This is a genomic window from Serratia sp. CY31944 (assembly GCF_052169175.1).
Classification (GTDB): Bacteria; Pseudomonadota; Gammaproteobacteria; order Enterobacterales; family Enterobacteriaceae; genus Serratia; species Serratia sarumanii.
The window spans coordinates 111519-160081 of the sequence record NZ_JBJNLG010000012.1 but is presented as its reverse complement, the minus strand read 5'-3'; the positions used below and the strand labels follow the sequence as shown (position 1 = coordinate 160081).

Annotated in this window: 49 protein-coding genes and 1 pseudogene; 14 read left to right on the top strand and 36 right to left on the bottom strand. The window is 62.3% G+C overall.

Going from position 1 to position 48563, the window contains the following annotated elements:
- Positions 1-196: 196 nt before the first annotated feature.
- From yfcG to ACJ8IN_RS14355, 3 genes are all read left to right on the top strand, one after another.
- Positions 197-826: a GSH-dependent disulfide bond oxidoreductase gene (gene yfcG, locus ACJ8IN_RS14365; RefSeq protein ID WP_033653754.1), complete on the top strand. Its 630-nt coding sequence runs from the start codon at positions 197-199 to the stop codon at positions 824-826.
- 109 nt (positions 827-935) lie between these two features.
- Positions 936-1307, top strand: coding sequence for a dihydroneopterin triphosphate 2'-epimerase (folX, locus tag ACJ8IN_RS14360; protein ID WP_033635340.1), 372 nt, complete (start codon positions 936-938; stop codon positions 1305-1307).
- A gap of 16 nt (positions 1308-1323) precedes the next feature.
- Positions 1324-2238: a TIGR01777 family oxidoreductase gene (locus ACJ8IN_RS14355; protein ID WP_033648057.1), complete on the top strand. Its 915-nt coding sequence runs from the start codon at positions 1324-1326 to the stop codon at positions 2236-2238.
- 7 nt (positions 2239-2245) lie between these two features.
- On the opposite strand, the gene hisP is transcribed toward ACJ8IN_RS14355, so the two are convergent.
- The 15 genes from hisP to ACJ8IN_RS14280 all read right to left on the bottom strand — a co-directional run bounded on the left by hisP (position 2246) and on the right by ACJ8IN_RS14280 (position 16529).
- A complete protein-coding gene (gene hisP / locus ACJ8IN_RS14350; protein ID WP_004936098.1) occupies positions 2246-3019 on the bottom strand; it encodes a histidine ABC transporter ATP-binding protein HisP in 774 nt (257 codons plus the stop codon).
- A gap of 21 nt (positions 3020-3040) precedes the next feature.
- A complete protein-coding gene (locus ACJ8IN_RS14345; RefSeq protein WP_033635343.1) occupies positions 3041-3745 on the bottom strand; it encodes an ABC transporter permease in 705 nt (234 codons plus the stop codon).
- Complete coding sequence (locus tag ACJ8IN_RS14340; RefSeq protein WP_033635345.1) at positions 3742-4428, bottom strand: histidine ABC transporter permease HisQ; 687 nt, start codon at positions 4426-4428, stop codon at positions 3742-3744. The genes ACJ8IN_RS14345 and ACJ8IN_RS14340 overlap by 4 nt, the downstream gene beginning before the upstream one ends.
- An 82-nt stretch (positions 4429-4510) precedes the next feature.
- Positions 4511-5293, bottom strand: a complete 783-nt coding sequence (hisJ, locus tag ACJ8IN_RS14335) for a histidine ABC transporter substrate-binding protein HisJ (RefSeq protein WP_033635346.1) — start codon at positions 5291-5293, stop codon at positions 4511-4513.
- Between the two features lie 304 nt (positions 5294-5597).
- The gene (locus ACJ8IN_RS14330) at positions 5598-6170 is read right to left on the bottom strand and encodes a UbiX family flavin prenyltransferase (protein WP_033635347.1); all 573 of its coding nucleotides are present in this window, start codon (positions 6168-6170) and stop codon (positions 5598-5600) included.
- 131 nt (positions 6171-6301) lie between these two features.
- On the bottom strand, positions 6302-7819 hold the full coding sequence (gene purF / locus ACJ8IN_RS14325; protein WP_019453742.1) for an amidophosphoribosyltransferase: 1518 nt from the start codon (positions 7817-7819) through the stop codon (positions 6302-6304).
- Between the two features lie 21 nt (positions 7820-7840).
- Complete coding sequence (gene cvpA / locus ACJ8IN_RS14320; protein WP_004936119.1) at positions 7841-8341, bottom strand: colicin V production protein; 501 nt, start codon at positions 8339-8341, stop codon at positions 7841-7843.
- Between the two features lie 235 nt (positions 8342-8576).
- The gene (dedD, locus tag ACJ8IN_RS14315; RefSeq protein WP_193146472.1) at positions 8577-9299 is read right to left on the bottom strand and encodes a cell division protein DedD; all 723 of its coding nucleotides are present in this window, start codon (positions 9297-9299) and stop codon (positions 8577-8579) included.
- On the bottom strand, positions 9300-10565 hold the full coding sequence (folC, locus tag ACJ8IN_RS14310) for a bifunctional tetrahydrofolate synthase/dihydrofolate synthase (protein ID WP_103829976.1): 1266 nt from the start codon (positions 10563-10565) through the stop codon (positions 9300-9302).
- 191 nt (positions 10566-10756) lie between these two features.
- A complete protein-coding gene (gene accD, locus ACJ8IN_RS14305; protein WP_025303691.1) occupies positions 10757-11665 on the bottom strand; it encodes an acetyl-CoA carboxylase, carboxyltransferase subunit beta in 909 nt (302 codons plus the stop codon).
- A 232-nt stretch (positions 11666-11897) separates the two neighbouring features.
- A complete protein-coding gene (locus ACJ8IN_RS14300; protein ID WP_019453745.1) occupies positions 11898-12560 on the bottom strand; it encodes a DedA family protein in 663 nt (220 codons plus the stop codon).
- A 78-nt stretch (positions 12561-12638) separates the two neighbouring features.
- On the bottom strand, positions 12639-13460 hold the full coding sequence (gene truA / locus ACJ8IN_RS14295; protein WP_033635351.1) for a tRNA pseudouridine(38-40) synthase TruA: 822 nt from the start codon (positions 13458-13460) through the stop codon (positions 12639-12641).
- On the bottom strand, positions 13460-14470 hold the full coding sequence (locus ACJ8IN_RS14290; RefSeq protein ID WP_060706712.1) for an aspartate-semialdehyde dehydrogenase: 1011 nt from the start codon (positions 14468-14470) through the stop codon (positions 13460-13462). Before ACJ8IN_RS14290 ends, truA begins: the two co-directional genes overlap by 1 nt.
- Before the next feature lie 110 nt (positions 14471-14580).
- Entirely contained in the window at positions 14581-15702 is a 1122-nt protein-coding gene (pdxB, locus tag ACJ8IN_RS14285) for a 4-phosphoerythronate dehydrogenase PdxB (RefSeq protein WP_308325926.1), read from the bottom strand.
- A 53-nt stretch (positions 15703-15755) separates the two neighbouring features.
- Positions 15756-16529 (bottom strand): AraC family transcriptional regulator, encoded by a 774-nt coding sequence (locus ACJ8IN_RS14280; RefSeq protein ID WP_033635354.1) that lies wholly within the window; start codon positions 16527-16529, stop codon positions 15756-15758.
- A 117-nt stretch (positions 16530-16646) separates the two neighbouring features.
- On the opposite strand from ACJ8IN_RS14280, the gene ACJ8IN_RS14275 reads away from it, so the two are divergent.
- Positions 16647-17567 (top strand): DMT family transporter, encoded by a 921-nt coding sequence (locus ACJ8IN_RS14275; RefSeq protein ID WP_033648062.1) that lies wholly within the window; start codon positions 16647-16649, stop codon positions 17565-17567.
- On the opposite strand, the gene ACJ8IN_RS14270 is transcribed toward ACJ8IN_RS14275, so the two are convergent.
- The 3 genes from ACJ8IN_RS14270 to ACJ8IN_RS14260 all read right to left on the bottom strand — a co-directional run bounded on the left by ACJ8IN_RS14270 (position 17564) and on the right by ACJ8IN_RS14260 (position 20056).
- On the bottom strand, positions 17564-18982 hold the full coding sequence (locus ACJ8IN_RS14270; RefSeq protein ID WP_033635356.1) for a sensor histidine kinase: 1419 nt from the start codon (positions 18980-18982) through the stop codon (positions 17564-17566). The genes ACJ8IN_RS14275 and ACJ8IN_RS14270 overlap by 4 nt on opposite strands.
- Positions 18969-19643 (bottom strand): transcriptional regulator TctD, encoded by a 675-nt coding sequence (gene tctD / locus ACJ8IN_RS14265; RefSeq protein ID WP_033648064.1) that lies wholly within the window; start codon positions 19641-19643, stop codon positions 18969-18971. Before tctD ends, ACJ8IN_RS14270 begins: the two co-directional genes overlap by 14 nt.
- Before the next feature lie 167 nt (positions 19644-19810).
- A complete protein-coding gene (locus ACJ8IN_RS14260; RefSeq protein ID WP_223307145.1) occupies positions 19811-20056 on the bottom strand; it encodes a hypothetical protein in 246 nt (81 codons plus the stop codon).
- A gap of 360 nt (positions 20057-20416) precedes the next feature.
- Between ACJ8IN_RS14260 and ACJ8IN_RS14255 the strand changes: the two genes are divergently transcribed.
- The 3 genes from ACJ8IN_RS14255 to ACJ8IN_RS14245 are packed head-to-tail and all read left to right on the top strand — an operon-like array spanning position 20417 to position 23373.
- Complete coding sequence (locus ACJ8IN_RS14255; protein WP_033635359.1) at positions 20417-21397, top strand: Bug family tripartite tricarboxylate transporter substrate binding protein; 981 nt, start codon at positions 20417-20419, stop codon at positions 21395-21397.
- 15 nt (positions 21398-21412) lie between these two features.
- Complete coding sequence (locus ACJ8IN_RS14250) at positions 21413-21844, top strand: tripartite tricarboxylate transporter TctB family protein (RefSeq protein WP_033635360.1); 432 nt, start codon at positions 21413-21415, stop codon at positions 21842-21844.
- A gap of 11 nt (positions 21845-21855) precedes the next feature.
- Positions 21856-23373: a tripartite tricarboxylate transporter permease gene (locus tag ACJ8IN_RS14245; protein ID WP_033648067.1), complete on the top strand. Its 1518-nt coding sequence runs from the start codon at positions 21856-21858 to the stop codon at positions 23371-23373.
- 34 nt (positions 23374-23407) lie between these two features.
- Here the strand turns inward: ACJ8IN_RS14245 and ACJ8IN_RS14240 are convergent, their stop codons facing one another.
- Positions 23408-24037 (bottom strand): CatB-related O-acetyltransferase, encoded by a 630-nt coding sequence (locus tag ACJ8IN_RS14240; RefSeq protein WP_308325927.1) that lies wholly within the window; start codon positions 24035-24037, stop codon positions 23408-23410.
- A gap of 156 nt (positions 24038-24193) precedes the next feature.
- On the bottom strand, positions 24194-25189 hold the full coding sequence (locus ACJ8IN_RS14235) for a DMT family transporter (protein WP_048321839.1): 996 nt from the start codon (positions 25187-25189) through the stop codon (positions 24194-24196).
- Between the two features lie 172 nt (positions 25190-25361).
- Here ACJ8IN_RS14235 and pdxR (ACJ8IN_RS14230) point away from each other — a divergent pair, with 172 nt between their 5' ends.
- A complete protein-coding gene (gene pdxR, locus ACJ8IN_RS14230) occupies positions 25362-26828 on the top strand; it encodes a MocR-like pyridoxine biosynthesis transcription factor PdxR (protein WP_060425852.1) in 1467 nt (488 codons plus the stop codon).
- On the opposite strand, the gene ACJ8IN_RS14225 is transcribed toward pdxR (ACJ8IN_RS14230), so the two are convergent.
- The 4 genes from ACJ8IN_RS14225 to ACJ8IN_RS14210 are packed head-to-tail and all read right to left on the bottom strand — an operon-like array spanning position 26825 to position 30479.
- Positions 26825-27325: a protein disulfide oxidoreductase gene (locus tag ACJ8IN_RS14225; protein WP_060427701.1), complete on the bottom strand. Its 501-nt coding sequence runs from the start codon at positions 27323-27325 to the stop codon at positions 26825-26827. The genes pdxR (ACJ8IN_RS14230) and ACJ8IN_RS14225 overlap by 4 nt on opposite strands.
- Positions 27318-28034, bottom strand: coding sequence for a DsbA family protein (locus ACJ8IN_RS14220; protein WP_033648072.1), 717 nt, complete (start codon positions 28032-28034; stop codon positions 27318-27320). Before ACJ8IN_RS14220 ends, ACJ8IN_RS14225 begins: the two co-directional genes overlap by 8 nt.
- Positions 28031-30067, bottom strand: coding sequence for a protein-disulfide reductase DsbD family protein (locus ACJ8IN_RS14215; RefSeq protein WP_161764482.1), 2037 nt, complete (start codon positions 30065-30067; stop codon positions 28031-28033). The genes ACJ8IN_RS14220 and ACJ8IN_RS14215 overlap by 4 nt, the downstream gene beginning before the upstream one ends.
- 49 nt (positions 30068-30116) lie before the next feature.
- Positions 30117-30479 (bottom strand): hypothetical protein, encoded by a 363-nt coding sequence (locus ACJ8IN_RS14210; protein WP_033635372.1) that lies wholly within the window; start codon positions 30477-30479, stop codon positions 30117-30119.
- A 205-nt stretch (positions 30480-30684) separates the two neighbouring features.
- Here ACJ8IN_RS14210 and flk point away from each other — a divergent pair, with 205 nt between their 5' ends.
- On the top strand, positions 30685-31713 hold the full coding sequence (flk, locus tag ACJ8IN_RS14205) for a flagella biosynthesis regulator Flk (protein ID WP_308325928.1): 1029 nt from the start codon (positions 30685-30687) through the stop codon (positions 31711-31713).
- Between the two features lie 4 nt (positions 31714-31717).
- Here flk and ACJ8IN_RS14200 read toward each other — a convergent pair whose 3' ends face one another.
- Positions 31718-32170 (bottom strand): rhodanese-like domain-containing protein, encoded by a 453-nt coding sequence (locus ACJ8IN_RS14200; protein ID WP_308325929.1) that lies wholly within the window; start codon positions 32168-32170, stop codon positions 31718-31720.
- Positions 32171-32263: 93 nt separating this feature from the next.
- Here ACJ8IN_RS14200 and pdxR (ACJ8IN_RS14195) point away from each other — a divergent pair, with 93 nt between their 5' ends.
- Positions 32264-33697: a MocR-like pyridoxine biosynthesis transcription factor PdxR gene (gene pdxR / locus ACJ8IN_RS14195; RefSeq protein ID WP_197847010.1), complete on the top strand. Its 1434-nt coding sequence runs from the start codon at positions 32264-32266 to the stop codon at positions 33695-33697.
- Between the two features lie 27 nt (positions 33698-33724).
- Here pdxR (ACJ8IN_RS14195) and ACJ8IN_RS14190 read toward each other — a convergent pair whose 3' ends face one another.
- Positions 33725-34621: an endonuclease/exonuclease/phosphatase family protein gene (locus ACJ8IN_RS14190; RefSeq protein ID WP_308325930.1), complete on the bottom strand. Its 897-nt coding sequence runs from the start codon at positions 34619-34621 to the stop codon at positions 33725-33727.
- A gap of 217 nt (positions 34622-34838) precedes the next feature.
- Between ACJ8IN_RS14190 and pepT the strand changes: the two are divergent.
- Positions 34839-36091: pseudogene (pepT, locus tag ACJ8IN_RS14185) on the top strand (peptidase T).
- On the opposite strand, the gene ACJ8IN_RS14180 reads toward pepT, so the two are convergent.
- Positions 36088-37200, bottom strand: coding sequence for an SLC13 family permease (locus ACJ8IN_RS14180; protein WP_060427576.1), 1113 nt, complete (start codon positions 37198-37200; stop codon positions 36088-36090). The pseudogene pepT and the gene ACJ8IN_RS14180 sit on opposite strands and share 4 nt — an antisense overlap.
- Positions 37201-37354: 154 nt before the next feature.
- On the opposite strand from ACJ8IN_RS14180, the gene apbE reads away from it, so the two are divergent.
- The gene (gene apbE, locus ACJ8IN_RS14175; RefSeq protein WP_060427578.1) at positions 37355-38386 is read left to right on the top strand and encodes an FAD:protein FMN transferase ApbE; all 1032 of its coding nucleotides are present in this window, start codon (positions 37355-37357) and stop codon (positions 38384-38386) included.
- A gap of 62 nt (positions 38387-38448) precedes the next feature.
- On the opposite strand, the gene ACJ8IN_RS14170 is transcribed toward apbE, so the two are convergent.
- A complete protein-coding gene (locus ACJ8IN_RS14170; protein ID WP_004936201.1) occupies positions 38449-38670 on the bottom strand; it encodes a hypothetical protein in 222 nt (73 codons plus the stop codon).
- 212 nt (positions 38671-38882) lie between these two features.
- A complete protein-coding gene (gene fabB, locus ACJ8IN_RS14165) occupies positions 38883-40103 on the bottom strand; it encodes a beta-ketoacyl-ACP synthase I (protein ID WP_039564934.1) in 1221 nt (406 codons plus the stop codon).
- Positions 40104-40273: 170 nt separating this feature from the next.
- On the opposite strand from fabB, the gene mnmC reads away from it, so the two are divergent.
- Positions 40274-42295: a bifunctional tRNA (5-methylaminomethyl-2-thiouridine)(34)-methyltransferase MnmD/FAD-dependent 5-carboxymethylaminomethyl-2-thiouridine(34) oxidoreductase MnmC gene (mnmC, locus tag ACJ8IN_RS14160; protein WP_308325932.1), complete on the top strand. Its 2022-nt coding sequence runs from the start codon at positions 40274-40276 to the stop codon at positions 42293-42295.
- A gap of 41 nt (positions 42296-42336) precedes the next feature.
- On the opposite strand, the gene ACJ8IN_RS14155 is transcribed toward mnmC, so the two are convergent.
- The 6 genes from ACJ8IN_RS14155 to prmB all read right to left on the bottom strand — a co-directional run bounded on the left by ACJ8IN_RS14155 (position 42337) and on the right by prmB (position 47015).
- The gene (locus tag ACJ8IN_RS14155) at positions 42337-42618 is read right to left on the bottom strand and encodes a YfcL family protein (protein ID WP_016926855.1); all 282 of its coding nucleotides are present in this window, start codon (positions 42616-42618) and stop codon (positions 42337-42339) included.
- A gap of 32 nt (positions 42619-42650) precedes the next feature.
- On the bottom strand, positions 42651-43199 hold the full coding sequence (locus ACJ8IN_RS14150) for an elongation factor P hydroxylase (protein ID WP_162215436.1): 549 nt from the start codon (positions 43197-43199) through the stop codon (positions 42651-42653).
- A gap of 89 nt (positions 43200-43288) precedes the next feature.
- Positions 43289-44095: a sulfite exporter TauE/SafE family protein gene (locus ACJ8IN_RS14145; protein ID WP_016926853.1), complete on the bottom strand. Its 807-nt coding sequence runs from the start codon at positions 44093-44095 to the stop codon at positions 43289-43291.
- A 3-nt stretch (positions 44096-44098) separates the two neighbouring features.
- The gene (mepA, locus tag ACJ8IN_RS14140) at positions 44099-44926 is read right to left on the bottom strand and encodes a penicillin-insensitive murein endopeptidase (protein ID WP_039564926.1); all 828 of its coding nucleotides are present in this window, start codon (positions 44924-44926) and stop codon (positions 44099-44101) included.
- A gap of 5 nt (positions 44927-44931) precedes the next feature.
- Positions 44932-46017, bottom strand: coding sequence for a chorismate synthase (aroC, locus tag ACJ8IN_RS14135; RefSeq protein WP_060430723.1), 1086 nt, complete (start codon positions 46015-46017; stop codon positions 44932-44934).
- 65 nt (positions 46018-46082) lie between these two features.
- Complete coding sequence (gene prmB / locus ACJ8IN_RS14130; protein WP_028127753.1) at positions 46083-47015, bottom strand: 50S ribosomal protein L3 N(5)-glutamine methyltransferase; 933 nt, start codon at positions 47013-47015, stop codon at positions 46083-46085.
- A 170-nt stretch (positions 47016-47185) separates the two neighbouring features.
- On the opposite strand from prmB, the gene smrB reads away from it, so the two are divergent.
- Positions 47186-47716 carry an endonuclease SmrB gene (gene smrB, locus ACJ8IN_RS14125; protein ID WP_033635388.1) on the top strand — a complete coding sequence of 177 codons (531 nt, stop codon included), beginning with the start codon at positions 47186-47188 and terminating at the stop codon, positions 47714-47716.
- Positions 47717-47783: 67 nt separating this feature from the next.
- Here smrB and sixA read toward each other — a convergent pair whose 3' ends face one another.
- A complete protein-coding gene (gene sixA / locus ACJ8IN_RS14120) occupies positions 47784-48266 on the bottom strand; it encodes a phosphohistidine phosphatase SixA (RefSeq protein ID WP_308325933.1) in 483 nt (160 codons plus the stop codon).
- Between the last annotated feature and the right edge of the window lie 297 nt (positions 48267-48563).

Here is a 48563-nt window from a genome sequence, read left to right as displayed (position 1 = left end):
TGGGGGGATGGTAATTGTTACAGATGATGGTAAGCGTTGGAAAAGAGTGTTTTCAAACGATGAGCCTATTTTAGGCAGTTATTTTGGTTTGATGTGTAGAACTAACACGGCAATATAAGAAAGCTCTCATGTTTCCCTCGACGCTAAATGATTCATGATTCATTCTATCATGGTGTTTTACAAGGAGTATTATAATATGATTGACCTGTATTACGCGCCTACTCCCAATGGTCACAAGATCACCTTGTTTTTGGAAGAGGTCGGCTTACCCTACCGTATCCATCGCGTAAACATCAGCGCCGGCGAGCAGTTCAAACCGGACTTTCTGAGCATTTCTCCCAACAACAAAATCCCGGCGATCGTCGATCAGCAACCGGTGGACGGCGGCGAGCCGATCAGCCTGTTCGAGTCCGGTGAAATCCTGCTGTATCTGGCGGAGAAGACCGGCAAACTGCTGAGCAAGGGCCTGCGCGAACGCGCCGCCACCCTGCAGTGGCTGTTCTGGCAGGTGGCCGGGTTCGGGCCGATGCTCGGGCAGAATCATCACTTCAACCACTACGCGCCGCAGCCGGTGCCTTACGCCATTGAGCGCTACCAGCTGGAAACCAAACGGCTGTATGGCGTGCTGGAAGCCGAACTGCAAAAACACCCGTACCTGGGCGGCGACAACTACAGCATCGCCGATATCGCCACCTACCCGTGGGTGGTGTCGCATCCGCGCCAGCGCATCGATCTGGCGGATTACCCGGCGGTGCGCAACTGGTTCGAACGCATCAGCAACCGCCCGGCGACCGAGCGCGCCTATAAGCTGGCCGAACAGGGCTAAGTGCCTCCCCGACTCCCCGCCACCGGGGAGTCACATCGTCCCTGCGTTATCATTTCCCTACTTTCCGTGTATTCTGAACGCCAATAATCAGACCTATGGAGAATCTCTGATGTCTTTCAGTCAACCCGACGCCGTTATTCGCATTAAAAATCTGCGGCTGCGCACGTTCATCGGTATCAAGGAAGAGGAAATCAACAACCGACAGGACATCCTGATCAACGTGGTGATCCACTACCCGGCGGACAAGGCGCGCAACAGCGAAGACATCGCCGATGCGCTCAACTACCGCACCATCACCAAAGCGATCATCCGCCATGTGGAAGATAACCGTTTCGCGTTGCTGGAAAAATTAACGCAGGATGTGCTCGATATCGTAAAAGAACACGCCTGGGTGACCTATGCTGAAGTGGAGATAGATAAACTTCTGGCTCTGCGCTACGCCGATTCTGTCTCCATGACCATGAGCTATCGCAGGGACTAACTCAGGGAGGTCGACCATGCGGATCCTGATCACCGGCGCAACGGGATTGATCGGCAGCAGCCTGACGGCCAGGCTGCTGGCGCTTTCTCACCATATTACGGTACTGACGCGAGACGAACGGCGGGCTCGGGCCCGGCTCGGCGACCAGCCGAGCTATTGGCGCACGCTGGACGACCGGCAGTCGCTGGATGACTTCGATGCGGTGATCAATCTGGCGGGCGAACCTATCGCCGACAAGCGCTGGAGCGCACAGCAGAAGCAGCGGCTGTGTCATAGCCGCTGGGATCTGACCGAACGCTTGGCGCAGCTGATCAAGGCCGGCAGCACGCCGCCCGGCGTGCTGATTTCCGGTTCCGCCGTTGGCTACTACGGCGATCAGGGGCAGGCGGTGGTCACCGAAGAGGAGCCGCCGCACGACGAATTCACCCACCAGCTGTGCCAACGCTGGGAAGCGCTGGCGCTGCAGGCGCAGAGCGACGCTACCCGCGTCTGCCTGCTGCGCACCGGCGTGGTGCTAGCGCCGCAGGGCGGCGCGCTGGCCAAAATGCTGCCGCCGTTCCGCTTCGGGCTGGGCGGCCCGATCGGCGACGGCCGCCAATACCTGCCGTGGATCCATCTCGACGACATGGTCAACGGCATTATTTATCTGCTGGATCACGCCACGCTCACCGGCCCGTTCAACATGGTCGCCCCCTACCCGGTGCATAACGAGCAGTTCGCCGCCCAATTGGCCAACGTGCTCGATCGCCCGGCGTTTCTGCGGGTGCCGGCGTTCGTCATGCGTTTGTTGATGGGGGAAGCGGCGGTGCTGGTGCTCGGCGGCCAGCGGGCGGTGCCGAAGCGGCTGGAGGAGGCCGGCTTCCACTTCCGCTATCTGGAGCTGGAGCAGGCGCTGGATGACGTGATTAATCAGCGGGCCGAAGCCCGCTGATCTGAAGTTACTTCAACGCGCCGGACAGGAACTGTTGCAGGCGCGGACTTTTGGGGTTACCGAACAGCTCGGCCGGCGGCCCCTGTTCTTCAATCAACCCTTTATGCAGGAAGATCACGTGGTTGGAAACGTGGCGCGCAAACTCCATTTCGTGCGTCACCACCACCATGGTTTTCCCCTCCTCCGCCAGCTTCTGCATGATGCGCAGCACCTCGCCCACCAGCTCGGGATCCAGCGCCGACGTCGGTTCGTCGAACAGCAGCACTTCCGGCTCCATCGCCAACGCGCGGGCGATAGAGACGCGCTGCTGCTGGCCGCCCGACAGGTGCACCGGGTATTTGCCGCGCGCCCGCTCATCGATGCCCACCTTATCCAGATAACGCACCGCGCGCTCGTGCGCGTCGGCCTTGCTCAGCCCCAGCACCTGCACCGGCGCCTCCATCACGTTCTCCAGCACCGTCATGTGGCTCCACAGGTTGAAATGCTGGAACACCATGGTCAGGCGGGTGCGCAGCAGCTGCAGCTGCTTCTTGTCGAACACCTTCAGCTGGCCGTCTTTGTCGCGCACCATGCGGATGTCTTCGTTGTTCAGGCTGATCGAGCCCTCGCTCGGCTTCTCGAGGAAGTTGATACAGCGCAGAAAGGTGCTTTTGCCGGAGCCGGAGGAGCCGATGATGCTGATCACATCCCCGGCGTTGGCCGCCAGCGAGACGCCCTTCAGCACTTCGTGGTCGCCATAGCGTTTGTGCAGTTCGGTGACGGCTAATTTATTCTCAGACATGGTTTTTCTTCCCGTCATTTATCAGTGACTAACGTGTGCCATCCAGCGTTTTTCAGCCTTGCGGAACAGGCTGATTAACACGTAGGAGATGATCAGGTACAACACCGCCGCGATGCCGAAAGCGTAAAACGGCTGATAGGTCGCGGCATTGATGTCGCGCGCAATCTTCAGCAGATCCGGCACGGTGGCGGTAAACGCCAGCGCGGTGGAGTGCAGCATCAGGATCACTTCGTTGCTGTAGGCCGGCAGCGCGGTGCGCAGCGCCGAAGGCAAAATGATGCAGCGATACATCTTGAAGCGCGAGAAACCGTAGGCGTTGGCGGCCTCGATCTCACCGTGCGGCACCGAGCGGATCGCCCCGGCGAAGATCTCGGTGGTATAGGCGCAGGTGTTGAGCGTCAGCGCCAGGATGGTGCAGTTGAGCCCGCTGCGGAAAAACGCATTGAGAAACTCGCTGCCGCGCACGATCTCGAGGCTGTACATGCCGGAGTAGAACACCAGCAGCTGCACGTACAGCGGCGTGCCGCGAAACACGTAGGTATAGAGCCACACCGGGAAACGCACCCAGCGGATGGAAGAGACGCGCGCCACCGCCATCGGGATCGCCAGCAGCCCGCCCATCACCACCGAAGCGATCAGCAGCCACAGCGTTACCGCCACGCCGGTGAAGCGGTAGCCGTCGCTCCACAGCAGCGACTGCCAATACTGTTGCAAAATCTCGATCATAGCTCGGCCCTCTTGACGCCCAGTGAGTAACGCCGTTCAAGCCACAGCAGCACGCCGTTGGAAACGGTCGTGAAGATCAGGTACACCACGCCGGCCACGATGGCGAAGAAGAACGGCTGATAGGTGCCTTTCCCCGCCAGCTGCGTGGCTTTCACCACGTCGTTCAGGCCGAGGATCGACACCAGCGCCGTCGCCTTCAGGATCACCTGCCAGTTGTTGCCGATGCCCGGCAAGGCGAAACGCATCATCGCCGGGAACAGAATGCGCCGGAAGATCTGTGCGCCGCTGAAGCCGTAGGCCGTCGCCGCTTCGATCTGCCCTTTCGGCACCGCCAGATAGGCGCCGCGGAAGGTCTCGGTAAAATAAGCGCCGTAGATAAAACCGAGGGTAATGATACCGGCGCCGAGCGGATCGATATCGATCTGCGAGAAGCCCAGCAGCGTAGTGATATTGTTCAGCGCGATTTGCAGACCGTAAAAGATCAGCAGCATCAGCACCAGATCGGGCACGCCGCGGATCAACGTGGTGTAAGCGCCGAACAGGCCGGAAATAAGGGGGTTGTGGGAGAGTTTGCCGCCGGCGCCGATCAATCCGATCACCACCGCCAACAATACGGAACTGAGGGCCAACTCCAGCGTCACCAGAGCCCCCTCGAAAATCAGTTGGGAATAGCCTTGCAGCATCTACTTCACCCTGTGGTCTAGGATCCGAACCATCGGGGCCGGCACACCGGCCCCGCAGTCACAGCATGGAACGGTTAGCGGATTACCCGCCGTAGACGTCAAAGTCGAAGTACTTTTTCGCGTATTTATCGTAGGTGCCGTCTTTGCGCATTTCGGCGAAGGCTTTATCCAGCGCGGCTTTCAGCTCGGTATCGGCTTTGCGCAGCCCCATGCCGGTGCCGACGCCGAAGAATTTGTCATCCTTCACCGATTCGCCGGCGAACGCGTAGTCTTTGCCCGGCGGCTGTTTCAGGAAGCCGTCGCTGCCCGCCACTTCATCCTGGAAAGCGGCGTCGATGCGCCCGGACGCCAGATCGGCGTAGACCAGATCCTGGTTCTGGTAAGGCACCACCGTGACGCCCTTCGGCTGCCACATGGCGTTGGCGTAGGCTTCCTGGGTGGTGCCCTGCAGCACGCCCACGCTCTTGCCTTTCAGGGCGTCCACGGTAGGCAACAGCTTGGAGCCCTTCGGCGCGATCAGACGCGCGTTGGCGGCATACAGCTTGTCGGTAAAGGCGATTTCCTGCTGGCGTTTTTCAGTGATGGACAGCGAAGAGATGATGGCGTCGATTTTCTTCGCCTTGAGGGATGGGATCAGCGCGTCAAAGTCGCTCTCCACGAAGGTGCATTGGGTATTTATGCGTTTGCACAGCTCTTTGGCCAAATCGATATCGAAGCCGACCAGCTCGCCTTTGGCGTTTTTGGATTCAAACGGCGCATAAGTCGGATCGGTGCCGATCTTCAATGTCGATGGGATAGCGGCGAATGCGCTGTTTGCGGCCGCCAAAGCCAAGACTAAAGGAAGAACCTTAACCAGCTTTTTCATAAATTACCCTCAAATTGATTTTTTTGATGCCACTACGGGCATTACTTTTCCCCACCAAATCAATTTGCAGTAATCGTGCCACATTAGGTGCTACGGGCGGAGGGAACGGCTCCGGCCTTCACAATACTGTTTCCTGGGACGATAACCGCAAAATTAAATCGGCCGCTCGGGGCCGCGCCACTGGCAGCCGCGACAAGGCGGCGCCATGAAACAGTGAACGTGATGAAGTAGGATCATTATGGTGCATGCGCCGCCCTAATTCAGTGCGGTGTTGCACAAATGTACCAATTTGGGGATGAAAATGTTAACTAACGCCCTGCCAACGGGTGAACAGATCGGCAGGCAGTTCAATATCAAACTGATCGATCACCCGATTGACGGTCTGATCGATGATGTCTTCCACGCTTTTCGGCTGGTGATAAAACGCCGGCACCGGCGGCATGATCACCGCCCCCATCTCCGCCGCCTGGGTCATCAACCGCAGGTGACCCAAATGCAGCGGCGTTTCCCGCACGCACAGCACCAAACGGCGGCGCTCTTTGAGCACCACGTCGGCGGCGCGAGTCAGCAGCCCGTCGCTGTAACTGTTGACGATGCCGGACAGCGTTTTGACTGAGCATGGCAGGATCGCCATGCCCAGGGTTTTGAAGGAGCCGGAGGAAATGCCGGCGGCGATGTCGCGCGCATCGTGCACCACGTCGGCCAGCGCCTGCACTTCCCGCAGGCTGTACGGCGTTTCCAGCGCCAGCGTCTGTCTTGCCGCGTTGCTCATCACCAGATGGGTTTCCACCTCTGCGACGTCGCGCAGAACCTGTAACAGGCGCACGCCGTAGATGGCGCCGCTGGCGCCGGAAATGCCGATGATGAGTCGTTTCATGGAAAATGGCCTCTGCCGTAAAAAGTAAGATCAGGCAGACTTTGCCGCAATGGCGAGGGATAAGCAAGTCAGAGGAGCAAGGCGCACCGCCGCAGACGCGGCGATGCACCCTGATGGATCAACGCAGGCGGTTAGCCTTCGTTATGCAGTTCCAGATTTTCCGCTTCGGTTTGCACCCGCAGCGCCTTGGCGTCGTCGCTGCGCAGCGACTCCAGGTATTCCAGATAGCTTTGGTCGACGTCTTTGGTCACGTAGATGCCGTTGAACACCGAGCATTCGAACTGGGTGATGTCCGGGTTCTCTTCGCGCACCGCTTCGATCAGATCGTCCAGATCCTGGAAAATCAGCCCATCGGCGCCGATAATCTGGCGGATTTCATCCACTTCGCGCCCGTGGGCGATCAGTTCGTTGGCGCTCGGCATGTCGATGCCGTAAACGTTCGGGAAACGCACTTCCGGCGCGGCGGAAGCCAGGTACACCCGCTTGGCGCCCGCTTCGCGCGCCATCTCGACGATCTGTTCCGACGTGGTGCCGCGCACGATGGAGTCATCCACCAGCAGCACGTTCTTGTCGCGGAACTCGGCGCGATTGGCGTTCAGCTTGCGGCGCACCGACTGACGACGCGCCTGCTGGCCCGGCATGATGAAGGTGCGGCCGACGTAGCGGTTCTTCACAAAGCCCTGGCGATATGGCTTCTCGAGAATGCGCGCGATCTCCAGCGCGATGTCGCAGGAGGTTTCCGGAATCGGGATCACCACGTCGATGTCCAGATCTTCCCACTCGCGGGCAATCTTCTCGCCCAGCTTCTGGCCCATGCGCACGCGGGCGCTGTAGACCGAGATCTTGTCCATAAAGGAGTCCGGGCGCGCGAAATAAACGTATTCGAACAGGCACGGGTTGGTTTTCGGGTTCTCTGCGCACTGGCGGGTGAACAGCTGGCCCTTGGTGGTGATATACACCGCTTCGCCCGGCGCCACGTCGCGCAGGAACTCAAAGCCCAGGGTATCCAGCGCCACGCTTTCGGAAGCCACCATGTACTCGCTGCGGCCATCCTCCAGCGTGCGCTTGCCGATCACCAGCGGGCGAATGCCGTTCGGATCGCGGAACGCCAGCAGACCGTGGCCGATGATCATCGCCACGCAGGCGTAAGCGCCGCGCAGTTGCTGATGCATGGCGGCGACCGCGGTAAAGATGTTGTCGGCCTCCAGCGGGTAGTGCGGGAAACGGTCCAACTCGCTGGCCAGCACGTTCAGCAGGATTTCCGAGTCGGAGGTGGTGTTGACATGGCGGCGGCCGCTTTCGAACAGCTTTTGGCGCAGCTCATGGGCGTTGGTCAGGTTGCCATTGTGGGCCAGCGTAATGCCAAACGGCGAGTTGACGTAGAAAGGCTGGGCCTCAGAGGCGCTCGAGCTGCCGGCCGTCGGGTAACGCACATGGCCAATACCCATGTTGCCCTGCAAGCGTTGCATATGGCGCGCCTCAAACACATCCTTCACCAGGCCGTTGGCTTTACGCAAACGGAACCCGTTGTGGGCGTCAATGGTGACGATGCCTGCGGCATCCTGGCCACGGTGCTGAAGCACCGTCAGCGCATCATAAATCGACTGGTTTACCGGCATGAAACCGGCGATACCGACAATACCGCACATGTTGTCTTTTCCTCATCAGCGCTACCGCCCCGGCAATTGGGTCGGCAAGAAACTCGACGTGCTCTGCAGGTAGTCAAAGAACCACCTGATGACGTAACTGAACTGGGGAATGAGCTGCGACTGTTTCCAGTCGGCACTCTGTGAAAAGCCGGTAAAGGTATCCAGGAAGAACAGGATCGCCGCGACGATCAATACTCCGCGCAGCGCGCCGAAGCAGATGCCCAGCACCCGGTCGGTGCCCGACAACCCGGTTTTCTCTACCAGTGAGCTAATCACATAGTTAACAATAGCCCCTACGATCAACGTCGCGATGAACAAAATCGCGATCGCGATGCCGTTTCGCACCAGTTCATCTTCAAAACGAGTGAAATAGACCGCAAGGTAAGAGTAGAAATGGCTGGCAACAAAAAACGCACATCCCCATGTCACAAGTGACAATGCTTCGCGAACAAACCCTCGGATCAGGCTCACCAGAGCCGAAAATCCAATTACCGCTATAATGACGTAATCAATCCAGACCATGAACTATTCCAATGATGAATCGCCCCTGCATCCAATTCGCGGCGAATTCTAACAGAAAAAGAAAACGTTTGCGTAGGGGATTTCCTACCACGTTACAAATAAAAAGCGGCGATCAAAAAATTCCCAATCGCCGCGCCTACATAGGTGATTTCGCCTGTAAAAGGCGCGGTTTTTCTCGCTTTCTCTCCACCACTCCTTCATTCAGGGGCGCATCCTGCTGCGCCCCTGCGGGGTTTTAACGGCCGTACGGCTTCACCTGCCCGCTCAGCCCGCTGATCGAGTTCAGCGACGGCAGCGCCGCCTGCAGCTTCTGCCTGGAGGCGTCCGGGCCGACGTAGATGCGGGTGATCTGCCCCTGCACCGGCGTTGACGGTACGGTAAAGGCGCGATAGCCCGAGAGCCGCAGCGAGGCGACAATCTCGTTCGCCTTGGCGGCGTTTTTCAACGCCCCGAGCTGCACGACATAGGCTTGCCCGGCCGGCGCTTTTTCTTCCGCCGGTTTCGGCTGCGGCGCCGGCTCAGGTTTCGGCGTCGGCTCCGGCTTCGGCACCGGCTTCACTTCCACCGGCTTCGGTTGCGGTGCCGGTTTCGGTTTCACTTCCACCGGTTTCGGCTTGGGCTGCGGCACCGGCTGAGGACGCGTCTCGACCGGCGGCGGCACCACCTGCGTCGGCTGCTGAGCGCTCTGCCGTACCGCCTGTTGCGCCGCCGCTTCATTGGCCGCCTGCTGCTCGACCAGCGCGCCCGCCCCTTCCGGCGGCTGCGCCGGCAGCGGTTGCGTCACCGGCGGCAGCACGTCGTTCTCTTCGACATCGCCCGGTTTCGGCACCAACGGAATGGCCGCAAATTCATCCTCGTAATGCTTCTTTTTGCCGTCCAGCAGCCCTGGCAGGATGATCACCCCCAGCGCCACCAGAATCACGGTTCCGACCAGTCGGTTCTGAAATTTACTCGCCACTCACACTCCCCGCATCTCGTCTAACGCCGCCATCACCTGCGCCACGGTGTGGAACGATCCACAGACGATCACAATATCCTGTTTATCAGCATCCTGCATAGCCTGCCGCCAGGCAGTTTCGACATCATTAAAGCGGCGCGGTTCCGTCAGATGTTGCGCCAGCTGTTCGACGCTGGCGCCGCGCGGCCCGTCGAGCGGCGCGCAGTACCATTCATCCACCTGCTCGCTCAGGCAGGCCAGCGTGCCGGCGATATCCTTGTCCGACAGCATGCCCACCACCGCGCGCACCTTGCCGCCTTCGCGCGGCAGTTTGGCCAGACGCCCGGCCAGATAGCCGGCGGCGTGCGGGTTGTGCGCCACGTCGAGGATCAGCGTCGGCTCCCGCCGCACGATCTGGAAACGCCCCGGCAGCGTCGCCTGCTGCAGCCCGGTGAAGATCGCGCGTTCGTCGATTTCCAGCGGGGAGCAGTTCAGCGCCGCCAGCGCGGTAGCGGCGTTGGCCAGCGGCACGTTCGGCGTCGGCAGATCCGTCAGCAGTGTGTCGCCGCCCTGCCACTGCCAGCGATCGCCCTGCTCGCTGAAGCTCCAGGCTTCGCCGCGGCGATACAGCGGCGCGCCCAGCGTTTCGGCAACCTGACGAATGCTGTCCGGCATGTCGGGTTCGCCCACCACCGCCGGCTTGCCGCTGCGGAAAATGCCGGCCTTCTCGCGGCCGATGCTTTCGCGATCGTTGCCCAGCCAGTCGGTGTGATCGAGCGCGATGCTGGTGATCACCGCCACGCTCGGATCGACGATGTTGGTGGCGTCGAGACGCCCGCCCAGGCCCACTTCCAGGATCACCACGTCGAGCCGCGCCTGTTTGAACAGCTGCAGCGCCGACAGGGTGCCGAATTCGAAATAGGTCAGCGACGTTTCGCCGCGGCCGGCCTCAATGGCGGCGAACGAGCGGCTGTGCTCCGCTTCGCTCAGCTCTTCCCCCTGAATGCGCACGCGTTCGGTATAGCGCACCAGATGCGGCGAACTGTAGACGCCGACGCGCAGGCCGGCGGCCAGCAGAATGGCTTCGAGGGTGCGACAGGTGGTGCCTTTGCCGTTGGTGCCGGCAACGGTGAACACCGTGGGGGCGGGGGTCAGTAAATCCAGATGCGCCGCGACGCGCTGTACGCGCTCAAGGCCGAGTTCGATCGCCTGGCTGTGCAGACGTTCCAGATAATAAAGCCACGAGCTCAATGGCGACGTGGCTTGAGGAATTTGGTGGTTTTGCATGAGTCCCATCACTGAACTTGGGTTCATTAATCCATCAGGGCACCACCCTCACCGCGGTAAAGGCGATGCGCTTCGTGACTGCCGCCAGCCTGCAAACCGCAGCGAGATAGGCCACGGCCGGCAGGGAACGGGCATCAGCCGTCACTTAGCCACAAAGTGGCGGCTGAACCCGGGCGGGATCTGTCTTTGCCTCAGGCGTCGGCCTGCGGCTCCGGCTCAATGACCGGCGCGGCCTCATCGAAATGCGGCTGCGGCTGGTTGGTCAGCTTGGACAGAATGCTCGCCAACGTTTGGCGCATTTCCGGACGGCGAACGATCATGTCGATCGCGCCTTTTTCGATCAGGAACTCGCTGCGCTGGAAGCCCGGTGGCAGTTTCTCGCGCACGGTCTGCTCGATGACGCGCGGGCCGGCAAAGCCGATCAGCGCCTTCGGCTCGGCGATGTTGATGTCGCCCAGCATCGCCAGGCTGGCGGAAACGCCGCCCATGGTCGGGTCGGTCAGCACGGAGATGTACGGCAAGCCGCGCTCCTGCATCTTGGCCAACGCCGCGCTGGTTTTCGCCATCTGCATCAGCGACATCAGCGCTTCCTGCATGCGCGCGCCGCCGCTGGCGGAGAAGCACACCAGCGGACAGTTGTCCTCCAGCGCCTGCTCAACCGCACGCACGAAACGCGCGCCGACCACGGAAGACATCGAGCCGCCGATGAAGGCGAATTCGAAGGAGGCGGCGACGATCGGCATGCCGTACAGCGTGCCCTTCATCACCACCAGCGCGTCTTTCTCGCCGGTCGCTTTCTGTGCGGCGACCAGACGATCTTTATAGCGCTTGGAATCCTTGAATTTCAGAACGTCCTTCGGCTCCAGATCGCTGCCCAGCTCCACTTCGCTGCCTTCGTCCAGCAGGGTATGCAGGCGCGCGCGCGCGCCCATACGCATGTGGTGGTCGCACTTCGGACACACTTCCAGATTACGCTCCAGCTCGGCGCGGTAGAGGACCTGGCCGCAGCTGTCGCATTTGGTCCAGACCCCTTCAGGAATGCTCGCCTTACGGGTTTGTGTGATATTGCTCTTGTTAAGAATTCGTTCAATCCAGCTCATCGATGACCTTTCTGTTTGAACCTGGCACACGCCAGTCCGCTGTTCATGCTTTAACAATCCCCCTGAAAACACCCCAATGAAAAAATGCCCGTTCGCGGCGCGGCAAGCGCGGCGACTGAGGCATCGGCTTCAGGGTTGTTCGCAGGAACAGACCATAATGTCGCTCATTAAACCATATCGGCCCGACGCTGTGGACAAAAAACTGGTCGAACCGACAGGTTAAGCAATGTTTTTACTGTTTTTGCTGGCGGGCGGCCGCGCGCTTGTGGCGCCAAATTTCAATCACGCCCGGCAGAATCGAAACGATGATGATCCCGACGATCAACAGTTTCAGGTTCTCCTGCACCACCGGCAGATCGCCGAACAGGTAGCCAGCATAAGTGAAGAGCAGCACCCAAACCAGTGCGCCAATCACGTTGTAGGCGGCGAAGTGGCGATAGGACATATGCCCCATACCGGCGACGAACGGCGCAAAAGTACGCACGATCGGCACAAATCGCGCCAGAATAATCGTTTTTCCACCGTGCTTCTCATAGAACTGGTGCGTCTTGTCCAGGTAGCTGCGGCGGAAAATTTTCGAATTCGGGTTGCTGAACAGCTTCTCGCCGAACAACCGCCCGATAGTGTAGTTCACCGCATCGCCGAGGATCGCCGCCACCACCATCAACGCCACCATGGTGTGCACGTTCAGATCGTTGGTCGGCAACGCCGCCAGCGCGCCGGCGACAAACAGCAAAGAATCCCCCGGCAGGAACGGCGTCACCACCAGACCGGTTTCGCAAAACAGGATCAGGAACAGAATAGCGTAGACCCACATGCCGTATTGTGCGACCAGTTCGGCCAGGTGCACATCAATATGCAGAATGAAATCAATAATAAACTTGATGATGTCCATAAATTCTCTCATTGATACCGGGTGTTTCAATCACCCGGCAGAAGCACAAGGGAGCGACGCGTTCAGGCGTGCCGGCGTTTAATCGTCGGGCAAAAACAGCGGCCCCATCGGCGGCCGCGGTAGACCAAAGTGGTCGGGATAATCCACGGCAACCAGATACAGCCCCTCGGCTCGCGCCGTCGCCGCCGCCAGATTGCGATCCTTCAACGCCAACAATTCGGCCATCCAGTTCTCATCCTGATTGCCGCAGCCGATCTCCATCAGGCTGCCGACGATGTTGCGAACCATGTGATGCACAAAGGCATTCGCCTTGATATCTACCACAATATATTCGCCGTAGCGCGTAACCTTAACGTGTTTTACGCAGCGCCACGGGGTGCGCGACTGGCACTGCACCGCGCGAAACGAAGTGAAGTCGTTCTCGCCCAGCAGCGCCTGCGCCGCCCGGTGCATGCGATCGGCGTCCAGCGGGTGATAAAAGTGCGTCACCCCCTGTTGCAGCACCGCCGGCCGGTAGCGATGGTTGAAAATAATGTAGCGGTAGCGGCGCGCGGTGGCGCTGAAGCGCGCATGGAAATCGTCGGCGACGGGGCTCACCCAGCGCACCGCGATGTCCGGCGGCAGATGGGTGTTCACCCCCATCGTCCAGGCGGCGTCCTTGCGGCGCGCGGTGGTTTCGAAATGCACCACCTGCCCGGTGGCGTGCACTCCGGCGTCGGTGCGCCCGGCGCACAGCACGCTAATCGGCGCATCCGCCACCTTGCTCAACGCCTGCTCCAGGCGTTGCTGCACGCTGGCCACTTCTTGCTGCCGCTGCCAGCCGTAGTACCGGCTGCCGTCATATTCGATGCCCAGCGCGATCTTCAGCGTCGGCTGAGCGGGCGAGACCACCTCAGACATCAGTACATCTGCTCCTGCACCAAACGCTCGGCGGTTTCGACAGCCATCAACGCGCCGCCGAAGCGCACATTGTCCGCCACCGTCCAGAACTGCAGCAGTTCGGGGATGCCGTAATCGTTACGCAGACAACCGATGCTGAGCGCATCGCTGCCGGAGGCGTCGGTGACCTGAGTCGGGTAATCGTCCTCTTCGCTCAGCTGAATGTCCTCGACCTCTTCCAGCTCGCTGCGCGCCTCTTCGGCGGACAGCGGGCGCAGCGCTTCCAGGTGCACCACCTGCGCGTGGCCGTAAAACACCGGCGACTGAACGCAGCTCACCGAAATCGGCAGCCCTTCATCCTGCAGCACCTTGCGCACCTGATCGACGATCAGGCGTTCTTCGCGCACGCTGCCCTGCTCGTCGGCAATCAGCGGCAACAGGTTGAACGCCAGCTGCTTACCGAAAACGCCTTCCTCGGCCGGGATGCCGTTCAGCAGGCGTGCGCTCTGGCCGGCCAAGTCGTCCACCGCCGCCTTGCCGCGCGACGATACCGACATCAGCGTGGTGACATGCAGGCGCGACAGCCCCGCCTGTTCGGTCAGCGGTTTGATCGCCGTCAGCAGCTGGCTGACCATGCTGTCGGCCACCGCCACAATATTGCGGTTGCGGTAATCCGCCAGCACCTGCGGGTTAACGCCCGGCACCACCAGCGGCACATCCGGCTCCATGGCGAACAGGCCGCTGGTGTCGATCACCAGGCAGCCCATGTTGCCGGCTTCTTCGGCATAGCGCGCGGAAGCGTCGCTGCCGGCGACGAAGAAGGCCAGCTGCGCCTGCGACCAGTCGAACTCTTCGGCGTTTTGCACCAAAAGAGACTTGCCGTTAAAGCGCACATTGGCGCCCGCGCTGCGTTCGCTTGCCAGAGGATAGAGCTCACCCACCGGGAACTGGCGTTCCTGCAACAATTCCAGCAACGCTTCACCTACCGCGCCAGTGGCGCCGAGCAGCGCGATATTCCAGCCGTCAGACATCGGGTTTTCTCCAGAGTATTTCATTCATAAATGCAGACGGGCAGTGCAGCCACCGCCCGATAATCTTTGCCGCTCACTGTAGCGGCGTTGGCTTAAGACAACCTTATGCGCTACGCCACGCTGAAGCCCAGCTTGCCGAGCAGCTCGGCGCTGGCGCTGTCATCGCATTGCACGGCCAGCGAAGACCACTCGCGGCGTTCCTGGTAGTGCTTGCGCAGGCGATCGAATTCGCCCGGTTGCCCGGCGACTTTGCGCAGCGGCGCATCATCGCGGCGCACATCATACACCAAGTGCATCAATCGTTTTAACCGCGCTTCATCCAGCGGCCCGTTGAGGCGGATCTGGCTGAACTCCGGTACCGGCAGCAGCGAGGCCAACGCCACCTGCTGCGGCTGCCCCAGATGGCGGCTGAACGCTTCGAACACCTGAGTGGTGCCGCGCGCCTTGCCTTCCAGCGTATACCCGGCGATGTGCGCGGTGCCGATATCCACCCGCGCCAGCAGCGGCAAGGAGAGATCCGGCTCCGGTTCCCACACGTCCAGCACCGTGCTCAGCTTTTTGCCTTTTTCCAGCGCCTGCAGCAGCGCGACGTTGTCCACCACCGGCCCGCGGCAGGCGTTGATCAGAATGCGGTTGTCAGGCAGCGCCGCCAACAGCTCGGCGTCCGCCAGATGCAGCGAATGGTAAGGGCCGGATTTATTCAGCGGCGTATGGAAGGTCAGCACGTCGGCCTCGGCCACCAGCTTCTCCAACGGCCAGAATTCCCCGGCGTCGCCGCGATCGGCGCGCGGCGGATCGCACAGCAGCGTGCGCACGCCCAGCGCCTTGAGGCGCGCGTCCAGGCGCGAACCGACGTTGCCCACGCCGATGATGCCGACGGTTTTATCCCGCAGGTGGAAGCCGTCGCGCTCGGCCAGCAGCATCAAGGCTGAGAACACATACTCGACCACCGCGATGGCGTTGCAGCCCGGCGCGGCGGAAAAGCCGATGCCCTGCCGTTGCAGCCAGGCGTCATCGACGTGATCGGTGCCGGCGGTGGCGGTACCGACAAAGCCGATGCGGCTGCCGGCCAGCAAGGCTTCATTGACCTTGGTGACCGAACGCACCATCAGCGCATCGGCATCCGCCAGCGCCTCGCGCGGGATCGGGCGGCCCGGCACCGCCTGCACGTCGCCCAGGCGGCTGAACAGCTCGGCCGCGTACGGCATATTTTCATCAACCAGAATTTTCACTGCGTTCTCCGACGGTTTACGGCTATTTGTCTGCGAAATAGTGTGCCACTGAATCATGCACGGCGAAAGCGCTCAGGGGTGGTGCCGGCGATCTGCTGGAACATGACGATAAAGGCCGACGCGGAGCTGTAGCCGACGTCCAGCGCCACGTCCTGCACCGTCTTGCCCTGCTCGAGCAGCGACACGGCGTGCAGGAAACGCAGACGCTGGCGCCATTCGCTGAACGACATGCCCAGATCCTGCTGGCAGCGGCGCGACAGCGTACGCTCGGTGGTGTAGACCCGAGCCGCCCACGCCGCCAGCGAGGTGTTGTCCGCCGGGCAATGTTCCAACGCTTCCAGCACCGGCGCCAAAAACTTGTCGTCCGACGACGGCAGATAGGTTTGCTGGCGCGGCGACAGGCGCAGCTGGTCGATCAGCACCTGGCACAGGCGCAAATCCTCCTCCGCCTGCGGAATGTACTGCTTGCGCGCATAGAAATCCTCGGCGATAGCGCGGAAGATTGGCGTCACGCTCACCAGGCAAGGGTCGGCCGGCATGCCGGCGCACAACGCCGGCGTGATGTCCACCATGCGGCACTGCGCCAGCCGTTGGTTGTAACAGGAGTGTTCGATGCCCGCCGGCGCCCACAGCACGAACTCCGGCGGCGCCAGAAAGCGCTGCCCGCCGATGCGCAGCACCATCACCCCGGCTTTAACCCACATCAACTGGCCCCAGGTGTGGCTGTGCGGCTGGAATTCGGTGCGCGCATTGAACTCCTCGCAGCGGAACTGCACCGGGTTGGGTGCCGGGATCAGCGACTCGGGGAAATGGCGGATTTCTGGCATGGTTTCGTCCCGTGATTTGTCTTGTTTACGCCAATTTTTGTCTGAATATCGCTATATATGATAAACCGGACACGCGTAGACTAGCCAGCATGTTGGACGTTATTGAGAATAATTATCATGAATATGCTCTTCCCGCTGTTGGCCGTGCTGATTTGGTCGATTAACGCCGTCGTCAGCAAACTCTCCGCCACCGCCATCGATCCGGCGGCCATCTCGCTCTACCGCTGGCTGCTGGCGCTGATTGCCCTGACGCCGTTCGTGCTGCCGGGCGTGCTGCGCAACTGGGCGCAGGTGCGCGCCAACTGGTGGAAGCTGATGATCCTCGGCCTGCTGGGCATGGTGCTGTATCAAAGCCTGGCCTATTACGCGGCGCACAGCGTCAGCGCACTGTTTATGGGCATCATCGTGTCGCTGATCCCGCTGCTGACCATCCTGATCAGCATCGTGCTGCTGCGCATTGCACCGACCGTCGGCGTACTGCTCGGCAGCATACTCTCCTTCGGTGGTTTGATCTGGCTGGTCAGCGGCGGCCAGCCCGGCGTGCTGCTGCAGCACGGTATCGGCAAGGGGGAATTGATGATGCTGCTCGCCACCGCCTCTTACGCGCTGTATGGCGTGTTGACCAAACGCTGGGCCATCGCGCTGCCGAACTGGCAATCGCTGTACGTGCAGATCCTGTTCGGCGTGCTGCTGCTGCTGCCTAATTTCCTGATGGCGCAGGATGTCGGCTTGAACGGCCATAACCTGCCGCTGGTGCTGTTCGCCGGCATTCCAGCTTCGATCATCGCCCCGTTCCTGTGGATCCAAGGCGTGATGCGCTTGGGCGCCAACACCGCCTCGATCTTCATGAACCTGGCGCCGGTGTTTACCGCCGCTATCGCCGTGCTGTTCCTGCATGAGCAGTTGCACGGTTACCATCTGATCGGCGGCGGCATCACACTGCTGGGCGTTATCCTGTCGCAGCGGCTGCGCACGCCGCTGACGCGTAAAGCCAAAGCCCCGGCGGCCAACGTCGAGTCCTGCAAAGAACAGGCTTAAGGCAGCAACCTGAAGCGCACCCGCACCAACAGGCCGCCCAGCGCGGCGGAGCTCAGCAGCTCCGGGCGGGTGCCGTGATAGGCGGTGATGTCCTTCACCAGCGCCAACCCCAGGCCGGCGCCCGGCTGATCGCCCACGTTGTCCAGCCGGTGAAACGGCTGCAGCGCCAGCGCCTTATCCTGCAAGGCGATGCCGGGGCCGCTGTCTTCAATCTCCAGCACGCCTTCCCCCGCCGCCTTATCCTGAGTGAGGCGGGCGGTCACTATCCCCTGACGCGGCGTGTATTTCAGCGCATTGTCCAGCAGATTGGCGCACAGTTCGGCCAACAGCAGCGGCTCCCCCGCCACCTGACACGCCGCCTCGCCTTCGAAACCCAGATCGATCTGTTTGCTGCGCGCCTGCGGCAAGCGGGAAAAGCAGGCGTCGCGCAGCACCTGCGCCAGATTGACCGGCTGTAGCTGGCGCTCGGCCTGGTGCTCGCTGGCCTTCAGACGTGAGAGGTGCAGCAGGCGATCGGTCAGCGCCACGGTATTATCCAGCGTCGCGCTCATCGCCTGCAGGCTTTCACGCCACTGCTGCGGCCGATCGCTGGCCAGCGCCACCCCAACCTGAGTCTTCAACACCGCCAGCGGCGTGCGCAGCTGGTGGGAGGCGTCGGCGCTGAAACGTTCCTGACGCGCCACCATCAGCCGCAGCCGTTCGATGTAACGATTGAACGCCACCAGCAGCGGCTGCATCTCCGACCACGGCAATACCCGCGGCAAGGGCGTCAGCTCACCCGGATCGCGCCGCAGCATGATGCCGGAGAGTTTACGCATCGGTTTCAACACCCGCTTGAGCAGCGCGAACGCCAGGATCAGGGTCAACACCACCACCGTGCCCTGGCTCAACAGCGCCGCGATCATCATCTGCCGCGCCAGGTAACGGCGCGACTCCAGGGTTTCCGCCACCAAAATGGTCGCCATGCCGCTCACCCCCGACTCGTTGACCGGTTGAAACAGCGCCGCCACGCGGATCGGCCGGCCGAGGTATTCCGCATCGTAAAAATGCACCAGCGCCGGGTAGAGCGTGGAGCGCGGGATATGGGGCGGCAAAGGCGGCAAATCGTCATAGCCCGAAATGCTTTTCCCCTGCGGCGAAATCACCTCGTAATACAGCTGATCGTTCATGTTGCGCTCGAAGCTGTCGAGCACCACATAGGGCACATCGACCGCCAGCTTGCCTTCGCGCACCACCAGCCGCTCCGCCACGGTGCGCGCCGACGCCAGCAGCGTGCGATCGTAAGCCAGGGTGGCGGCGCTCATGGCGCTGAAATAGTGGGTGTAGATAGAGATGCCGCCCAACGCCAGCAACGGCAGGCCAAAAAACAGCAGCAGTTGATAGAACAGCGAACGCGGCGCGTTAAACCACCGCATTGCACAGCTCCAGGCTGTAGCCCAGGCCGCGCAGCGTGACGATCGCCACGTCGCTGCCCTGCAGCTTTTTCCGCAGGCGGTGTACGTAAAGCTCGATGCTCTCCGGGTTGGCTTCGTCGGACAGCGTAAACACCTGTTCGAACAGCTGTTGCTTGGCCACCGGGCGGCCGCGCCGGTGCATCAGCGCGGTCAGCACCGCCAGTTCGCGCGGCGTCAGCGCCAGCGGCTTGCCCTCCAGCAGAAAATAGCCTTCGTCGTGATAGGTCAACGCGCCGTACTGCAACGCCGGCTGCGGGGCGCCGACGCTGCGGCGCAGCAGCGCCCGGATGCGCGCTTCCAGCTCGTCCAGTTCGAACGGCTTAGTGAGGTAATCGTCCGCCCCCAGATTCAGGCCTTTCACCCGGTCGGCCACGTCGGTGCGTGCCGTCAGCAGCAGCACCGGCAGATCCTGCCCGCGCTTGCGCAGGCGCGCCAGCAAATCCAGGCCGTTCATACGCGGCAGCGCCACATCCAGCACCGCGAGCGCATAGCGTTCGTTGAGCAGCAGGTGATCCGCCGCCACGCCGTCCGGGGCGACGTCAACGGCAAAGCCGGCGCCGGTCAGCGCCTTTTGCAACCAGTGAGACAGCTCGGGGTGATCTTCAACCAATAACAGTCGCATGTTCCCATTCCATTGATTTACCTGAACAACCTGGCGCCGACACGGCACCTGTTAACAGGCCGATAACAGAGAATGGCATGGAAAATAAGGGGATAAAAGAGCGCCGCGCCGCCAGTTTTGGGAGCTGGCACACAATTATGCGTATGGGGCGCGATCGCAGGCCGGTGTCAGATCAGCGGAATGGGGCTATCGGCAACGGCGATGTCCAGCACCGGGCGCAGTTTGTCGGCGGTAAACGGTGAAGAAACCAGCACGGAGCGGTTGTTGACGGCAAACACCAGATCGATGCCGGTCACGCAGGCGGTCATCTGGCAAGCATATTTTTCACCGTCGGCGTTGACAAAATGCAGCTCAAAAACGCCAACGTCGGCACGCAGTCGCTTTAAACGGCACTGCCCGGTTTTTCCCGTCATTTCAGCGTAAACCTCAGGCAACCGTTTAATCGCACCTACTTTGGCGCTGTCCCTGCCACCAAACAATTTCCCTAACGAAAACATATCACTGCGTCTCTATTCATTTCACCGATCGTGATTTTATCGCGAAAGCAGAACGGCAAACCTGATATTACGCAGGATTTTGCCCGGTTTTGCGCCCTGTTCTTGCCCGCTTTTCTATGGTAGCGCATCCGTTATTTGCCGGCGACAAGAGACCCTAATCACAGACTGGAAACTTTTCCGGCCACTGAAAGGTAAATGAAAGGTTGTTGTTTTAACAATCCTGCAACCGCACCCGGCGGGATTTCACAATCAGAACAATACCGAGGGCAAGTCACAATGAAAAAAATAATGACCCGTACCTTTACCGCCGCCGCCCTGCTGCTGGCAGCCAATCAGGCCTTTGCCGTGGAAGCGCCCAAACGCACCGAATGCATCGCGCCGGCCAAGCCCGGCGGCGGCTTCGATCTGACCTGCAAGCTGATTCAGGTGTCGCTGCAGGACACCAAGGCCATCGATAAACCGATGCGCGTCACCTATATGCCCGGCGGCGTCGGCGCGGTGGCCTACAACGCCATCGTCGCGCAGCGCCCGGCGGAGTTCGGCACCGTGGTGGCCTTCTCCGGCGGTTCGCTGCTCAATCTGGCCCAGGGCAAGTTCGGCCGCTACAACGTGGACGACGTGAAATGGCTGGCGGCGGTCGGTACCGACTACGGCATGATCGCGGTGCGCGCCGACTCGCCTTACAAAACCCTGAAAGACCTGATGGACGCCTTCCAAAAAGATCCCAACAGCGTGGTATTCGGCGCCGGCGCCTCCATCGGCAGCCAGGACTGGATGAAAACCGCGCTGCTGGCGCGCGAAGTCGGCGTGGATCCGCGCAAGATGCGCTACGTGGCGTTCGAAGGCGGCGGCGAGCCGGTCACCGCGCTGCTCGGCAACCATATCCAGGCGGTCTCCGGTGACCTGAGCGAGATGGTGCCTTACCTGCAGGGCGACAAGATCCGCGTCCTGGCGGTGTATGCCGAGCAACGTTTGCCGGGCCAACTGGCCGACATTCCGACCGCCAAAGAACAGGGATACAGCCTGGTGTGGCCGATTATTCGCGGCTTCTACGTCGGGCCGAAAGTCAGCGATGAAGAGTATCAGTGGTGGATCGACACCTTCCAGAAAATGATGGCGACCGACGAATTCAAGCAGCAGCGCGATCTGCGCGGCCTGTTCGAATTCAACATGACCGGCAAAGAGCTGGACGCCTACGTGAAGAATCAGGTTGCCCAATACCGTGAGCAGGCGAAAGTGTTCGGCCTGGCCAAATAACCGCAGGGGAAAACCATGAGCGATCGTATTTTTGCCGGCTTTTGGCTGCTGCTGTGTATCGGCGGGCTGTTCATCGGCTGGGGCATCCAAAGCGAATACAGCTATGAACCGCTGGGGCCGCGCCCGTTCCCGCTGGCGATCCTCAGCCTGATGGCGCTGTGCTCGGCCCTGCTGTTGCTGCGCCGCCCGCAGGCGGTGGAGTGGCCGCACAACAAGGTGCTGCAGCGGCTGCTGGTGCTGGTGATCACCCTGGTGCTGTATGCCTGGGGCTTTGAATGGCTGGGCTTCCCGCTGGCGACCGCGCTGCTGACGTTCAGCATCGGCCTGCTGTTTCAGGCCAGCCTGCCGGCGGCGGCGATCTCCGGCGTCGTCATGGGCGCAGTGCTGTATTACGCCTTTGACCGCCTTCTTGATGTCACACTGCCGCTCGGCGCCTGGCTGAGCTAACGGGAGCGATGATGGATACCTGGATGTATTTGACCCAAGGGTTCGAAGTGGCGCTGGTGCCGCAGAACCTGATTATCGCCCTGATCGGCTGCTTCGTCGGCACCATCGTCGGCCTGCTGCCGGGCCTCGGGCCGATCAACGGCGTGGCGATCCTGCTGCCGCTGGCGTTTGCCCTCAAGCTGCCGGCCGAATCGGCGCTGATCCTGCTGGCGACGGTGTATATCGGCTGCGAGTACGGCGGGCGCATCTCGTCGATTCTGCTCAACGTGCCGGGCGACGCGGCGGCGATCATGACCGCGCTGGACGGCTACCCGATGGCGCAGCAGGGGCGCGCCGGCGTGGCGCTGTCCATCTCGGCGGTCAGCTCGTTCGTCGGCTCGATGATCGCCATCGGCGGCATCATCCTGTTCGCGCCGCTGCTGGCCCGCTGGTCGCTGGCCTTCGGCCCGGCGGAGTATTTCGCCCTGATGGTGTTCGCCATCGCCTGCCTCGGCAGCATGATGAGCCAGAACCCGCTGAAATCGCTGCTGGCGGCGCTGATCGGCCTGGGGCTGGCGACGGTGGGCGTCGATGCCAATACCGGCGTTTACCGCTTTACCTTCGACAGCGTGCACCTCTCTGACGGCGTGCAGTTTATCGTGGTGGTGATCGGCTTGTTCTCGGTCAGCGAAATCCTGCTGATGCTGGAAAGCACCAGCGCCGGACAAAAGCTGGTGCGTAAAACCGGCCGGTTGCTGTTCAACCGCAAAGAGGCGGCGCAGTGCGCAGGCCCTACCCTGCGCTCGTCGGTGATCGGCTTCTTCGTCGGCATTCTGCCGGGCGCCGGCGCCACTATCGCCAGCGCGCTGACCTACATGACCGAGAAGAAAATCAGCGGCAACAGCGACACCTTCGGCAAGGGCGACATCCGCGGCGTAGCGGCGCCGGAAGCGGCCAACAACGCCTCGGCCTGCGGTTCGTTCATTCCGATGCTGACGCTGGGGGTGCCGGGTTCCGGCACCACGGCGGTGATGATGGGCGCGCTGACGCTGTACAACATCACCCCCGGCCCGGCGATGTTCACCGAACAGCCGGATATCGTCTGGGGGCTGATCGCGGCGCTGCTGATCGCCAACGTCATCCTGCTGATCATGAACCTGCCGCTGGTCGGCCTGTTCACCCGCATGCTGACCATCCCGCTGTGGTTCCTGGTGCCGGCGATCGCCGCGGTTTCGGCGGTGGGGGTTTATGCGGTGCACAGCACCACCTTCGACCTGCTGCTGATGGTCGGGTTGGGCGTGTTCGGCTACATCCTGCGGAAAATGCACTTCCCGATGTCGCCGCTGATTCTGGGCTTCGTGCTGGGTGAGATGCTGGAGCAGAATCTGCGTCGCGCGCTGTCGATCAGCAACGGCGAGTTCGGCATCCTGTGGAGCAGCAGCATCGCGCAAACGCTGCTGGTGCTGGCGGTCGCGGTACTGGCGCTGCCGCCGCTGCTGCGCCTGATGCGCAAACGCCGCCAATCGGCGATCGAGGCCAAGGCCGAGTAACGCGAAACGGGCGGGGAATCCCCGCCCGTTGCGTTTAACGGCGCAAGGCCGCAATTCCCCTTTCCAACGCATCGATATCGCCATCGGCGAGCAGGGGCTGAATCCCCGTAAAGTCCGCCTCGGACAAGTCATAGAGGCGCAAGGCAAGCAACCGCGCGATGACCTCCGGCGCGAACCGCCAACGGATAAACCTCGCCGGATTACCGCCGACGATGGCATAAGGCTCAACATCGCCGGCCACCACGCTGCCGGCGGCGACGATCGCCCCCTCACCTATCGAGATTCCCGGCATCAGCATCGCCCGCATGCCGATCCAGCAACCGTCGCCCAGCCGGGTATCGCCTTTGGGGCGGTACGCCTGCTTGATGGTTGCCATAAACGGATACAGGCTCAGCCAGTCGATGCGATGGGTGTGATTGCCGCCCATCAGGATCACCGCTTCGGCCGCGATGCACACGTAATCGCCGATCAGCAGGCGGTCTATGTCGCCCAGCGGCTGCCATTGCCGGCTGACCGCGTCGCCGTGCAGATAGCGCACTACCGAGCGTTCGAAGCCGTTATCCCAACAGTCGCTGTAGTAGCTGTGGGTGCCTTTGACGATAATATTCGGGTTGGTCACCGTCTGATGCAGCAGCTCGGTGTTGGACCAGTGTTTTTCGGACATGGCGTATTCTCTGGTTACGGGAATAAAAGCCACGGAACGGAATGTCTGTGGCCGTGTTGTCGTTCACTCAACACGGCCATTCAAGCGATAAGCGCTCGTTTCAATCTCGGGTTATTCATCATTACGGCCCCTCTTGCGAGGCGTAATGGTAGCCGATCACGCCTCGGCGGTCTTGCTTTTCAACAGCAGCACCCCGCCCATCACCAGCGCACTGCCCAGCAGCTGCAGCTGATTCATGCTCTCCCCCAGCAGGAAATAGGCGATCACCGCGGTGAACACCAGCTCCAGCGACAGGATCAGGTTGGCCACCGCCAGCGGCAGCGTTTTCAGGCTGATATTGTACAGCCCGAAGCCCAGCAGCGTCGGCCCGGCGGCCAGCGCCAGCAGCAACAGCCAGCCGCTCCACTGAATGCCCTGCGCGCCGTGCGACAGGAACCACAGAGAGCCGGCCATGCCGTGGAACGCCGCCAGCGGGAACGCCGTCAACGCCGCGTTGAACACCAGCTGGTACAGCGCCGAAAAACCGAACACGTACAGGATGGTATTCCACACCGGATAGCCGCGTTCGCTGGCCACCCGCCCGCCGAGGGTATACAGGGTATAGCCGATGCCCGACAGCATCCCCACCAGCAGCCCCAACAGATCGAAGTGGCTGTTCCCCATGCTGTCGCCGTTGCTGACCAGGAAGCAACCGCCCAGGCTGATGGCGATCACCAGCAATTGGCGCAGCGTCAGGCGTTCGCTGTACATCACCCAGCCGAGGAACACGGTAAAACCCACCGAGCAGTAGGTCAGAATGGTCGCCACCGATGCGCCGTTCAGCGCCACCGACAGCGTCCACAGGCTGTTGAACAGCGCCAGCAGCAGCCCGTAAAGCGCGTAGAATGCCACCTGTTTACGGCGCAGGCGCGCCCACTGCGGTTTCACCAGCAACAGCAGCGGCAACAGCACCAGCGCCACCAGCGCCGCGCGCCAGAACGCCAGCACGAAGGTCGGCAGGTGATAGTACTCGGTCAGCGCGCGGATGATGATGGCGGTAAAGGCCAGCAGCATGGCGCTGATAATGGCGATGGCGTAACCCTGGCTGCTGCCCTGAAAAAGACGCGCGCCGGGCAGCGCCGGCCGGGCGGAAACGCCTGACGGTAATGACATGAGATCCTCGGAAAAATGGCGACATAAATGCTCAGGCGCACAGTGTAACGCGGCCATTTTTTCTCACTATAGCCACTTTGCGGCGTTGTCATGCAGGCCACTTTTCTGCGCTTGAAGCCCTGTTGACATGGGGTATAGTAAAAACCTCTCTCCATAACCGGGCCAATTTCCCATGCATATCCCGTTGGATCGCGAGCAGGACGTTCCGCTCTATTTACAGATCGAAGAAGCGCTGCGACGCGCCATCCTCACCGGCGTGTTTGTCGATGGCGACAAATTGCCCTCGACGCGCACGCTGGCGGCCGAACTGGCGGTCAGCCGTTTAACGGTGGATAACGCCTACGCCGAACTGGCGGCCAAGGGCTTTTTGCATCAGCGGCGCGGCAGCGGCGCCTATGTCGCGCATCCGCAGATGCAGGCACGCCCGGCCCGGCCGAGCAGCGATGCCCCTTTCCCGCTGGAAAGCTTCACCACCCTCACCTCGCGGCTGGACGGCTACGCCGACGCCCCGCTGCCGGAGGGGCTGATCAACTTCGCCGCCGGCGTCGGCAGCCCTAAGGTGTTTCCGCTGGAGGCGTTTCGCAAAGTGCTGCTGTCGGTGCTCAGCCGCCACGCGGAAGAGGCCTTCAGCTACGGCGAATACTGCGGCTACTACCCGCTGCGCGATACGCTGAGCCGCATTCTCAGCGCGCAGGGCATCCCCACGCAGGCGGAACAGGTGCTGATCACCAACGGCTCGCAGCACGCCATCAGCCTGGTGGTGCAAAGCCTGCTGGCGCCGGGCGATACGGCGATCGTCGAAGAGCCGACCTACGCCGAAGCGCTGGGCCTGCTGCGCCAGCACCGCGTCAATATCGTCACCGTACCGGGCGACCGCCACGGCATGCGGGTGGATTTGCTGCCGGAATTGTTAGAACGCCACCGCCCCAAACTGATCTACACCATCCCCAACTTCCACAACCCGACCGGCCGCTGCCTGAGCGAGGCGCGGCGGCGACGCCTGCTGGCGATCGCTCAACAGGCCGGCGTGGTGATCCTGGAAGACGACTTCGTCGGCGATCTGCGCTATCAGGGCAAACAACTGCCGTCGCTGCGCGCGCTGGCGCAGCCGGGCGCGGTGATCTACGTCAGTACCTTCTCCAAAATGCTGCTGCCCAGCATGCGCATCGGCTATCTGGTGGCGGACAGCGAACACTATCAGCGCTTCGCAAGGCTGAAGCACGTCGACAGCTTTACCAGTTCCAGCCTGATCCAGCGGGCGCTGGACGCTTTCGTCACCGTCGGCCGTTACGACAAGCAGCTGCGGCGCGCCGGGCGCGTCTACCGCCGCCATCTGGAGGTGATGATTGACGCCTTGCAACGGCGGCTGCCGCCGGGATGCCGCTTTGAAACGCCGCAGGGAGGCTTGTTTATCTGGCTGACGCTGCCGGCATCGGTGACCACCGCCGAGCTGATGCCGGTCGCCTGGCGATACGGCGTGACCTTCGCGCGCGGCGAATGCTTTTATGCGCAGGAACATTTGGGCGCGCACGGCCTGCGGCTGAATTTCGCCGCCAACTCGCCGCCGCAGATTGAAGAAGGTATCGCCCGGCTATGCCGGGCGATTGAGGAGGTGATAACGGAGAAAAACGCCGGTTAGACGGCGGCCCACCACAGCCGCAGCTTCATCCCCCAGTAGCTGGTCCAACCGGTGGTGGTCTGCACCACCTTGCCCTGCGAGACCACCACGAAGGTCGGCGTCACGCCAATCTGCCACTGTGCCGAGAGCGTACCAGCCGGATCGTTGACCACCGGCAGCGCCAGCCGTTTGCGCGCCAGCCATTGTCTCACCTGGGCATCGTCGCCCGAGCGCAGCGCGACGGTCAGCACGTTGCCGCCCGCCGCCTGCAAACGGGCGACGTCCGGCGTGGTGAAACGGCAGACGCCGCACCAGCTGGCCCAGAAGTAAACCAGCAGCGGCCGCTCATGGCTGAGCTGCGCCAACGACACACTCTCGCCATCCAGCGTGGTCAGGGTCTGGGCATCGAAGGCCGGCGGCGCCTGCGGCGCGTTCAGCCAATCCATCACCGTCACCACCGCCAGCGCGATCAGCGCCAGCAGCAGCAACTCGCGCCCCCAGCGCTTGAGCTTAGCCATTGTTGGCCTTCGCCAACTGCTGTTTCACCATCGCTTCCAGCTCTTCATAGGATACTGCCCCCGGCAGCATCCGATCGCCGATCAGCGTCGCCGGCGTCCCCTGCACGCCCAGTTGCTCCGCCAATTCCATGTTGGTGCGCAGCGTGGTCATGCTCTGCTCGCTGGGCGCCACCGCCTTGACGCCGGTTTTCTCTTGCGCGGCGGCGATGCTGGCGTTGTCGTGGAAGCCCTTTTTCGCCATCAGCCGCTGGTGCAGGGCCCAGAATTGATCCGGATGTTGCTGCCAGGTGGTGAGCGCCACGCGCGCCGAACTGACCGAGCTTTCGCCCTTGAACGGTAGCAGTTTCACCACCAGCGCCACGTCCGGGTATTGCTTGACGATCTTCTCCAGCATCGGATCGAAACGCTTGCAGTACGGGCAGTTATAGTCGGTAAAGGTCACCAGCGTCAGTTTGGGGTTGGCGGCGCCGAGGCGCGGGCTGGCCGGATCCTGATACAGCGTTTTGGCGTTCTGCTTGATAGCCTGGCTGATCTGCTGGCCGGCGGTTTGCTGCTGCCAGGCGTCCACCGCCTGCGCCAGAATGTCCGGGTTAGACACCAACGTTTCGCGGATCATCTCTTTGATACGCGCCTCTTGTGCCGGAGTGAAAGGCTCGGCGGCCCACACCGGGGCGGCGATGATCATCAGTAAAATCAGTAGCTTTTTCATTGTTCGGTTCCTTTGGCATGGGAAAGGGTTTGCAGCACGGCGTCACGGGTCAACAGCGGGGATAACACCTCGCCCTCCGGGCTGCCGGGGCCATAGATTTGGTTGAAAGGCACGGCGACGCTGCCGCGCTTTTGCAGGAAGGCGCTGATGTCGGCCGACGGGCGGCTCCAGTCGCCGCGCAGCGCGACCACGTCGTCGGCGCTCAGCGCGCGCTGCACGTCATCGCGCAACAGCACATTGAATTTGTTGGCTTTACAGGTCACACACCAGTCGGCGGTCACGTCGACGAACACCCGCTTATGCTGGGCCAGCGCTTCGGTAATCGCCTGTTCGCTCAGCGGTTGCCACTGCACCCGATCCTGCAACGGCTGGCGCCACAGGCCGGCGGTCAGCGATCCGGCCAGCAAGGCCACGCCCGCCAGCACCAACGTGCCCGCCGCCAGCTTGGCCGCCAACCGTGCGCCCTGTTGACGCCACACCGCCAGCAGCAACGCCAGCAGCGCCAACGCCCCCAGCCACAGCGTGGCCTGCACGCCGATATGGTTGCTCAACAGGCTCAGCAGCCACAGCGACGACGCCAGCATCAACAGCCCCATCGCCAGCTTGACGGTATTCATCCAGCGGCCGGGGCGCGGCAAGCGCAGCGCCAGCGACGGCCAGGCGGCGATCAGCAGCCACGGCAGGCTCATGCCGATGCCGAGCGCGATGAACATGCCCCACAGCACCGGCAGCGACGCCGCCAGCGCGAAGGCCACCGCCGTGCCGAGAAACGGCGCCGAGCACGGCGTCGCCAACAGCGTGGCGAACGCGCCCTGCCAGAAATGGCCGCTCAGCCCCTGCCCGTTATGGGTAGCCAGCGAGGTGTTCAGATCGGACGAGAGGCGCAGGTGGAACAGGCCAAACAGGTTGGCGCTGAACAGCAGCGTCACCAGCACCATAAAGCCGATAAACCACGGATTCTGGAACTGAATGCCCCAGCCGAGCGCATGGTTGCCGAGCCGCAGCAGCGTCATCAACAGGGCCAGCGCCATAAACGAGGCGACGATACCCAGCGACGACGCCAGGAACTGCAAGCGTACGCTGCGCCGATCGCGATGCTCCACCTGCAGGATGGAGCCGAGCTTGATGCCCAGCACCGGCAGCACGCACGGCATCAGGTTGAGGATTAACCCGCCCGCCAGCGCCATCAATACCGCCTGCCACAGCGGGAACGCCGCACCGACGGGCGCGGCCAGCGGATCGCCAATCGGCAGCGTAATCTGCTGCGCCATGCCGCCGTCGTCGATCACCAGCGTCAGCGTTTTGCCGCGCAGATCCGGCGCCGCATCGCCCCAACCGTCGCTGACCGGCACCCGCGCCAACAGTTGAGCGCCGTCGGTCTCGACCTGCGGCTTGCCGAGATCGGCATCCGCCAGCGTATCGAAGAACAGCGCGGGCTGTTGCCAGCCGGCGGCGCGCTCGGCGGCAATCTGCAGCTCGCCGTTGCGGTAACCGGCCTTGACGCTCTCCGCCACCCCGGCGGCGATCGGCACCTGCCCCATCGCCTGCGCGAAGTCGTGGTTAAACTGCGGATCGTTCGGCGTCGTCAGATCCAGACTGAACGGGTAGTCGGTCAGAATGCAGACGTTGCTGCAGGTGGACAGCGTCAGGGTGCCCGCCAGCGGGCCGGATACCGGGCCTGACATCACGATCGGCAGCGTGACCCGATCGTGATAGCCCTGGGTGGAAATGCCGGCCACTTCGAAACGCTGCGGCGTCGGCCAGTGCCAGGTCGCCGGCGGCGGGTTGCCCTGCCAGACGATAGCCGGCGCGATGCCGCCTTCGCCAGGGGAACGCCAGTAGGTTTTCCAGCCCTTTTGCAGCTCGACCGACAGCAGCAGGCGGGTCTCCCCCGACTGTGACGTGTCGGCGCGCAGCCGCACCTTGGCATGATCGTTGGCCGGATTTTTCAGCCAGCCGCTGTCCGCCGCCTGCAAGGCAGGTAGCCACAGCATAAACAGGCAAGCACAGGCCAGCCTGATAATTTTCAACATGTTAATTCTCCATAAATGATTAAATCACCGCGAAAAACGGGCGATTAACTCATTCACGGAAGACGCATAATCGAAGGTGCACCCTGAGGGTGGGGGGTGAAATGGCGCGGGGAGGAGGAATGCGCAGGCGCGCGGCGATGGTCGGCGCCAACAGCGCCAGCAGCAGACCCAGCCCGAACAGCACGGTTTCGAACATCACCGGCGGCGCGGCCAGCAATGACTTGGCGCTCAGCTCACAGGGCGTCGGCTGCGCTTCGGCGGCGGTATCACCGGACTGAACGGCAGTGGCCGCCGGGATCCCCAGCGTTTGCTGCAGCGCATGCAGGCCCGCCATGCGCTGGGTCATGCACGTCAGCACCACCAGGCAAGCCAGGCATAAAAACCATTTTGCAATCCGCTGCCGTTTAACCATGCCATCCTCACGTTCGGGTCTGGGGCTATCTTAGCGGCGCGGGCGCGATTAGCAACGTTTTGTCGGTAAAGAAATGTCTGAGCGACGGTATTGATGGCGGCGATTTATAGGTATCATAGTGGGTAAGCCTGCGCTTTTCGCCGGGTACGATGATGATTCTCTCCTCCAGGCATTCTGCGGGGATACACAGCGAAGGACTGGTGATATGCAACCTTTGAGTGGGCCGGGCACCCCAATCGCCGGCGAACGCCCTCCCTCCCCGGGCAAAACGGCGGCCACTGACGATCAACCCCTCTCTCCGGCGCAGCGCACGACGCTGGAAAAGCTGATCGTGAAAATCATGACGCTCAGCCCGGCAAAGCCGGCGGAGATCTGGGCGACTCTGCGTCACGATCTCGGCGCCGATAACGGCGGTGAACTGCTGGCGCGTCATTTTCAACCGGCGGAACAGCTGCTGCAAACGCGCCTGACGCAGGCGCAGCAAAACCATGCCGGGCGCCAGCTGTTGCAACAGCTGGCCGAATTGCTGCCGCAGGGCAACAACCGCCAGGCGGTCAGCGACTTTATTCGCCAGCAGTTCGGCCACACGGTACTGAGCCAGCTGAGCCCACCGCAGCTGCAGCAGGTGCTGAATCTGTTGCAGACCGGCGGCCTGGCCATTCCCCAGCCGCAGCAAACCGCCACCAGCGATCGCCCGCTGCTGCCCGCAGAGCATCAAAGCCTGCAGCAGCAGGTCACCAAACTTAGCGCGGCCACCGGTGAAGCGCCGGCTAAAATCTGGCAAACGCTGTTTGATCTGGCGGGCGTGAAAACCAACGATCCGCTGCCGGCGCGCCACTTCCAGCTGTTAAACCAATTCTTGCAAGTAAAGGTGGCCCTCAGCCCGCAGAGCGCGCCGACGCTGAACAATCTGCTGGCGGCACTCAAGCAGCCGGCGGACGAGCAAGAGCTGCAGCAGATGAACGACTATTGCCAGACGCGCTTCAACTGCGGCGCCAATGCGCCGCTAACGCATCCGCAAATGAGCGACGCCATTCATCAGCTGTTTGCCCGCCGCCTGGAGAAGGCCGGCCAGGCTCAGCCGATCGTCAGCCAGCCCGTCGAGCCGCAGCCGCTGCTCAACCCGCTGATCGCCGCCCTGCCGCTGCCGCTGCAAAAAGCGCTCAGCAAGCCTGCCGCGGCGCTGATCCTGCTGCTGGTGGCGCTGGCGATCATACTGGCGCTGGTGTTTTAACGCCTCAGGCGCAGCCGCAGTCCTCAGCCGCCCGATCGCGCAGCGATCCCGGCTGTTCGCCGATGGCCAACGGATGGCCGTCGCGCAGCCAGAAATCCAGCCCGCCGATCAGCTCCTTCACCCTGAATCCCAGCTTCGCCAGCTTGTAGGCGCCTTTGGTGGAACCGTTGCAGCCGATGCCGTCGCAGTAGGTCACATACACCTTTTGGCGATCCAGCTGCGCCGTGCCGGCTTCATCCATCAGGCGATGCGGCAAGCTGATCGCCCCGGGGATATGCCCGGCGGCGTACAGCGCCTCTGCGCGGGTGTCGATCACCACTATCCCGTCCACACCGTTGCGCAGATCTTCCGCCACGTCCCAGGCATCCGCATAGCGGCTCAGCTTGGCCGCCAGGTAAGCCAGGCTCTCTACCGGCGCCGCCGGTGGAAAAGCCAGCACCAATGATTCTTTCGACATACCACTCACTCCCGTGCATCAAGACAGATGACAATAGTGCCTCATTTTGGTCTTATGATTGATACCCATTTTCCATAAATCATAAGGCCAATTATGCGGCACTCGCTGGTCACGCTGTTTCAGCAATCGCCCCACACCGCCGGCACGCTGCGCGATCGCCTGTGCGGCGCACTGCGGCAGGCCATCCATCAAGGGGCATTGAACGTTGGGCAACGCCTGCCTTCCAGCCGGGTGCTGGCCAGCGATCTGAGCCTCTCGCGAGTGACCGTCGAAGCGGCCTACGGTCAGTTGGAGGCGGAGGGATATCTGCAGCGCCGCGTCGGCCAGGGCACCTTTGTGGCGATTACCATCGCCAAATCGCCGCCGCCGGCAAGCGGCTCCGGCATGCCGCGCCTTTCGCAGCGCGGCCAACAGATCGTGCAAACCGGCGGCTGCCGCGATCCGCAGCAGCCACAGGCGTTCGCCGCCGGTTCGCCGGACCTGCGCGCGTTTCCGCTGGCCTTGTGGAAGCAACTGACCGCACAGCGCCTGCGGCTACAGGGAGAAAGCCTGCTGCGCTACGGCGACCCGCAGGGCTATTTACCGCTGCGTGAGGCGATTGCCGCCCACGTCAACCAAACGCGCGGCGTGGTCTGCGATGCACGGCAGGTTATCGTGCTGACCAGTTCGCAGCAGGCGCTGCAGCTGATCGCCACGTTGCTGCTGGACCGCGGCGACAGCGTCTGGATGGAAGAGCCGGGTTACACCGGGGCAAGAAACGCCTTTATCAGCGCCGGCGCCGCCCTGACGCCGGTCGCGGTGGACGGCGACGGCCTGCGTGCTGAATCCTCCTTGCCGGACCCACGTTTGATTTATCTGACCCCCTCACACCAATACCCGACCGGCGCCGCGCTCAGCCTGGCGCGCCGATTGGCGTTGCTGGCGCTGGCAGAGCGGCAACAGGCCTGGATCATCGAGGACGATTACGACAGCGAGTTTCATTACGACGGCCTGCCGATACCGGCGATGCAGGGCCTGGATCGCCGTGGGCGGGTGCTGTACCTAGGCACCTTCTCCAAGTCGCTGTTCCCTTCACTGCGGTTGGCGTATCTGATCGCCCCGCCCGCGCTGGTTGAAGCGTTCGTCACCGCGCGTACGGTGTATGACGGCCACAGCGCGCAGCTGATGCAGGCGGTCACCGCCGAATTCATCCACCAGGGGCACTTCGCCGCGCATATCCGCTACATGCGCCAGCTCTACCGCAGCCGGCGCGATGTGTTGCTGGCGGAAGTACGCGAAAAACTCGGCCACTTCGCCACGCCCGCTCCCGCCACCGGCGGCCTGCAGCTCAGCGTCTGGCTGCCGCCCGGCCAGGAGGCGGCGCTCAGCCGACAGGCGCGGCGGCTCGGCATCCTCACGCCCGGGCTGAAGGCGCAATACCAGACGGCGCAGGCGCAGCGCGACGGCTGGCTGCTGGGCTTTTCGGCCCTGACGCCGGGCGAGATCCGCAGCGCCGTCGAGCGGCTGGCGCAGATCGCCGTGGCTTAGCGCGGCTCCAATAGAACGCCCACCCGCTTATTGCTCGGTCAGGCGCATCTCCGCCACCAGCGGCAGGTGGTCGCTCACCGCCGGCCAATGCACACCGTTCCAGTCGCCGCTGGCGTTCGGCACCGTCAGGCTGTCCAGATGCCAGCGCTGCGCGTTACCGGTGAAGATGTAATCCACCTTGATCTCGGCGTTTTCCGCCGGCCAACTGCGGCCGTCCTGCCCGTCAGGCATGATGTCGTTCCAATAGCGGCTCAGCTCCAGCCAGGTCACGCTGCCCGGCACATCGTTCATATCGCCGAACAGCAGCTTGATACCGCGTACTTCGATGGCGCGATCGTTCAGCTCCCGCACCTGATCCAGGCGCATCGTCGGATCTTCCTTGGTATCGAGGTGGGCGTTGAACAGCGTGATCGGCGCCGGGAACTCCGGCACGTCAACCTTGGCGCTGAAGGCGATGCGCTGTTCGCGCTGGCCGGACGGCAGCGGATAGATCACGGCATCGTGCAGCGGATACTTCGAGAGAAACGCCAAGCCATATTCGCCGCCGTCGTGATCGATCGCCCGGCCAAACACCGCCTGCATGCCGGTCAGCTTCGCCAGCTCCGCCGCCTGATCGACCCGGCCGCTGCGGGCGGTGAGTTTATCCACCTCTTGCAGCGCCACCACGTCGACGTTCATCACGCGAATTGCCTTGGCGATGGCGGTCATGTCGCTGACCTTGCCGGCGGCGATATTGAAGCTGGCGACGCGGATCTTCGGCGCCTGTTCTAGTTCATAGGTTTTATTTTTCAGGCCACCCAACGCGCTGGCCACTTCGCGGCTGTTGGCGTTGCTGTTGGCATGGCCGGCATCGGCAGAGGCCCAGGCGCTGTGAGAGAGGCCCAGGGACAGTAAGGTGATAAGCAGAGCGTGACCGGTGTGCATGAATTCTCCTTGAGGGACAGATAAGTGTTATGTAGGCGCTTCCCGGCCCACAGCTAACACCGATTTTGCCGCAGAAACCTGCGACTATTTCCTAGTTGCACCGCTATTTTTCGTTTCTGCGCGATGCTTCGCATTCTGGCGGTTTACGCATTGCACCGTTGGACAAACGGCTGATTTCGTTTTAAAACCGGTAGATTGCCAACCGCGAGGAGTTCCGATGACCAGCCCGATTGCCGAACAGCTTACCGAACGTTTCTTCCGCTACCTGGCGGTCACCAGCCAGAGCAACGCCGCCGCAACCGCCCTGCCCAGCACGCCGGGGCAGCATGAAATGGCGCAGCTGCTGGCGGAAGAGCTGCGCCGGCTCGGCCTGGCCGACGTGCAGATAGACGACCACGCCACCGTCACCGCCCGCAAGCCCGGCACCCAGCCCGGCGCGCCGCGCCGCGCATCGGCTTCATCACCCATATCGACACCGTGGACGTCGGCCTGTCGCCCGAGATTCGCCCGCAGCGCCTGCGCTTCATCGGCGAAGATGTATGCCTGAACGCCGAGCAAGACATCTGGCTGCGGGTCGCCGAACACCCGGAGATCCTGCCCTACCGCAACGAAGAGATCCTGTTCAGCGACGGCACCAGCGTGCTGGGCGCCGACAACAAGGCGGCGGTCACCGTGGTGATGACGCTGCTGGCCAACCTGGCCGCCGCCGATCGCCACGGCGATATCGTGGTGGCGTTCGTGCCGGATGAAGAGATCGGCCTGCGCGGCGCCAAGGCGCTGGATCTGCAGCGTTTCCCCGTCGATTTCGCCTACACCATCGACTGCTGCGAACTGGGTGAAGTGGTTTACGAGAATTTCAACGCGGCGGCGGCGGAAATCCGCATCGAGGGGGTGACCGCGCACCCGATGTCGGCGAAAAACGTGTTAATCAACCCGATACGCATCGCCAACGACATCATCAACCGCTTCGACGTGCAGGATACCCCGGAACACACCGACGGGCGCGAGGGCTATTTCTGGTTCACCGATCTGGCCGCCAATGCCAATCAGGCGACGCTGAAGGTGTCGATTCGCGACTTCGATAGCGCGGCGTTCGAGGCGCGCAAAGCCCGCCTTGAGGAGACAGTGCGTCAGGTGGCGGCCGGCTATCCGCGCGCCAACGTCAGCTGCAGCATCAGCGACATCTACAGCAACATCAGCAACGCCATCGGCGAAGATCGGCGCGCCATCGATCTGATCTTCGGCGCCCTTGCCGCCCACGGCATCCCGCCGAAGGTGATCCCGATGCGCGGCGGCACCGACGGCGCGGCGCTCTCGAGCCGCGGCATCCTGACGCCCAATTACTTCACCGGCGCGCATAACTTCCACTCGCGCTTCGAGTTTTTACCCGTCAGCGCCTTCGTGAAATCCTACCAGGTGACCCGCAGCATTTGCCTGCTGGCCGCCCGGCAGAGCAGTAATCAGAGTTAGCTCAATAGCCAGCCGACCAGCGCGGCCCACGCCAGCAGCGGCAGCGAGTAATAGTGGAAGCGCAACCAGATCTTGCGCTCCCCCGCCATGCGCAGCGCAATCAGGTTGGCGAGCGATCCGATCGCCAACCCGAAGCCGCCGGCATTGACCGCATAGGCCAGTTGCGTGCTGGAGGGCGCATAGTTGAGCAGCAAAATGGTGGCCGGCACGTTGCTGACGATCTGCGACAGCCCAACGCCCAACGCATACACCCCACCGTCGCTCAGCCCGGCGATGGCGGCAAACGCCGGCTGAAGCGGCGGCAGGCGGGTAAACAGGCCAACATCGATGAACATGGCGGCGAACACGAAAATCAGGCTCCAGTCGATCTGCAACAGCACCCGGCGCGCCAGCAACAAAAAGCCGGCGAACACCGCCAGCAGCCCATACAGCGGCAGGCCGATATCCAGGCACAGCAGGAAGATCGCATACAGCCCCACGCAGCTCAGCAACAGCGGCCGTTGATAGGGGTAGCCCTCGGTATTCGGTGTTTTCACGATGTCGCGCGCCGGGAAGCTGAACCAGGTCAACGCCAGCAGGCTCAGCATCATCGCGGCGCCAAACGGCGCCATCTGGCCGATGAAGCCGAGGAAAGAAAGGCCGGAGCGGCTCCACAGCAGGATATTTTGCGGGTTGCCGATCGGCGTCAGCAGCGAACCGGCGTTCACCGCCAGCGCCTGAAAGATGATCAAACGGCCAACCGGCAGCGCCGACAGCTTTTTCAGCGTGATGGTGAGCGGAATGACGATAAACAGCGCCACGTCGTTGGTCAGAAACGACGACAGCAGCGCGGCGGAAAACACCAGGAACAGTGCCAGCCGCCGTTCGCTGTGCAACCGGTTGATAATCTTGCGGCCAACGAAGTCGAAGTAGCCGCTGACCTCGACGCCTTTGGTCAGCAGCATCAGCCCCAGCAGAGTAATGAGGGTGCGGCCGTCGATGAACCCGCCCAGCGCCGCCAGCGGCTGCGGATCAAAGGCGAACATCGCTGCGCCGGCCAGCAACAGCACGTGCAGGAAACGGTCTTTGACAAAGGGGTGGATAAGCCGGGAAATGGCGGTTGGACTCATGGTGGCAGCTTGAAACCTCAGCGAAAAGCATGAGCGAGACGTTAGCTCAGGCGCGGCATCTACGCCAGCAAAATGCTATTTTACCTTTATCCGCTTTCCATTTGCCGCGCTTTACTTTATTTGTAGCGGCTTTCTCGTTTTCAAAGGACATGTTATGGCTTCCCTGTTCGCCAAAGGAGCGTTGCTCAGCGCCTTATGCGCCCTGCTCGCCGCTTGCGACGATGCCGCCTCCCGCCCGCAAATCGATATCGACGGCAAGACCATGGGCACCTTCTACAGCGTTAAAGTCAGCGGTGACGTCGCGATCGGCAAGCAAGAACTGCAGCGGCAGATCGACGCGGTGCTAGAACGGGCCAACGACGATATCTCCACCTACCGCGCCGGATCGGTGCTGTCGCGGTTTAACCGCAGCGCCGGCCTCGAACCGCAGCTGATCCCGCGCGGCATGGCAGACATCGTGCTGATGGCCCAGCGCATCGGCCGCGATACCGGCGGCGCCATGGACATCACCGTCGGCCCACTGGTGAACCTGTGGGGGTTCGGCCCCGACAAGCACCCGGTCAAAGTGCCGGAACAGGCGCAGATCGACGCGGCGAAGCAGCGCACCGGCCTGCAGCACCTGAAGCTGATCAGCGACAATCGCGGGGAGTGGCTGCAAAAAGATCTGCCGGATATGTACGTCGATCTCTCGACGCTGGGCGAAGGCTACGGCGCCGATGAACTGGTGCGCCTGATGAACCGCAACGGCATTACCAACTACCTGGTATCGGTCGGCGGCGCGGTCTCTTCACGCGGCGTCAACGGCCAGGGCAAACCCTGGCGGGTGGCAATCCAAAAGCCGACCGACCGTGAAAATGCGGTGCAGGCGCTGGTGGATCTGCACGGTTACGGCATCAGCACCGCCGGCAGCTACCGCAACTACTTCGAACAAAACGGCCAGCGCTACTCCCATGTCATCGATCCGACCACCGGCAGGCCGATCAACCACCGCCTGGTTTCCGCCACGGTGATCGCCCCCACCGCGCTCGAGGCCGACGGCTGGGATACCGGCCTGATGGTGCTGGGCACGGAGAAAGCCTTGAAACTTGCCGAAGAGAAAGGGCTGGCGGTCTACCTGATCAGCAAAACCGACGATGGTTTCAGCGCCGTGATGACGCCGCAGTTCAAGGCGTTTTTGGTGCAGTGAAATAAAAAAGCCCGGCGCGCGATGGCCGGGCTGGTTGCATGCGCCCGCAGGCGCTGCGCCGATCACTTGGTCAGCGCGATGATGCCGAGAGTCAGGCCGGCAACCGCCGCCGCGCCGCCGGCGATCGCACCCGCGGTTTCCCAGTTATCCTGAGTGGTGCCCTTCATGCAGGTGTTGGTGTGCACCAGGCGCCCCTGGTCATCGTAGACCGGCACGCAGGGAGAATCGGTGGCGCATCCGGCCAACACGGCCGACAGTAACCCAACCGCAATTAACTTTTTCATACTTCGTGCCTCAATGTTCGATCACTTTGGAAAACTACGCCGAGCGATAATCACGCTACCCGGCTATTGTATGCCCAACGCGTGTAATGGCGAGGTAATGATGTGTCAGGGGATGTGATTTGGGAAAACTCCGAGCGCCCGGCCGGCGGGCTTCGGCTAGTAAAAAGCCCGCGAAAACGCGGGCTTGATAGCGAGGTGAGACTCAGGCGGGATTATTTCGCCAGTTTGCGCATCACCAGGGTGGCGTTGGTGCCGCCGAAGCCGAAGCTGTTGGACATCACGGTGGTCAGCTCGCGCTGAGTCGGCTGAGTCACGATGTTCATGCCGGCCGCCTGCTCATCCAGGGTTTCGATGTTGATGCTCGGCGCGATAAAGCCGTGCTCCAGCATCAGCAGGCTGTAGATCGCTTCCTGCACGCCTGCGGCGCCCAGCGAGTGACCGGTCATCGCCTTGGTGGAGGAGATAGCCGGGGTATTGTCGCCGAACACTTCGCGAATCGCGCCCAGCTCTTTCACGTCGCCCACCGGCGTGGAGGTGCCGTGCACGTTGATGTAGTCGATCGGCGCATCCAGATCCTGCATCGCCATCTTCATGCAGCGCACCGCGCCTTCGCCCGATGGCGCTACCATGTCGGCGCCGTCAGACGTTGCGCCGTAGCCAACGATTTCCGCGTAGATGTGCGCACCGCGCGCCAGCGCGTGTTCCAGTTCTTCAACCACCACCATACCGCCGCCGCCGGCGATGACGAAACCGTCACGATCGGCGTCGTAAGTACGGGAGGCTTTTTCCGGCGTGTCGTTGTACTTGGTGGACAGCGCGCCCATCGCGTCGAACTCGCAGGCCATTTCCCAGCACAGCTCTTCGCCGCCGCCGGCGAACACGATGTCCTGTTTGCCCAGCTGGATTTGCTCAACCGCGTTACCGATGCAGTGTGCGGAGGTCGCGCAAGCGGAGCTGATGGAGTAGTTCACGCCGTGGATTTTGAACGGCGTCGCCAGGCAGGCGGAAACGCCGGAAGCCATAGCTTTGGTGACCACGTATGGGCCAACCGCTTTCAGGCCGCGCGGGCTGCGCATCGCATCGGCGCCGAACACCTGGAAGCGCGGAGAACCACCGCCGGAACCGGCGATCAGGCCCACGCGCGGGTTGTTTTGATACTCTTCTTCCTTCAGGCCGGAAGAAGCGATCGCTTCTTGCATCGCCAGGAAGGCATAGATGGAAGCATCGCTCATGAAACGCACCACCTTGCGGTCGATCAGGCCGGTCGTGTCGAGCTTAACTTGCCCCCATACGTGACTACGCATGCCGGAATCTTTCAGCTCCTGGGAGAAAGTGATCCCAGAACGTCCTTCCTGCAGGCTCGCCAGGACCTCCTGCTGGTTATTACCAATGCTGGAGACAACTCCCAGGCCAGTAATCACTGCACGTTTCATTCAATACCTCTTCCACTATTTACCTACGGGATTTTGCATCGCACTTTAGCGTACAGATGTAAGCCGAACAAGTCCGATCAGCGTTTTTCAGCTTTATTGTTGTCCAGTTTGCGCCAGGGCGCCAGCGCCGTTAGAATTCGCGGCATCCCTTGAATTTCGAGCTATTGACCGTGAACCACGCCCCCATCCAAACCGCAACGCTAACCTGGAACGAACAGGGTACACCTGTTTCGAAACAGTTTGATGACGTCTATTTTTCCAATCAGGATGGGCTGGAAGAAACCCGCTATGTCTTTCTGCACGGCAACCGGCTGCCGCAGCGTTTCGCCACTCACCCGCGCCCGCTGCTGGTGGTGGCGGAAACCGGCTTCGGCACCGGGCTCAATTTCCTTACGCTGTGGCAGGCCTTCGCGGGCTTCCGCCAGGCCGAGCCGGACGCCGCGCTGCAACGCCTGCACTTTATCAGCTTCGAGAAATTCCCCCTGCAGCAGGCCGATCTGGCGGCGGCGCATGCGCGCTGGCCGGAGCTGGCTCCCTATGCCGACGAGCTGCGCGCCCAATGGCCGCTGCCGCTGCCGGGCTGCCATCGCCTGCTGTTGGCCGAAGGCCGCATTACGCTCGATCTGTGGTTCGGCGACGTCAACGAACTGCTGCCGCAGTTCGACGCCAGCATGAATAACCAGGTCGACGCCTGGTTCCTCGACGGCTTCGCACCGGCCAAAAATCCCGACATGTGGACCGAGCAACTGTTCGCCGCCATGGCACGTTTCGCCCGGCCGGAAGGCAGCTTCGCCACCTTTACCGCCGCCGGCTTCGTGCGCCGCGGCTTGCAGCAGGCCGGTTTTCAGGTCAACCGTTGCAAAGGCTTCGGCCAAAAGCGTGAGATGCTCGCCGGCTGTCTGCCGGCCGATGCGCAGCCCACGCCCCACCCGGCGCCCTGGTATCGGCGTCCGGCGGCGGACAACACCGCCGACATCGCTCTGATCGGCGGCGGCGTCGCCAGCGCGCTCACCGCGTTGGCCCTATTGCGGCGCGGCGCCACCGTCACGCTGTACTGCGCCGACGAGCAGCCGGCCGAGGGCGCATCCGGCAATCGTCAGGGGGCGATTTACCCCCTGCTGAACGGCAGCGGCGACGCGCTGGAGAGTTTCTTCAGCGCCGCGTTTCCTTTCGCCCACCGCCAATACGATGCCCTGTTGCAACAAGGCGTCGCCTTTGATCACCAGTGGTGCGGCGTCAGCCAGCTGGCCTACGACGAAAAGAGCGGCGCCAAGATCGCCAATATGCTGAAAACCGACTGGCCGCAGGCCTTGGCGGCGGCAGCCGACCGCGAAACGCTCAGCGAACTGTGCGGCGTCGATACCGGCTTTGGCGGCATCACCTACCCGCAGGGCGGCTGGCTCTGCCCGGCCGAGCTGACGCGCGGCGCTATCGCGCTGGCGCAGCGACAGGGTCTGGTCTGCCGCTACCGGCACGATGCGCTGGCGCTGGCGCGTGAAGAAAACGGCTGGCGCATCGATTTCGCCCACGGCGAAAGCCGCCGCCATGCGACGGTGATCCTGGCCAACGGCCACCGGTTGGCCGAGCTGGCGCCGACGCAAGCCCTGCCGCTGTATGCGGTGCGCGGGCAGGTGTCGCACATCCCAACCTCGCCGGCCCTCGGTCAACTGAAGCAGGTGTTGTGCTACGACGGCTACCTGACGCCGGTCAACGCCAACAACGGCCAGCACTGCATCGGCGCCAGCTACCAGCGCGGCGACACTGCCACCGACTACCGCGAGCAGGAGCAACAAGAGAACCGCGAGCGCCTGCTGCGCTGCCTGCCGGAGCAGGCCTGGCCGCAGCAGGTGGACGTCAGCGCTCATCAGGCGCGCTGCGGCGTGCGCAGCGCCACCCGCGATCATCTGCCGATGGTCGGCGCGCTGCCGGACTATCAAGCCACGGTGACGCAGTATCAGGATTTGCAGCGGCGAAACCAGCGCGGCGAAACCGTCGCCGATGCGCCGGTTTATCCCGGCCTGTTCGCTATCGGCGGGTTGGGATCGCGCGGGTTGTGCTCGGCGCCGCTGGCGGCGGAAATTCTGGCGGCGCAGCTGTTCGGCGAACCGCTGCCGGGCGATGCGCGCCTGCTGGCGGCGTTGAATCCAAATCGGATGTGGGTGCGGAAGCTGCTGAAAGGACGTGCGGTTTAATTCATGAACGAGGGGCGCGGCAGCGCGCCCCGGCATGGCGGTCAGGCGGCAGGGGTAGCGGCCTGATAAAGGTTTTCCCACATGCCGCGCACCAGGATCTGATCCGGCGGCGAGAGTTCCCCGGCGGCGATCGCTTTGTGCAGGCTCTCTTCCACCCGCGCTTTCAGCGCTTCGGCAGTGTGCTCGCCCTGCTCTTCCGCTTCGGCCACCGCCAGCGTCAGATGACCGCGCAGGTAGCCACCGGCAAACAGTTCATCATCGCTGGCGTGCTCTACCATGTCATCAATCAGCGCCAAAATGCGCGCTTCGAATTCTGCGATCATCAAATTTCCTCATTAAATAACGGGCTGTGGCGTCAGTTGAGATCTTCCGGGTACGGAAAATGCTCGGCCGCCAACGGTGGCGTATTGTAGAACGATTGCAACGCCTGAATAAAGCGCGCAGGCCGTGTGGGTATTCCCTGCTCCAGCAGCGCCAATACCCGGGCGCGCACCTTGCGCTGGAACGCGATGCGATCCGGCTCACAGTCGCCGTTCAGGTTGTCGCAGCTGACGTTGAACGGGAAACCGGCCGCCACGCAGAACATCCATTCCAGCGCCTGCGGTTTGATCTCTACCGCTTCGAATTCACTCTGGGTTTGCGCGTCGCGCCCGTCCGGGCAATACCAGTAACCGAAGTCCACCAGCTGGCGGCGCGCCTCGCCGGCGATGCACCAGTGCGAAATTTCGTGCAGGCCGCTGGCGTAGAAACCATGGGCAAACACGATGCGGTGATACGGCAGTTCGTCGTCGGCCGGCAGGTAGATCGGCTCGTCGTCGCCCTTCACCAGGCGGGTGTTGTAGTCATCGCTGAAGCACTGATTGAAGATCTCGATCAGCTGTTCATAGCGATGACGGGTCTGCATGTCTGACATAAAAACTCTATAACCACAAAAATAAAGAGGCCATTATACCCGATAAGACAGGGCGCGTAAGCCGCGCCCACTTTTCATCTTTAGCCGTGCATCAGGGCGGTCAACCACTGCTGAATTTCCGCGCCGTGATTGTCGTACAGCAGCTTGAGGCTCATCACCAGCGAGACGATCACGATCATCGGCCGAATCAGCTTCTGCCCGCGGGTCAGCACCATGTGGGCGCCCAAACGCGCCCCCAGCACCTGCCCCACCAGCATCACCAGACCGATGCTCCACACCACCTTGCCGCCGATGATGAACAGCGCCAACCCGCCGACGTTGGAGGTGAAGTTAAGCACCTTGGCGTGCGCCGTGGACTTGGCAAGGTTGAAACCGCACAGCGTCACATAGGCCAGCGCGTAAAACGATCCGGCGCCGGGGCCGAAGAAGCCGTCGTAAAACCCGACGCAGCCGCCGGCCACCAGCCCGAACGGCAAGGCGCCGAGACGGCGTTGACGATCTTCCTCACCCAGCCGCGGCATCAGCAGGAAGTAGAGGCCGATGCCGATCACCAGCAGCGGCAACATCTGCCGCAGCAAATCGGCGCGCATATGCTGCACCAGAATGGCGCCGGCGATCGAACCGATCAGCGTCAGAAAGATCGTCAGCTTCTGGTCGTTGAGGTTCACCGCCCGCCGACGAATAAAGTACAGGCTGGCGGAGAAGGAACCGCCGACCGACTGCAGTTTGTTGGTCGCCAGCGCCTGGGCCGGGGGAACCCCCACCGCCAGCAGGGCCGGCACCGTCAGCAGCCCGCCGCCGCCGGCGATGGAGTCGATAAACCCCGCCAGCAGCGCTACCGCAAACAACACCCCGAGCATCTCGGGGCCGATGACAAACCAGTCCATGTGTTATTCCGCTGAGAAATGGTGATCCAGCAATGCCTGACAGGTCGGCGGTAACGGCGGCGGCACCGGTTTACCCGGTTTGGCGTTCGGTTGATGCGGCACGAACCAGCTCGCCAGTTCGGCGCCGCAGCCGTCGCCCGGCGGCGGCGTATCCTGCTCTTTACATTCAAGGCTGCCCGCCGGGCAACGCAGGCGCACGTGCATGTGCGCGCGGTGACCGAACCACGGCCGCACCTTGTGCAACCAGGCGCGATCGGCGCCGGCATCCAGACACAGACGCTGTTTGATGGCCGGATTGACGAAGATGCGCGTCACGTCCGCATCCTGCGCCGCCAGCTTGATCAGCGACTCGATCTGCGGCTGCCATTGGCGCGCCACTACCTGCTTGCCGTCACTTGACACCAGATCGATCGGCTGCGGCTTCAGCAATTGCTGCGCGCTCCAGCGTTGGCGCGGCAGCTGCAGCCAGATGTCAACGTCGAGCCCCGACTGGTGGCTGGCGTGGCCGCTGCTGAAGCGCCCGCCGGCCGGCATCGCCATATCGCCGATCAGCACCGTGCCCAGCGCTTTCTGATTCGCCTGGCTGCTGAGGCGCTGAATGAACGCCAACAGATCCGGGTGGCCGAAATAACGGCGCTGGTCGGTACGCATCACCTGGTAGTTCGGTGAGTTCAGCGGCAACGGCTGGGCGCCGATAACGCAGCCGTTGGCGAAACCGCCCACCGCCTGCGGCGCGCCGGCCACCGGATGATCGATTTTCTGCCACGGCGTCAGCGCCATGGCGGAGGCGGAGGCCGTCAGGGCCACCAGGCCCAACATCCAGTTTTTCATGGCGATTACCAGCGCGGCACGTCGGAAACCACATCACCGTTTTGCGCACGCTGGCGCAGCAGGTGATCCATCAGCACGATCGCCATCATCGCTTCGGCGATCGGCACGGCGCGGATACCCACGCACGGATCGTGGCGGCCGCGGGTGACCATTTCCACCGCTTCGCCCTGGCGATTGATGGTGCGGCCCGGCACCATGATGCTGGAGGTCGGCTTCAGCGCCAGATGCGCCACCACCGATTGGCCGCTGCTGATACCGCCGAGAATGCCGCCGGCATGGTTGCTCTGGAAGCCTTCCGGGGTGATTTCATCGCGGTTTTCGCTGCCGCGCTTGGTCACCACGGCAAACCCGTCGCCGATCTCCACGCCTTTCACCGCGTTGATGCTCATCAGCGCGTGCGCCAGATCGGCGTCGAGGCGGTCAAACACCGGCTCGCCCAGGCCAACCGGCACATTTTCAGCAATCACGCTGACCTTGGCGCCGATGGAGTCGCCCTCTTTTTTCAGCGCGCGCATCAGTTCGTCCAGCGCTTCCAGCTTGTCCGGATCCGGGCAGAAGAACGGATTCTGCTCAACCTGATTCCAATCTTTCAGCTCGCAGGTCACGTCACCGATCTGCGCCAGATAGCCGCGCACCTGCACGCCGAACTTCTGCTGCAGGTATTTCTTGGCGATAGCGCCCGCCGCAACGCGCATGGCGGTTTCACGCGCCGAAGAGCGGCCGCCGCCGCGGTAATCGCGCAGGCCGTATTTCTGTTCGTAGGTGTAGTCGGCATGCCCCGGACGGAACACGTCTTTGATAGCGCTGTAGTCTTGCGAACGCTGATCGGTGTTCTCAATGATCAAGCCGATGCTGGTGCCGGTGGTCACGCCTTCGAATACGCCGGAGAGAATGCGCACCTGATCCGGTTCGCGACGCTGGGTGGTGTAACGCGAGGTGCCCGGACGACGGCGATCCAGATCGTGTTGCAAATCGGCTTCGGTGAGCGGGATGCCGGGCGGCACGCCGTCGACAATACAACCCAGCGCCACCCCGTGAGATTCACCGAAGGTGGTGACGCGGAAAATCTGCCCAATACTGTTTCCTGCCATCACGGCTCCTTACCGTTAGTCTTTTATCGTTATGAGGCCCGCCGTGCGGGCCTTGAAAATGCGGCTTAGCTGCGATAGAGGCTGAAGTGTTCCTTGCAATCCACCAGTTGCTGCTTGGTCAGCATGAACACGCCGTCACCGCCGTTTTCGAACTCCAGCCAGGTGAACGGAATATCCGGATATTGTTCCATCAGGTGTACCATGCTGTTGCCCACTTCACAAATCAGCACGCCGTCGTCGGTCAGGTAGTCCGGCGCGCAGGCCAGGATGCGGCGCACCAGCTTCAGGCCGTCGCTGCCCGCCGCCAGGCCCAGCTCCGGCTCAAAGCGGAACTCCTGCGGCAGATCGGACATGTCTTCCGCATCGACGTACGGCGGGTTGGTGACGATCAGATCGTACTGGATCGCGGGAACGTCGCGGAACAGATCGGAACGGATCGGGATCACCTGGTGTTCGACGCCGTGCGCCTGAATGTTGCGCTCGGTCACCGCCAGCACCTCGCTGGAGATGTCCACCGCGTCCACTTCCGCTTCCGGGAAAGCGTAGCCGCAGGCGATGGCGATACAGCCGCTGCCGGTGCACATGTCGAGGATATGGCGCGGCGGGTGCGGGATCAGCGCGCTGAAGCGATCGTTGATCAGCTCGCCGATCGGCGAACGCGGCACCAGCACGCGCTCGTCGACGTAGAATTCCATGCCGCAGAACCAGGCCTTGTTGGTCAGGTAGGCGACCGGGATGCGCTCGTTGACGCGGCGGATCACGCGCTCAACGATGCGATGGCGCTCGCTGGAGGTCAGACGGGCGGTGTGCATGTCCTCCGGAATGTCCAACGGCAGGAACAGGCTTGGCAGCACCAATTGCACCGCTTCGTCCCACGGATTATCGGTTCCGTGACCATAATAGATATTGGCGGCGTTGAAGCGGCTTACCGTCCAGCGCAGCATATCTTGAATGGTGTGCAGTTCGTTCACTGCTTCGTCGACGAAAATTTTGTCCAATTTGCCCTCCGGCAGGCGCTGTGTTTCATGATTTAGCCGCATAGTTTGCCATGAAGCCCGCGACAAATCACGCTTGCCCCTCGCGCTTTTCACTCTGGCCCGAGTTTTGCGTCGACAGCGCTCATTCACAAGGTAAACTAGCGAAATAAACGATTTCCGGTGAATGAAGCATGAAGAACAAGCCCCCTCTGAGCCAAGACGAACAACAGCTCTTCAGAGAGTCGGTGGCGGGCGCGAAAAAGCTGCGCCAGGACACCATCGTCCACCGCCCGCCGAAACCCAAGGTCAAACAGATTGCCCCGCAGCGGCTGCTGCAGGAGCAGGTCGATGCCAGCTATTATTTTTCAGATGAATACCAGCCGCAGCTGGAAGAAGAAGGCCCGACGCGCTACGTGCGCCCCGGCAGCAGCCCGTATGAACTGAAGAAGCTGCGACGCGGCGATTACTCGCCGGAGCTGTTTCTCGATTTGCACGGCCTGACCCAGCTGCAGGCCAAGCAGGAACTGGGGGCGCTGATCGCCGCCTGCAAACGCGAACACGTGCACTGCGCCTGCGTGATGCACGGGCACGGCAAGCACATTCTCAAACAGCAAACGCCGCTGTGGCTGGCGCAGCATCCCGACGTGCTGGCGTTTCATCAGGCGCCGAAGGAATGGGGCGGCAACGCCGCCATCCTGCTGTTGGTGGAGCTGGCCGAGTAGCCCCGCAGAAACGACTCAGGGCGATGTCAGACATCGCCCTGAGTTTATTCCGCACCGCATCCGCGGTTCACACTTTGGCCATCACCTGCGACGGGCTGACCTGCCATTCAAACTTGCCGTAGCTGCCGTCCGCCGGCAGATCGACGTTGGCAATCGCCGAGGTCGCGAACATCGGCGGGCACTCGCCCGGGCACAGTTCGGCCACCAGATAGCCCACCAGCGGCAGGTGCGACACGATCAGCACCGAGCTCACCCCTTGTATCGCCAGCGCCTGCAGATAGCTGCCGACCTGTTCGGCGTTGCCGCCCGGCGTCAGCTCGGGCAGCACTTCTTCGCCCTCCGGCAGCGTCAAGGCTTCACGCACCGTCGCCAGCGTCTGTTCGGCCCGCAGATAGGGGCTGACCAGCACGCGTTCAATATCCACAGACTTGGTGTTCAACCAGGCCGCCATCTGACGGGACTCGTCGCGGCCGCACAGGGTAAGGGGCCTTACCGCATCGCTGGCTGCCTCGAGCGCCGCCTCTCCGTGACGCATAATCAAAACTTGCATATTGCACCGCTGTTGTTGACAAAGTAACGCTATACAGAAACGCCGTGCGTGCTGTACCGCCGAGTTTTACAACCCAAAGCCAAAGCTTTAAAACGATAACGCGCCGTCTCTTTATGGCGGCCGGGCATTTTGCCTGAAAGTTTGCCTAAAGAAAACGCTGTTTTTTACAGCAATCCTCCCCGGGCAAACCTCGATTGCTCACAGAACAATCAATTCAACGGATTAAATTTTAACCTTTCCGCCATGAAATTTATTGATGGCGGTCAAGCTAACTTACCGCTGCCGCAGCCTCGCTGT

Excerpts from the sequence above, each read along its gene's own strand:
- ACJ8IN_RS14250 (WP_033635360.1), top strand. The coding sequence starts at position 21,413 with ATGAGCGATCGTATTTTTGCCGGCTTTTGGCTGCTGCTGTGTATCGGC.
- pdxR (WP_060425852.1), top strand. The coding sequence starts at position 25,362 with ATGCATATCCCGTTGGATCGCGAGCAGGACGTTCCGCTCTATTTACAG.
- purF (WP_019453742.1), bottom strand. The coding sequence starts at position 7,819 with ATGTGCGGTATTGTCGGTATCGCCGGTTTCATGCCGGTAAACCAGTCG.
- ACJ8IN_RS14220 (WP_033648072.1), bottom strand. The coding sequence starts at position 28,034 with ATGAAAAAGCTACTGATTTTACTGATGATCATCGCCGCCCCGGTGTGG.
- ACJ8IN_RS14290 (WP_060706712.1), bottom strand. The coding sequence starts at position 14,470 with ATGTCTGACGGCTGGAATATCGCGCTGCTCGGCGCCACTGGCGCGGTA.
- truA (WP_033635351.1), bottom strand. The coding sequence starts at position 13,460 with ATGTCTGAGGTGGTCTCGCCCGCTCAGCCGACGCTGAAGATCGCGCTG.
- sixA (WP_308325933.1), bottom strand. The coding sequence starts at position 48,266 with ATGCAAGTTTTGATTATGCGTCACGGAGAGGCGGCGCTCGAGGCAGCC.
- ACJ8IN_RS14145 (WP_016926853.1), bottom strand. The coding sequence starts at position 44,095 with ATGGACTGGTTTGTCATCGGCCCCGAGATGCTCGGGGTGTTGTTTGCG.
- flk (WP_308325928.1), top strand. The coding sequence starts at position 30,685 with ATGCAACCTTTGAGTGGGCCGGGCACCCCAATCGCCGGCGAACGCCCT.
- mepA (WP_039564926.1), bottom strand. The coding sequence starts at position 44,926 with ATGAAAAACTGGATGTTGGGCCTGGTGGCCCTGACGGCCTCCGCCTCC.
- ACJ8IN_RS14215 (WP_161764482.1), bottom strand. The coding sequence starts at position 30,067 with ATGTTGAAAATTATCAGGCTGGCCTGTGCTTGCCTGTTTATGCTGTGG.
- ACJ8IN_RS14180 (WP_060427576.1), bottom strand. The coding sequence starts at position 37,200 with ATGAGTCCAACCGCCATTTCCCGGCTTATCCACCCCTTTGTCAAAGAC.
- folC (WP_103829976.1), bottom strand. The coding sequence starts at position 10,565 with ATGCAAAACCACCAAATTCCTCAAGCCACGTCGCCATTGAGCTCGTGG.
- ACJ8IN_RS14300 (WP_019453745.1), bottom strand. The coding sequence starts at position 12,560 with ATGGACATCATCAAGTTTATTATTGATTTCATTCTGCATATTGATGTG.
- ACJ8IN_RS14330 (WP_033635347.1), bottom strand. The coding sequence starts at position 6,170 with ATGAAACGACTCATCATCGGCATTTCCGGCGCCAGCGGCGCCATCTAC.
- ACJ8IN_RS14200 (WP_308325929.1), bottom strand. The coding sequence starts at position 32,170 with ATGTCGAAAGAATCATTGGTGCTGGCTTTTCCACCGGCGGCGCCGGTA.
- apbE (WP_060427578.1), top strand. The coding sequence starts at position 37,355 with ATGGCTTCCCTGTTCGCCAAAGGAGCGTTGCTCAGCGCCTTATGCGCC.
- ACJ8IN_RS14270 (WP_033635356.1), bottom strand. The coding sequence starts at position 18,982 with ATGCGGTGGTTTAACGCGCCGCGTTCGCTGTTCTATCAACTGCTGCTG.
- accD (WP_025303691.1), bottom strand. The coding sequence starts at position 11,665 with ATGAGCTGGATTGAACGAATTCTTAACAAGAGCAATATCACACAAACC.
- smrB (WP_033635388.1), top strand. The coding sequence starts at position 47,186 with ATGAAGAACAAGCCCCCTCTGAGCCAAGACGAACAACAGCTCTTCAGA.
- cvpA (WP_004936119.1), bottom strand. The coding sequence starts at position 8,341 with ATGGTCTGGATTGATTACGTCATTATAGCGGTAATTGGATTTTCGGCT.
- ACJ8IN_RS14280 (WP_033635354.1), bottom strand. The coding sequence starts at position 16,529 with ATGCCAGAAATCCGCCATTTCCCCGAGTCGCTGATCCCGGCACCCAAC.
- hisP (WP_004936098.1), bottom strand. The coding sequence starts at position 3,019 with ATGTCTGAGAATAAATTAGCCGTCACCGAACTGCACAAACGCTATGGC.
- aroC (WP_060430723.1), bottom strand. The coding sequence starts at position 46,017 with ATGGCAGGAAACAGTATTGGGCAGATTTTCCGCGTCACCACCTTCGGT.
- pdxR (WP_197847010.1), top strand. The coding sequence starts at position 32,264 with ATGCGGCACTCGCTGGTCACGCTGTTTCAGCAATCGCCCCACACCGCC.
- ACJ8IN_RS14260 (WP_223307145.1), bottom strand. The coding sequence starts at position 20,056 with ATGACGGGAAAAACCGGGCAGTGCCGTTTAAAGCGACTGCGTGCCGAC.
- hisJ (WP_033635346.1), bottom strand. The coding sequence starts at position 5,293 with ATGAAAAAGCTGGTTAAGGTTCTTCCTTTAGTCTTGGCTTTGGCGGCC.
- ACJ8IN_RS14355 (WP_033648057.1), top strand. The coding sequence starts at position 1,324 with ATGCGGATCCTGATCACCGGCGCAACGGGATTGATCGGCAGCAGCCTG.
- ACJ8IN_RS14170 (WP_004936201.1), bottom strand. The coding sequence starts at position 38,670 with ATGAAAAAGTTAATTGCGGTTGGGTTACTGTCGGCCGTGTTGGCCGGA.
- fabB (WP_039564934.1), bottom strand. The coding sequence starts at position 40,103 with ATGAAACGTGCAGTGATTACTGGCCTGGGAGTTGTCTCCAGCATTGGT.
- ACJ8IN_RS14240 (WP_308325927.1), bottom strand. The coding sequence starts at position 24,037 with ATGTCCGAAAAACACTGGTCCAACACCGAGCTGCTGCATCAGACGGTG.
- ACJ8IN_RS14345 (WP_033635343.1), bottom strand. The coding sequence starts at position 3,745 with ATGATCGAGATTTTGCAACAGTATTGGCAGTCGCTGCTGTGGAGCGAC.
- tctD (WP_033648064.1), bottom strand. The coding sequence starts at position 19,643 with ATGCGACTGTTATTGGTTGAAGATCACCCCGAGCTGTCTCACTGGTTG.
- ACJ8IN_RS14245 (WP_033648067.1), top strand. The coding sequence starts at position 21,856 with ATGGATACCTGGATGTATTTGACCCAAGGGTTCGAAGTGGCGCTGGTG.
- ACJ8IN_RS14225 (WP_060427701.1), bottom strand. The coding sequence starts at position 27,325 with ATGGCTAAGCTCAAGCGCTGGGGGCGCGAGTTGCTGCTGCTGGCGCTG.
- ACJ8IN_RS14150 (WP_162215436.1), bottom strand. The coding sequence starts at position 43,199 with ATGCAGACCCGTCATCGCTATGAACAGCTGATCGAGATCTTCAATCAG.
- yfcG (WP_033653754.1), top strand. The coding sequence starts at position 197 with ATGATTGACCTGTATTACGCGCCTACTCCCAATGGTCACAAGATCACC.
- ACJ8IN_RS14210 (WP_033635372.1), bottom strand. The coding sequence starts at position 30,479 with ATGGTTAAACGGCAGCGGATTGCAAAATGGTTTTTATGCCTGGCTTGC.
- ACJ8IN_RS14190 (WP_308325930.1), bottom strand. The coding sequence starts at position 34,621 with ATGCACACCGGTCACGCTCTGCTTATCACCTTACTGTCCCTGGGCCTC.
- ACJ8IN_RS14255 (WP_033635359.1), top strand. The coding sequence starts at position 20,417 with ATGAAAAAAATAATGACCCGTACCTTTACCGCCGCCGCCCTGCTGCTG.
- ACJ8IN_RS14155 (WP_016926855.1), bottom strand. The coding sequence starts at position 42,618 with ATGATCGCAGAATTCGAAGCGCGCATTTTGGCGCTGATTGATGACATG.
- ACJ8IN_RS14235 (WP_048321839.1), bottom strand. The coding sequence starts at position 25,189 with ATGTCATTACCGTCAGGCGTTTCCGCCCGGCCGGCGCTGCCCGGCGCG.
- ACJ8IN_RS14275 (WP_033648062.1), top strand. The coding sequence starts at position 16,647 with ATGAATATGCTCTTCCCGCTGTTGGCCGTGCTGATTTGGTCGATTAAC.
- folX (WP_033635340.1), top strand. The coding sequence starts at position 936 with ATGTCTTTCAGTCAACCCGACGCCGTTATTCGCATTAAAAATCTGCGG.
- ACJ8IN_RS14340 (WP_033635345.1), bottom strand. The coding sequence starts at position 4,428 with ATGCTGCAAGGCTATTCCCAACTGATTTTCGAGGGGGCTCTGGTGACG.